The following is a 49,330-nucleotide window of genomic DNA, read 5'->3' on the forward strand; positions in this document are numbered from 1 at the left end:
CGGCGGAGGTGTTCTGGGGAGAATATTCCGGGGCACTACCAACGAGTGGTGCTGCACTTATTGTTTGACTTCAGGCCCTAAGCTCACGCTCATCGGTTTTGCCAATTCAGGAAATCCAGCACGGCTCCGGCCTGTGCTTCTGAGTATCGACCGTTACAAGTTACAAAAACCGGGATAGTCTGCTGTATGCCGTAGCTGCTCCGTATGTTTCGGGCCCGCTCCGCAGCTTCGCCGCACTTGAACAAAAGCGCCGCACCGCCGCCCAGCGTCGGCAAAGTAATCAGCAGTGGCGAGGGCAATACGGTCTGTGGTCTCTGCTCTAACCACCAGCTCGCCTCCAGCTCCCAAACCTGACTCCATTCTGACACGCCAACGTTGAGCTCCAATGCAGCTAGAGACCCCAGCGTGCGGAACAGGAAGTCCTCTTTCGTAGAAAGGCGTTCCATTTCTGCGAGAGAACAGACTCCAAGTCCGCAGAATGCTCCAGCATGAAGCAGCTTTGGGACAGGCTTATCCCGCTCATGAATCAGACGCGAATAACCGAAATCCTTCATTCCGATGAGTGCGATCAATAGACCAAGATCAGAACTCCCGACCACAACGGCATGGGGGATACTAAACCAATCAGCTAGCTGCTTCTCCAGCAAGCAAGCTAATGGCCCATGGTTGGTAAAATATCGATTGGCTAGAAGCCGACTTGCCACTGAATGGGCATTAAATGGTTCCATCTAATTGACCTTCTTCTCCGACAGCGCCTTTTCCAGCACTGAAACTACTCGTGCAACTCCCACCTCGGATACACGATAACCGCATGGCAGATTCATAAATCGATCCGAGACTCTATCCGTATTCACCAACTTCTCTGGACACAAGACTGGGAACTCATAGGATTTACAGTGCAGCGGCGGAGAGTAGTATCGTCGAGCCAGTATCCCTTTTTGATTCAGAAGTTCAACCAATTCATCCCGGGTACGAGGACTCTCTGCTGCCACCTCTACTACAATGTTCTTGAATGAGGTCTGTTCAAGCTCATCAAACATTAACAATCTAAGACCTTTGACGTTCTTCAGCTTTTCCTGATAGAGCTGATAAATATACTGGTTGTGCGCGACGTTCAATTGAATTTCGTCGAGCCCGGCGAGGGCAAATGCTGCATGCATATCAGGCATTTCTGAGGGCAACCACTCACCAGGCGTTGCAATAGATGACGTAGTATTTTTTCGACTTCGAAAATCGCAAAGTCGGCGCATCAGCTCAGGATCGTTCAAACAGACATAGCCTCCTTCCAGCCCGTTGATAAGCTTGCTCGCATGCAGAGAAAAAACCTCCCCCACGCCGAAAGACCCAACCCTTTTGCCTCTCCATGTTTCGTGCACGGATTCAACCGCATCAAACACAATTGGAACCTTCCGATCCTCCGCCAAGCTCAACAGGGCACTGACGTTACAACAGTTAACGACAGGATGAACGGCTAGGATAGCCGCCGTTTGCTCGTTAATAGCTCTATCAACAGCATCCGGGGATATCGCCAGTGTCTCAACATCCACATCAACAAATCGAGGTACTTTACCAGCCCAAAAAACTACATCGGCCAATCGACGATAAGTCAAAGAAGGGATAATAACTTCCCTGCCTTCACTTGCTTTTAGGCGAAGGCAAGCCACTAATGCCCAGAATCCAGTGGACAACACAACACAGTACTTGGATTGATGATACTCACACAGCCGTTGCTCAAGAAGCGAGACCAGAACTCCTGGACAAGAGTGCCCTCCCTCATTCATCCACTGGTCAAGATACCCGTGGATACGCTCCTCTTGCGGCTCGTAAAGATTTGAAGTCGAGAGCAGATTAGGTGGTAATCCGTCAGTCACACCCACGAGCGCTCCTTGTCATCAATACATCAAAGCGGTATCCAGTTCCATAGAACGATTCCGGCATGGTCAGTATTTCGACATCAAACCCTCGGCATCCACCAATTTCTTCGAACTCTTCTGGAGTCCACCATACCCCGATGGCCGATTTCGGATCATCCAGTTGGTAGTCCTCTACCGCCCGGCGCTTAAAAAAAGCATCGGCATACTCACGACTTGGAACATTACCGATAAAAACCCGTCGACATGAGCAGAAACGCTCTGAAATTGTTGTAATCAACTGCTCGACCTCTTGCTTGGAGAGATATGAAATCACCCCATAGATGAGGATCTTATCAATAACCTCAGGGTTCAAAAAAGAGTTTGAGAAGCTCACGATATCATCGCAATAGTAATGAGTACTTTGCTGGTTACTAAAGAACTCGCGGGCGACCCCAATGAGATACTCAGAGAAATCAACGCCATAATAGCCATCAACACAATCGAAAAGATAGCTAGCCAGGGCTGCATTACCACAACCAAGATCCAGCAAGTTATCTGATGATCGAGGTTTCAGAGACCGCTTTATCTGATCGACAATCATGTTAATGTCCTGTTCGCTCACAGGCTTGCCATTCACAGTTCTCTTTATCTGCTCCCAGAAAGACGTACGGTCGAAGCGCTTCGGATACTCTTTATGCATGTAATCATCACTCATCGGTATCCCCCGAAAGCCTGAGAACGGAATAGTCCTCTATTAACATAGATGTGATTTTCCTAGAGTCACACCACATCATGACATCAATAATTGACAAATCAGGAACGAACACCGGACGCTGCTGATCATACGGTGAAAGTCGGGGCTGAATAAAGCTCAAATCAATACCAGTTTCAGCAAACTCCTCCGGTCGGAAAAGCGCCCGCCCCCCCCAAGGATTAATGTATTCTTTCGAGCCAAGCGCTTCCGAAATCCTTAGAGCCCACTGCCCTGGATGGGAAACACTATCAATCCCAAGATTCAACTCAGAGTAAAGCAAAAATCGCGTGCTTAAACCCAGATAGTCTGCGAGCACTTTTAGAGAGTGGACAAGAAGGCTGGACAACTGGCCTCCCTGATAACTGATCGCAGATTCAACAACAGATCTGGCTTGATCATAGTATGGCGCACGCCGGTAGTGCGTCAGCTTCCCTAGAAGGCTTCGACGCCAATCTGTATCTGCTTCGATCTGAATGTCATCGATAAAATCAAACCGCCCCCTTTTTCTTAGTGGAACAGTAACAAATTGCCAGTCTTTACTCGGATCAGGGTGGAGCACTCGATTCCTGTTAACCCACCCTTTATTAACGAACTGGCAATGATCGAATACTACCCAGCAGTCCACATGAGACATTAACTGAAAATAGCCCATGTACGGGAAAAAGTATGGCTGCATTATCGCAAGCTTCATCAACCTCTCCCTTTTTCGCTGACCGAATCTTTCAATACTGCTTGCAAACAAGCAATAACCCGATCAAAATCATGGCCATCCATTTCACTGTAAATAGGTAGACAGATAACACGCTTAGATGCTCTCTCCGCCTGCTCATAAATAGCTTCTGGATTATGATAAATTGAAAATTCGGACACCAACGGGTAGAAGTAACGTCGCACCAAAATATTCCGTTTCCTAAATTCTGAGTACAACTCATCACGGGCAAGCGGAAATTCATCCTCAACCAGAACAGGACAATACGAATAATTCCAATGGGTATCCACAGGTTCAGGCATCAGCTTCAAACCTTCAATTCCATTGATCGCTGTACTATAATCTCGATATATCCGTTGGCGTGACTGAATATCATGATTAACCTTCTGCAATTGTAGCAGGCCAACAGCGGCTTGTAGTTCATTCATTTTTCCGTTAATGCCCGCCGCAAAAACGGTTGATTCATCAACAATCCCAAAGTTCTTCAACTGATCAACACGCTCCTTCGTTTCCCTGTCTTTCAGTATTAAGGCGCCACCCTCGAAGGTATTGAAAACTTTGGTAGCATGAAAACTAAGCGCCGATGCGTCGCCCCACTCAAGAACGCTGCGCCCCTCATATCGAACACCGAAGGCTTGGGCGGCATCATAGAGTACCTGCAGTCCATAAGAGTTCGCGATGTCCTGAATCTGTCTCATGTTTGCAGGAGTTCCATAACAGTGTACCGGCACTATAGCTGTGGTCTTCGAGGTAATCGCAGCTTCTATGGCCGCTGGGTCAAGGTTGAAACCATCTGGCTCCACATCTACAAAGACAGGCTTTAGGTTGTTCCAAATCAGAGAATGTGGGGTAGCAGCAAAAGTGTACGGCGTTGTAATAACCTCACCGGTCAACCCCAATGCCTGCATGCCGGTAACCAGAGCTAGTGTCCCATTAGCAAATAGAGACAGATGCTTAACTCCGAGGTATTCGCAAAGGCGAGCTTCCAGCTCGGCGTGAAATGGGCCTCCATTTGTAATGTGGCCGCTCTTCCAGATTTCCTCCAGCAACGGCTGAAGGTCGTTCAGATCAGGGAGACTCGGACGAGTCACCGTTATCGGTTTATCAGACAAAACGAGTCCCTCTCAATCATGCTTGTACATAGCACTGTCAATTCATCCTCTCGCCAATACATCCAGGTCATCAGCGATCTAATTCAGACTAGCGACGGAACAGTCGATCGATCTGACTCTTGAGATTGGCCCCAGAAAATCGCACCGCCGTCAAGCCTATCCATTCACGTATCCCCAGCTCTCTGGAATGCTTCTCTAGCATTTTCATTTTGAATGCAACAGCCTCTTTCCGAAACCCGATACGCTTGTAATATTTATATATCCAAAAGAATGTATTCGCTTGCATGTCATATTTGTCAGGATCAGATAACGAGGAAAAAACGCCTTCGGAATGAAGCCGGTACATAGACGGCTTTACATCATCGATATAGGCAGCGGCACCAAACTGGCCAAGAAGGGACCAGAGAAAAATATCACCAAGGTAGGCCCGATGAAACTCTGGTGGAAACTCCTTCAAAACATTTCGGAACATGACTGCCTGCGTGACCGGGCCGGCCCAGCCAGACCTCAGTTCGAACTCTGAAAAATGCCGCTTATAGAACTCGGGAAGATGTGATCTAGAGACAATGTTCCCCGACACATCAATCGTGTGGACATCGTGAGTAGCCAATACAAATTCTTTGTTTGAATCCAGAAAGTCGACCTGTTTCTGAAGCTTCTCGGGATCTGTCCAATAGTCATCAGCTTCACAACATACAACATACTCCCCATACATTTGGGGCAACAGGAAATCTATAAAGGGCTTCTTTCCTTTTGACCACTGATTTTCAGAAGGAAGAATCAGCTTGATCAAGTTTGGAAAACGAGCGTGGTAAGCTTCCAGCACTTCCCGAGTACCATCTTCGGAACAGTCGTCATAGCAGACAATGTGAAACGGGAAACGGGTCCGTTGCATGAAAAAGCCACGGAGTGTCTCTTCGATGTATTGGCGTTGATTAAAAGCAATACAGCCAATTGAAACCCGCGGTCGCGACTGTTCATTCCAATCCCGACAAACCTCGACCTCATCTGGAACGCCGGTAAAGTCCGGCTCAAGTGGCTCACTAATCCTATACTTCCCCTGTTTCCCTGTCTGCGCAGTCACTGTATTCACCAAGCCGTTACCTGTCGACTTAACTGATTCAATAGATTCACACCATCCCACACCACAGAAAAATCTAACGCCTGGCCAACCGGTACCACGCGGTCCATTACCGGACCGGTGGAAGATTCAAGCCATTGCCAGAGTGCGGAGGACTCTACCCCCCAATACGACAGCGTCTGACAACGTTCGTCCAGTTGCTGCTCCAGCTGCTCCAACCTGTCTATCGACACCAGGTAGCACAGGCTTTGTCCCGGGTGCGTCAGCAGCAACTCCGGCCGGAAGCATGTCACTGGCACCACGCTCAGCGGCCCCGACCGGATAGGTCCGGCGGCGGCATCCTGTGCCTGCAACCACTGGGCAGCAACCAGGTGGTCCATGGAACGCCCCGGCGACACCTCGGTCTCCTGAGCCAGCGAATCAAGGCAGCGCATGAGCGCTTCCTGCAATTCATCGCTGCCCAACCAGAAGATGACCCGGGGCGAGGAGCACGCCATTTGGCGATAGGGCTCTATGTCACGCCACAGGCGTTCGGCTACGGACTGAAGATCCCCCGTGGTCAGTTGGTCGCCATTGATCAGTGACACCGAATAGCGGTCAGCAAAGGGAATATCACGACACCGGGGCTTGCAGGGCAGCCGGCGAATCGCCCTGACTGACTCATCCCCACCCCATATGACCCGGGCGTCGGCCATCAGGCTGAAGTCCTCACCAATCCCGCTATCCCGCGGGTAGGACACAAACAGGTTGCGACACGCCAGGGGTTCATACTCTGGCCGCTCGAACAGGTCTTTCAGGATGCCAAGCAGTATGCGTTTGACCGGCGAGTCGTTGCTGCTCAGCCGCAACAGGTTTTTGTTGCCCATCAGCAGGGAACAAACCCAGCTGTAGACAAACATGGTGTCCACATTCGCCGGGGTGAAATGCAACACCAGGCCAACAGGCAGCTGGACGATCCCTTTGGGTACGTCGGCACGGTGCTGAAGCCGGCGCAGATGGCTCTCCCGGAGCCAGAAACCCAGCGCGACCAGCTCCGGGTACTGTCTGGCCTGCGGGTGTTTCAGCAGCGACTGAGACACACTCTGGCAGAAGGCCACCACCACAGGATCAAAACACGTCCGTGTCGTTTGTTGGGCCAGCTTGGGCAGATCATGGCCTGCCAACACAACGACGGACACTAGCTGGCCTCCTGCTGGGTATCGCTGCATCCCCGAACCTCAGAGCGAGGCAGGCGACCCAGCACTGAAAAATAGCGGCCCTTGCGCCCACAGGGGCAATCGTCCTCTCCGAGAAGCTGGCCAAGATCCTCAGTCAATAAACTGTGTCCGGGGTAACTGGTGGGCAGTACCGACACCACCTGCAACAGCCCGACCTCACCAGCCGGCAGAGGCGCCAAGGTTGCCGAATCCCTCACCACCACATCGGCAAACACAGGCGTGTGAAGATGGCCCTGATCGCACTCGACGAAGATCGATCCCACCTGCTCCGCCATGCCATAGAAATTGATCACCTTTTCCACGCCCAGAGCGTCGCGGGCCCGCGCCTTGAATTCAGAGTTATTCACTTTCCGGTCTTCCAGTTTCTTCCAGCCACCGCTGTGCATCAACACCCCCTGAGGTAACGCCAGCTTTCGACCGTTACTCTCAAGGGACTGGATCAAGTGCACCCAGACCATAAAGGTAAACCCGAAAATCAACACCGGCTGATCGGAATATCGGTTGATGAAGCCGTCAATGGCCTGCCAGTTTGGCGACATGGACTCATCCAGCGCGTAGGTGTGGTCACGACCGAAGAAAGACAGCCCCTGAATGCCAGCCCCTCGCGCCGAAAACAGTGTGCGGTCACGCAGTACCGCTGGGCTATCAATGATCAGCATGGGTAAACGCGCCCGGCCCAGACTGCCTTGCAGGATCTTCACCAGGGCCCGAGACTGGCGTTTACTGGTTGCCTGATCAAGAAAGACTCGTGCGGGGACCTGACCACTGGTGCCTGAGGACTGCAATGTCTTGAATACCCGATCATCGTCAACGCTTTTCAGGGACAGAGACTTGAACAGCCTTACTGCCAAAAAAGGCAACTCTTCGAGGCTTTGATCGGTGACACTGCCAAAGCCCAACCTGGCCACCCGCTCGTACTCAGGGCAATGGCTGCGGTGGTGGCTGTCCAGCAAGGTCAGAAGCGGCACCAGCAACCGGCGCTTCTCAGTGTGCTGCAGCTCAAAGGGATCAGCAGACCACAGGGCCTCGAGCTGCTGATCCAGCCACTCATCCTGCGCCCCCTCGGCCGTTGGTTTTCTGCCATTCATTACACAGGGTTTCCACTATTCATCAAACAGCCGCTCCACTGCCGGATAATCCGCCTTTCCATTAGGCCGCACGGGCAAGTCAGGTACCGCTCGTACCCGTATCGCCGAGGGGTGCAACGCCAGAGTCTTTGCCAGCCACTCTTTCAGTTGAGATTCCACGCTGAAAGAGGCTCCCGGAACAAACGCCACCCGCAAGGCATCCTCGATCCCCACGGCGCGGGCAGCCATGCCCCGCTCCGCCAACAAACGCTCCACATCGTCAAGCCCGATTCGTTGACCAAAAGGTTTGATCATCCGTTTGAGACGGCCACTGATATAGAAATCGCCATCTTCATCACGCCAGGCCAGATCACCAGTGGCCAGCCATGACGGCGGCGAGAAAGCGGCCAGATCGGCCAGCGATTCGGCGTATCCCAGCATGACATTCGGGCCCTGGTAGATCAGCTCTCCCTCCTGTCGCGCGGCGTCAACCTTGCTTCCGCCGGAGCTCAGTAACCGGAACTCGCCATCTGGAATCGCCTGTCCGATAGCCCCTGGTTTTGCAAGCGGTTGAACATTAATGGCCATACGGGCGGTGGCCTCAGTCTGACCATACATGACGAAGAACTGTCTTCCGGTTTCTGCGGCCCACTCCGCCAGTTGTCGGACGACTGGCTCGGGCAATCTACCACCAGCCTGCGTCAGGTAACGCAGGGACGGCAGATCCATCTGAGTGAAGCGCAGTTTCAGCAACATCTCATAACTGAAGGGCACGCCCGCCAGGCTGCAGATATCAAGCTCACGGAAACGGTCCCAGAAGCGGCGACTGACCATCGTCTCCTCATTCATCACCAGACAGGCGCCGGCCAGTAAGTGGCTGTTTATGACTGACAAACCGTAGGAATACTGAAACGGCAGGGTGGTAATCGTGCGGTCACAGGCCTGTATCGGCAGCGAGGCCAGAATGGAGCGGGCATTGGCATCCAGATTTTCGGCTGACAATGCCACCTGTTTTGGCGAACCGGTTGACCCGGAGGTGGATAGCAACAGCGCAAGCTCCTCCGCTAACGGCAGTTGCCTGTCATGCAGCGGGACGATCTCGTCGCCCTGAACCTGCAGGTTGGGCTGGTAGCGGGTCACCAGGGCTGCCAACAGCTGGGGATCAAGCCCTCTGTCGACAAGCAGCAACGGATGCCCCGCCACCAAACAGGCCAGATAGGCCACCAGCGTCTCGAGGTCGTTCCTTGTCATCAGCAGAACCAGGGAACGCTCCTCAGGCAAGCGCTTCTGAAACTCTGCGACCGCCTCAGACAATTGGCGATAACTCAGCCTCCGATCCCCATCAACAACCGCCAGCCTCCTGCCATGTTTCGACAACTGCGCAAAAAACACTAGAGCCGCATCCCCCCATCGACAGCCATAACCTGGCCGGTAATGTAGCTGGACTGCTCCGACAGCAGGAACGCGACCAGCGCCGCGACCTCATCACAGCTCCCTGCACGTTTAAGCATCAGCTGGTCGATGACCTGCCGCCGCCGGTCATCCTGATACTGGGCCGTCATTTCGGTATCGATGAACCCGGGCGCAACCGCGTTGACCCGGATATTGAACGCAGACAACTCTCGGGCCGCAGACCGGGTGAGCGCACTGACGGCCCCCTTACTCATGCTGTAGGCAACCTGGCCGGCGCTGCCCTGCTCGCCTACCTGAGACCCCAGATTCACGATACTGCCGGCCTTCTGACGCATCATAAGCCGGCTGGCCAATTGCAGGTGCAGGAAACTGGCTACCGAGTTAACCTCAAGCTGCTCTCTGAGTGCAGCCAGGCTGGTCATCGCCATGGCCGCGTCCCACATAACGCCTGCGCCATTGACCAGCCCGTCCAGTCCCTCCGACTGCAACTGACGAAACGCGTCTTTGACAGCGTTTTCATCAGTAACGTCGTAGGCGAGAACGGTTGCCCCGGCCCCCAGCGACCCGGCCAGGGCATCGAGCCGATCCCGATTTCGGCCCGCCAGCCAGACATGCGCGCCGCCCTGGTGGCAGACCCGCGCAATGGCTTCGCCAATTCCGCCACTGGCGCCGGTGACAAGAACACGCTTACCGTCCAGTCCGGGCATCAGGGTGCTCATGGGTATTGCCTTTCCAAAGCGATCATCATTGACCATTACCCCTCAAAAGCGACGCCATACTTGCCGAGAATTGCTTTCGCTTTGGCCACACTGCTCATGTCGATGATGTCGTCCGTGTCCATCATCACGCCAAATCGGCTCTCCAGCTCTGCTACCAGGGTCATATGGGCGATGGAGTCCCACTCCGGGATACTGTTATAGGCCAACGCCTCTGTAACCGTGTCCGAGGTGATTGCCAGAGCGGTGGTAAAGCAGTCCACCAGAATGTCTTGGTTCGTCATGCACATCCTATTTCTATTGTTGCGACCTGACCGGTCGGTTCAGAAACGATCGGATCGGGCCGCTGGCCATCTCGTAATCGCGGGCTATGAGTTCAATAAAAACCCGGTCATCGTGTCGCTCGGCTTCCCGATACCCAAGAGTACAGTTGTAACGGAGCGCCGCATGATTGTCCGCCTTCACCGTAGCTTGCAAACAGGAAGCCCCCAGGCGTTGAAAGCAGAAGTCGTTCATCAGCAGTGTCGGCGCAAACGCCAGAATGTTACCGCGATAGTTCAGATCGGCAATGTAAAGCCCCGGCTCGATCCGGGAAGGCGATTGCAGGTCTTCATTTTCAAGAACCGCCTTGAGGTAGGCCATACCGATCGGCTGGCCTCGATACTCTATGACCCAGTGTCGCTGGCGCGGGTCCTGACTCTGGCGCTCAAACCAGGCCGCTTGCTGCTCCGGGGAAATCCGTTGTTGATCAAACATATACTGACTGACGGCCGGATCATTGCGCCACTGCCGAACCATTTCCAGGTCGGTGGTCGCCAGATCACGCAGCGTCACCTGGTAGCCCTCAAGGGTAATCGGCTCTTTCATTTTTCTATCCAACGAATGAGGCTGAAAGCTTCCGCAAACGCCAGCCCCACACTGTGTCCCCGGTATGCCAACTGATGGCGAACGTTCGCCATTGAGCGGCTATGCGGTGACTCACGCATTTCATCACCATAAGCCGCCAGCGCTTGCAGCTTCGTCTCTACAAAGTCGCTGACATCCACAAACACCGTCGGCAAAAAAGGCGCAACGTCCGGAGTGTTCCACTCAGTGGCAGACAGCACTTCAAAACCATAGATGGCCCGTATCGGAGAAGACGGCAATGGACGACAGGCGGTCAATACCGCCCGGTGAGTCACCTGGTGGTCAATATTGAGATCACCGTGGTGGTGGGTGTAGACCCGTTGCGGCGCCACTTCCCCGAGGATGTTCTCAAGGGGTTGGACAACCTCCAGCAGCGGCAAACTGTCCAGACGGTTGTCAGGAAAGCCGAGAGACCAGGACTGGCGAATTCCCAGAATTTCCTGAGCCTTGCCGGCGGCCAGCTGGCGTTTGCGCCGGTCGTCAGCCAATGCCTGCGGGCGCGATGACACACCGTCCGCGAGAAACACCGCGTACACCTCATCGCCTCGGGCAACATGGCGTGCAATCGTGCCGCCGCACCCCAATGCCTCGTCATCCGCATGCGCCGCTGCAATCAAAACCCGCTCCGCCATCAATACTCCCACTTGCCGTGTACGTGATGGTTACTCAAAACAGTCCCACTGAACGGGCGTTCCCCGTGCTACATCACGGGCCAGCCGTTTACCGAACAGGGCCGGGTAGTGCTTGGGCTCAAGGCCAAGACCCGGCCGTATCTTGCGAATATCCCCCTCTGCGATACAGTCACCCGCTTTCAGGTCTTTGACAAAATACACGGACCGCCGGAAAGCCCGATTGCTGTCTTCCGCCTGCACTCGCTCAAACCCTGCCCGTCCAACAGCGGACCAGGCATCACGGGTATCGACAACCAATCGTTCAAGCTCACCGGGCTCAATGGAGAAACCGGCATCCGGACTCTGGTCATCGCGATTCATCATGAAGTGCTTCTCGATCAGGCAAGCACCAAGAGCAACAGCAGCAACAGACGCTGTCGTGCCCAACGTGTGATCGGACAACCCCGGAACAGCGTCGAACCGGCGCCCAAGCTCAACCACCTGGGCCAGATTGGCCTGATCCATCGGCGCCGGGTAACTGCTCACGCAGTGCAACAGAACCAGTTGCTCACATCCGGCCTCACGGGCCGTGACAACGGCCTCTTCAATCTCTGCTTCACTGGCCATCCCGGTGGACATGATGATGGGCTTGCCTGTTCTCGCGATACGCTCAATCAGTGGCAGATCGGTCACTTCAAAAGACGCCACCTTGTAGGCCGGAGCGTCCAGTTCCTCAAGCAGATCCACAGCCGTTTCATCGAAGGGCGTAGAGAACACCGTTATGCCCAGGCTCCGGGCGTGCTCAAACATTGCCCGGTGCCACTCAAACGGTGTCTGGGCCCACTGGTACAGGTCGTATAACTTGAAGCCATCCCACAATCCGCCATGAATCCTGAACTCCGGCCGGTCGCAATCGATGGTCATGGTATCGGCAGTGTAGGTCTGAAGCTTGATAGCATGAGCACCACGCCGCTTGGCTTCGGTAATCGTCTCCAGGGCCCGCTCCAGAGACCCGTTATGATTGGCGGAGAGCTCGGCCACAATATAGGGTGGGTAGCCCGGACCGATCATCACGCCATCAATGTTTACAGTCATCATTTCTCCATATCCCGGCGTTTACGGATGCGCACCCTGGCCGCGATGTCATCTCCAGTCAACGAGGCTTCTTCAAATTCCAGTACAAAGTCGCCATGAATCAGGAAGGCTTTCGGATAGGTTGGCGCATCGAGCATCCGGATAAAATCCTGCAAGTCCGCAAGCTGTCCATGGGATGGCAGCTCACTCTGGTCCGGCGTCCGGCGCTTGAACTCCACGGGCGTGCCTTGCTGCGGCACCGGCGCAGGCCGGTTTATCATCATCCATTCAATCATTTCGACGCTCAGTTGCGCTGCCCGACGATAGATCTCTTCCGCCCGTCCAGCCAATGACATGGGGCGCTTGGCATACACAGGGCCCGTGTCCATGCCGGCATCCATTTGCAAGGCGGTCATGACGGTATCCTTGCAGCCCCGCAGAATCAGGTTCTGTAGCGGGCTTCCGCCCCGTCCGAAGGGCACGTCGGTCATGTGGAAACAGACACATTCAAAGCGTTGCCAGACGCTGTCGGCAACCCGCCAGTGCCAGTGCAGAAAAAACACGTACCGCACACCCTGTTGACGCGAGAGAACGCGATCCAGCTCGTCCGGCGAGGCCACCCAAACCCATGTCACTCCGGGCAACCGGCCTTCAAGATCAAATACCTCGCGATGCCAGGGCTTGCTGCTGGCCAGAACGCAGACTTCTGACCCGGACCAATCACTGCGACTGGCGTGTTCCTCGGCATTCTTCCGATGCGTCATGTCCTGATCTGTCATGCTCGCTCCGGTAAGCCCGCGGCGGGCAATGTCCGCGTCAATTCAGCGACCACCCTGTCAGCACCCAGACCATCCACCTCAGCCGCTGCCCGCTCACTCATTCTGTACAACAGGCCGGGGTCCCGTCGAATTCCGTCAAAGAAAGCCAGGATGTCCCGCTCCAATGACGCCAGTTCAGCAACGCAGGCAATTCCCCTGGTTGCCATTCGGTCCAAAAACAACCGCTGGTTGTCGGCAATGGCCACTACCAGCGCTGGCAAGCCCAGACAACAGCGTTCCCAGGTGGTTGCGCCCGCCGCGCCAATGGCCACATCGGCCTGTTGCATGCGCTGCGCCATATCATTGACCCCAACACTCACTGCAGCACGGCAGGGCAGCGCCGCGGCCTGCTCTTCCACACGCCTACGCCATGGTGAAGCTGGTCCCAGCACGATATCCACGTAGGTCTCTCCGTCAATATCCGCTATGGCAAGGGCGGATAGCACACAGCCCGTGATATTGTCCGGGTCCGCCCCTCCCAGGTTGACCAGAATGCGGGCCGCTCCCGGGTATCCGCAAGACTGTCGACGCTCGATGCTCAGGCCACGCCAACGACGGAATTCTTCCCGCAGCAATGCGTAACGGGCACCAACCATCCGGAGACAGCCATCCGGTACCAGATTGTCATAGTCCTGAGCTCGGCGCCCAAGGTTCTGATCCAGCAGTAACGCGCAGTGATGGCGCCGGTCCGACAGATCGTCAATGCAGAGGATCGCCCCAACGCCATTCGCCAACACCCTTTCCCATCGCTCATCCAGAGCATAGTGATCAACCACCAGCAGATCGGGACCTGTCTCGCCACAGGTCGATCGCAGGTGATCCAGGGTAGCCTCCGCATCGTCCTGCCAAGCTACCCCCAGCCACGATTCATGAGTGCAAGCGCTTTCCAAATCATCGCTGGCCTGGGCTCCACCCAACGTTTGTGCGACTGCTTCGCTGGGTGGCGGAGGGAGACAGTGAACATCAAATCCCCGACTACGGACCCAATCGACAAGATGCCCCCGGTGAAGCCGGGTGATGAAACGGCATTGCCAGCCCTCCGCGGCAAGCGCCTCTGCCAGGGTCAGGCAGCGCATCACATGGCCGCTGCCCATGACAATGGAAGCATCCGCCCGAAACACAGCACAGCGCTGACTCAAGCGTCGCCCCGCATCAGACGGCAGTAAAATTCGGCAGTCATCCAGTCCTCCTCGGTATCAATGTCCTGAACCCGATACCTGGGAACAACGACCGGAATGCTGTGAGACTTGAACATACCTTCGTGATTCAACCATGCGTCTTTCGTGCCCCAGTAGAACTGCCCTGCATCATGATACGCCTCCTCAAGATCCTGGGAGCGGCAACCAATCAGCTCAGGGTTCATCGGCTCAACCCCGAGGCCATCCGCCATCATCCGGATCGCTCGCTGAACCGGGAAGGCAAAGGACGCTACCGAGAACGCAAATTTCTTCTGTGGATTGGCCGCCAGTCTGTCCAACCCGGAGCGCAGAATGTCAGCGGTCAGCAAAGGCGCCGTCGCGTAGAGGCAGCAGACGTGATCAATAGACCAGCCGAGGTCCCGCAGGGCCTCGATGCCGTGCACAACAACCGGCGTGGTGCCACTGAAGTCATCCGCCAACGCCGCCGGACGCATGAATGGCACCTCGGCCCCCCATGCAGTGGCGATTGCCGCGATCTCATCATCGTCGGTAGACACCACAACATGGTCGAAGCAACCACTCTCCAGTGCGGTTTCGATCGACCAGGCCAGCATGGGTTTTCCGCAGAACAGACGAATGTTCTTTCGGGGTATGCGTTTACTCCCCCCCCGGGCCGGGATAATTGCGACATTCACGTCAGACACTCTTTCACCGCAGTCACTACCATTGACTGTTCATCGGCCGACAGCGAGGGAAATAAAGGTAATGTCAGTACTCGATGATAGAAAGTTTCAGCGGCAGGAAAGTCTCCGGGTCGAAATCCCCGCTCGTGGTAGTAGGGCTGCAGGTGGATAGGGATATAGTGAACATTGACGCCAACCCCTTTCCGGCGCAGGCCTTCAAACACGTCAGCCCGATCATGTCGCAATACCTCTACCGGATAGAGGTGCCAGGCACTGCTCCAGGTGCCATCCTCGCCGTCTGACGGAAGTTGCAACGGCAGATCCGCCAGCGCCGAACGATAGCGCCGAGCCAATTGGCGTCGTGCATCAATGAACGAGGACAGACGTTTCAACTGCGAGACACCCAGGGCCGCGTGCAGATCGCTGAGGCGGTAGTTGTAACCCAGTTCACGCTGTTGGTAGTACCAGGGACCATCAGCCTGTCCGACCATCTCGGCAGGATCGCGGGTTATGCCATGACATGCCAGCAGCCGGGCTCGACGGGCAACGTCTCCCCGGTTGGAAAGCAGGGCGCCCCCTTCAGCCGAGGTGATGGACTTGACCGGATGGAAGCTGAACACGCAGGCGTCCGACCAGTTTCCACATCCGACAGGACGCCCCTGATAGCTCGCCCCCAAGGCGTGGCTGGCATCTTCAATCAGGGCAATGCCGTAGGGCTCCGTCAAAGCCCGGATCGCCTTCATGTCACAACTCAAACCGCCGTAGTGGACCACCACAATGACTTTGGGGCAGCGGTCATTCGCTATGGCGCTCTGCAGCCGGGCCGACAGGTCTGTCAGGGAGAGGTTGCGGGTATCAGGGTCAATATCAACAAAGTCGACATCGGCGCCGCAATAACGGGCACAGTTTGCCGAGGCCACAAACGACATCGGCGTGGTCCACACGATGTCGCCAGGCCCCACACCCAGCGCCAGGCAGGCGACGTGAAGCGCGGAAGTGCCACTGTTCATAGCTACGGCATATCGTGCTCCGGTGTAATCACATAACGCTTGCTCAAACCGCGGAACCTGCTCGCCCTGAGTCAGGAACTGATGTTCAAGGACGTCGACGACCGCCTCCACATCGGCAGCATCAATCTCGTGACGACCGTAGGGAATCATACCGTCGCCACCAATTCCCTGAGCTCCTCAACAGAGAGAAAATCCGGATTGGTCCCGGAATGGTACTCAAAGCGGTCGGTTACCGGCTGGCCGCACTCTCCCAGCTTATTGGTGGTGTAGTCGTTGTCTTTATCAAAGAATGAGATGGGTGGTGCAATAACGAAGTGGTCGTCAAACGCCAGGGTATGATGCGCCATCTCCTCCGGCACCATGATCTCATGCAGCTTTTCTCCCGGCCGCATGCCAACCAGCCGATAGGCGCCATTGTCACTCATGGCCTGAACAAGATCGGTGATCTTCGCCGAGGGAATGCGGGGCACGAATATCTCTCCACCCTGCATCCGCTCGAAACTGCGGAACACGAACTCCACTCCCTGTTCCAGCGTGATCCAGAACCGGGTCATTTCTTCATGAGTTACGGGAAGGGATTCTTCCCCCCGCGCCAGTAGCTCGCGGAAAAAAGGGACCACGGAACCACGAGAACCCAGAACGTTGCCATACCGCACCACCGAAAAACGCGTGGGACGTTTCCCAACGATATTGTTGGCGGCGATAAAGAGCTTGTCTGAGGCCAGCTTTGTGGCGCCATAAAGGTTCACCGGGTTGGCGGCCTTATCCGTTGAGAGCGCAATCACCCGTCTGACCTGATTCACCATGCAGGCATGAGTGACATTCTCTGCCCCATTGATGTTGGTGCGAATGCACTCCATTGGATTGTATTCCGCGGCGGGCACCTGTTTCAGAGCAGCGGCATGGATGCAGTAGTCCACATCCCGGGTCGCAAATTCCAGACGCTCACGATCCCTCACATCACCAAGGAAGTAACGCATACAGGGCTGATTGAAGCGCTGCTGCATCTCGTACTGCTTGAGCTCATCCCGGGAGAAGATGATCACTCTGGCGGGCTTGTAGCGCTGTAACAGAATATCAACGAACTTCTGTCCGAAGGAGCCGGTACCACCTGTGATTAAAACTGACTTGTTATTAAACATTTGCTCCTTCCGAGCTGAGTTTAGGGGAGCCTCCGATTGACTCCTTTGGAGAATAGTATATCTCGCCGCCCGACCCAATGCCGTCAAGACGAATAGCCATCACCGCCACCCCCATTCGCCAATTTCTGGCACAGCTTTCGCAACCCACCGATTCAGACCGTATTTTTGCAGCAACCCTGCAGAGTTTTGCCGCCCCATTGCCGCGGCTCTATACAACGAGGTGGAACCATGCACGCAACGCAGTCTTCCCAGCATTCCGCAACCAACCGGGCCGACATCGCCAGGCAGCTGCTGGTGGCGAATGAAAGCTACCGCGATTCCAACAATCCACGCTGGTCGCTGACGCTGCGGTTGGAAGCCCGTGCCGAATGCCGGCACAAGCTGGAAGCGCTGCTGACGGAGGTGCCGGAACAGCCGGCGGCACTCGGATTGCTGGGCCGGGTGGCAATGGATGAAGGTGATTATGACCAGGCCCAGGTACTGTTCAATCGCAGCCTGGATCTGGACGACCAACAGCCCCAGCAATACACCAATCTCGGCTACTGGGCCCTGGCCACGGAACGACCGGTGCTGGCGGAACAGTACTTCATCGAAGCGCTGGAGCTGGACCGGCAATCCGCCGCCGCCTTCTGCGGCATTGCCCATGCCAAGCGCACCCGCGGCCAGTATGACCTGGCCTTCCTGCATTACCGCAAGCTACTGGCCACCGGCCTGGAGTGGCCCTCAATCTACAGCGGCATGCTGGCCTGCGCCGAGCACCTGGCCGTCGACAAGGCCGATCCGGAGCTGATACGCGACGCCACCGCGCTGTTGCGCCGGGACGAGCTGCCTCACCAACAGATTGGCCGTTTCGTCGGCGCCATCATCCGCGAGCACTACCAGCTCACCGCCGAGGACACCCGTATCGACCTTGAAGTTGCCAGCCAGGACGAGCTGCTGGTGCTGGCCCTGGAACAGACGCTGATGCCGGAACCCACCGTCGAGGAACTGGTGACCCTGCTGCGCCGCGCCATCCTCACCGAGGTGGCCCATACCGCAGAACTGCCGGAGCAACGCCAACGCCTGGCCATGGCCATCGCCCTGTACGCCGACCGCTGTGGCCATGCCCTTGCCGCTGAAGATGATGAACTGCGCCTGATCACTGCAATCAACGACAGCATTGCCGGCCAACTGGTGATGGCGGAATCCCTGGAGTCCGTTGCCGGCTCGCTGATTATCAGCGCGATGTATGGCGCCCTGTTCCACCAACGTTTTGCCATGGAACTGGGCCGCTGGAGCCTGATGGACTGGCCCGTGGCGACCCAGCCGATGATGGCCGCCAGCTATTACGACCGCGCCACCGAAGAGGCCATTAAGCAGAACTTCGAGGAGAAAGCCGAGGAACTGTGCCTCGATAAACCCGACGTACCCCAGGCCTGGCCAAGCTGGTCCCAACTGGCCTACCGTAACCAGACCAGTCTGCGGACACTGATCGCCAAGGAGCTGGGGCAGCCCACCGAGCACCTGCCCGACACCCTGCGCATCATGATCCTGGGCGCAGAATCCGGCCAACGGGCACTGGAACTGGCACATTACCTGGAAGACGTGGAAGTGGTGGCGGTGGACGAATCCCTGGCCAACATCGCCAAGGCCTCACGCCGGGCCGAAGAGCTGGGGATGACCAACGTGGTGTTCTGGCCCTGGTCCATCGCCCGCTGCTTCATCGACGATGGCCAGACCGTGCAGTGGATTGAAATCGGCCGTCTGCCCTCCCCGGCCCTGGCCGACGTGGATCTTGCGGATGTGGTCCGGCGGGCCAGTCACGCCGGCTCAGTGGTGCACCTGCATACGGCAGTGGCGGAGCAAACCCCGGGCGACCGTCAGATTCGCCGCCTTATCGACGAACACGAGCTTCAGCCTACCCGCAACAACCTGCTGAGACTGCGCCGGATGGTGCTGAACAATCGCCAGGACCCGATCTGGCGGGAACTACTGAACGAATCCGATTTCTACGGCCTGGGTGGCTGCCGTGATCGCTGGTTCAGCCCCCAGGACCCGCAACAGCTCAAGCGCCTGATCAGCCTGATGAGCAGCGAGGTGAGCTGGAAGCTGGTGAAGGCCAAGGACAGCGACGGCCACTCCCTGGCCACCGCCCCGGTGCAGCAACAGCTGCAGGCGGAGGCCCTGGGCAACGAGGTGCAAAGCCTGATGGGGCAGACCCTGAGCGTCTATTTCGTCAAGCGCCGCTGAGTAGGTCAGGCGTACGGAATCAGCGACTCGCCGTACAGGTGCAGCTCTTCCAACAGATGTCGCCTGGCGGGCGTCAGATTGGGGTCTGCAGCCAGCTGCTGCAGACTCTGGAAGTAAGCTTCCATCGACCGCCAGCCGGCCTTGGGGCTCATCAGCCGCTGCTGGCGAAACGCTTCCCACTGCTCCTGCTCTTCCGCCAGCAGAGTGGTCGGATAGTTCCTCGCCCGATAGCGGAACAGCAACGTCTCCAGGCGATCATCTTCAAACCGCGGCGCCTGCTCACCCAAGGTTTCGACCGGCTGCTGTATCAGCCAGTTGAGTTTCTCCCGATCACTGCGGCTGATAAATCCACCGGTGTACAGCTGCTCGTCAGGGTCGGTCAAATCGGATTCATGGGGCTGATCGAACGCCGCCGCAATACGGGCGGGCAGCCCATCGGCCTGACGCAGCATCGCCAGGTTCGACCGCAACCGGTCACCGTCCAGCTCCAGTTCCTGCAGCCGTTCGGGACTCAGGGTCTTGAGCATGGTGGCAGGCGCCAGAACCGGGCACTTGTTGAGCTGAATACCTTTCAGTGGAAACCGGGCACGATCCTCCCCAAGCTCTGCCTGGGCGGTAAACACCCGCTCACGAATCTCCTCCACCGACGCAGCAATGAGTTCCGACGGATCTTCCCGCAGGTCGTAGGCAATCACCAGATTCTTGTTGCTGCTGTGCTCCGCAACCGGCGCGATCATGGCGCAGCAGCCCCGGGTCGCCGGGTACTTGGAGGAAACGTGGAACACCGGCTTCATCGCAGCCGTGTCCAGCATCGCCCGGGCGGAGTGCTTGTCCTTGTTCTGCAGGACAAAATCGAACAGCTTGGGCTGTTTCTCCCGGATCAGCCGCGCCAGGGCGATGGTGGCGTCCACATCCGACATGGCGTCGTGGGCGGCCTCATGGCTAATCCCATTGGCGGCGGTCAGTTCCTCAAGGCGGAAGCTGGGACTACCATCCTCCTTGCGGGGCCATTCGATCCCTTCCGGTCGCAGGGCGTAGGTCAGCCGTACCATATCGATGATGTCCCAGCGGGAATTACCGTTCTGCCATTCCCGGGCGTAGGGGTCTCGGAGGTTTCGATAGAGGGTATGGCGGGTCACCTCATCGTCAAAGCGGAGGCTGTTGTAGCCGACCACGCAGGTGCCTGGCTGGCTGAAGGCTTCGTTGATCTGAGCGATGAACTCCGCCTCCGGGAAACCGTCGGCCAGGGCCTTCTGGGGCGTGATCCCGGTGATCAGACAGGCCTCCGGCGACGGCAGATAGTCGTCCGTCGGCTGGCAGTAGATCACCAGCGGGTCTTCGATGATATTCAGCTCGGCGTCTGTGCGGACACCGGCAAACTGGGACGGTCGGTCGTGGACCGGGTCCACACCGAAGGTTTCATAATCGTGCCAGTAAAAGGAACGGATCACAGCATCTCCTACGCTCTGGGCACCGTCCCCCGTTACCGGCCCAGGCGGATCTGCGGGCCTGGACGGGAGGGCGGGCACGGTCTGCCTGCCAAAATCCCGAGCAGTCTAGCAGATACCGCGCCGTCGTTGACCCGTCCCCCGCCGCAACGCCCTGGAGCGCTTCCGCATGGGGCCTCAGAACAGCCCCATGCCCCGATCAATGTACTCTGTCCTCGCCCGGGGGATGCCCTGCTGCAGCGTGGGCAGGTCCATCGTCATGCTGGTGGGCAGATTGAAGTGGACGCCGGGACCGGCCTGGATCATCCGGCTGCCATCCAGCGACTGCCAATCCACCGCCTGCTCCTGGAAGGACAGGAAAAAGTCCTTGGCATAGTCCACGCTGCCATCGGCCTGGGCCTCGCCGACCGCCAGGGTCTGCAGGTTCGACAGCGGTGCGCACTGGACACCGGCGGCACAGTCGGTGGCGGCGTCCTGAAGCCCGATATGGCTGGCGCGATAGCCAGTGGCCTGGGTATTGGCATCGAACAGGGTCGCCGCCGTGACGTTACCGCTGCCGTCGTCCAACTGCAGGCCCAGATTGCCGGAGAACTGGTGAATGTTGCCGGAGACGGTGCCGCGAGCCTGGTTGAGACCGACTCTGATACCAACGATCTCACCGTTGGATTCCGCCAGCTCGAAATAGGGATCAATGGCTTCGAAGGGGACGATGTCTCCCACCGCATAGGTGTTGCCGTCCAACTGTATGCGGGCGGCATCTTCCGAGATGTGGCCCAATGCCATCTGTTCAACGTCCAGGTCGGCACCGGCGGCCCCCTCCCCCAACGCCATCCGGTCGAGGTTGGTCTGGATTTCTGAATCCATGCCCATGGTGATGCGGGTAAACTGCTGGTTGGCCCCCACGGTTCGATCAACCGCTATCATGGCCTGACCTTGCACCTGCCCCATCTCCCGGTCGGAAATGGGCTGCAACTCGGCGTGGACCTCGAGCGGTCCGGCCAGGCAGCAGGCGGCAAGGACGGCGCTTCCAATCGCATCCTTGTTCATGTGTTGATGTGTCTCTGAACCAGTCAGTGTCTGCTGGCAGGCGACAACGCCCCGCAGGGCCTGCCAATGCCAGCGCGTGTGCCTGCAAGCCATCCCCGTGGTTATTGTTTTTGGGGTGACCTGCTTTGTTGTTTTTGACTGCGACTGCTTGGGTCAGGGGGTCTCTGAGGTCCCCTGGAGATTTCCGGACGCACACGTCTGCGTCGCGCGGCTGTCCGGCTGCAATACTGCTTTCTTTATGTTCCGGTGAAGGGCGCTGCCCCGTCGGGGAAACAGCATCCTGCCCGGTTACACAAAGCGACTGTTTGTAATTTTTTGTTGCCGCAGGCGCACTATACCCAGGTCGCCAGGACCAAATGAGTGAGGCAGATCACAGCAAGCCTGCTCGTGACGGTTTTCCGTCGAAATCATGACTCACGTCTCATTCCCCATAAGTTTCATGGACTTGGCACATATGTACCGTTGCGGGCAGAATCCTTTCAGGAGCACCCGCAGGCACGGCTGCTATACTCGGGAGAAATTCAGACAGTCACCGGCGTGGGTGGGTATGGCGCTTCGAATCCTGATATGTGACGACTCCGCAATGGCCAGAAAGCAGATGGCCCGGGCCCTGCCCGCCGACTGGGCAATGGATGTGCACTTCGCCAAGCACGGCGTCGACGCTCTGTCGCAATTGCGGGGCCAGGAGTGGGATCTGCTCTTCCTGGATCTCAACATGCCGGAGCTGGACGGCTATGGCGTGCTGGAAGCCATCGCACAGGAAGACCTCCCGGTGATGACCGTGGTGGTCTCCGGGGACATCCAGCCCGAGGCGCGGGCAAGGGTGTTGAAACTGGGGGCGCTGGAGTTTATCCGCAAGCCCACCGACCCTGAACGTATCGCAGCCCTGCTCCAGGATTACGGCATCTACCGGCCTGACGAGGACGCTCCGGAGTCAGCACCGGAGATACCTTCGCAGCCAACCCCTGAGTCACCGTCCGCCGAGGCATCGTCCACCAAGACATCCTCCAGCGAGACAACAGCCCCCGAGATACAACCCAACGATGCGGATGGCGCCGGCTCCGTCGACCTGAACGGCTACCTTCAGGAGATCGCCAACGTTGCCATGGGTCAGGCGTCGGACCTGCTGGCGCGATTACTGGGCACCTTCATTCGCCAGCCCATTCCCAAGGTTGACCGTCTCGCCCGTTCAGAGCTGTACATGGCCATCTCCGCCGCTGACGACAGCGACACCTATTCCGCGGTGTGTCAGGGCTTTACCGGTGCCGGACTTGCAGGCGAAGCGCTGTTGCTGTTTTCAGACAGCAGCATCCAGAACATGGCGTCGCTGCTGGGCTACCGCGACAGCGGTCAGACCGTTGCCATAGAGGTGTTGATGGACCTGTCCGGCATTCTGTTCGGCGCATTTCTGAAAGGCTTTGGCACCCAGCTCAACCTGTCACTGGGGCTGGGCCACCCGACACTACTGGGCCAACACCAACGGATCAACGAACTGCTGGAGTATCACGGCCAGCATCAGGAGCACCTGCTGTGCATTGAGATCCGCTACGAGATCGAAGGCCATGATCTGCACTGCGATCTGCTGGTGGTCCTGACCGAAGACTCGGTACCGTTTCTGGAACAATCCCTGCAGTACCTAAGCGATTGAACCGCAAGACAGCCAAAACACAGCCCCAGAACAACGACGAGGCGCATCATGACCACACCTACATCTGAGCTGCAGGACTTCCACTGGCTGGCAGACATGGTGGAATCGATTGAAGTGGGACTGGTGGTGGTGGATCTCGCCGGTCAGGTTCAGGCCTGGAATGGATTCATGGAGCATCACAGCGGCTTTACTGCCAGCCAGGTTCACGACCGCAGCCTGTTCGAGCTGTTCCCCGACCTGCCGGAAACCTGGCTCCGCCGCAAGATTGATACCGTGGTCACTCTGCGCACTCGCGCCTTCACCTCCTGGGAGCAGCGGGCCTGGGTCTTCCCCTTCCGCAATCCCCGCCCCATCACCGGCACCGAACCGCTGATGTACCAGAACCTCACCATCAGTCCCCTGTCCGGCACCGATGGCCAGGTCCAGAAAGTCTGTCTGATGGTGTACGACGTCACCGACGTGGCCTCCACCAAACTCGCGCTGCAACAGGCCAACGAGAAACTGGCGGCGCTGGAGAGCCGTTGATTCGGGAGCCACGTATGACGAGCCTCTGATTAACTCCAGCTCGATTCCTTGAAGCGAGCCATTCTACTGCACCCACGAAAATGTTATAACGTTTCAGTTTTAGTGATAGGCGCAATAGAGCATTCATGGCAACCTCCCCCATTCCAACCAATCTGATCTTCGGCACCCTCGGTGTTGGCAAGACCACCACCATCCAGCATCTGCTGAAACAGAAACCTGATGACGAACGCTGGGCCGTGCTGGTCAATGAGTTTGGCGAAGTCGGTATCGACGGCAGCCTGCTGGCCGAGCAAGGCGCCCACATACGCGAGGTGCCTGGCGGCTGCATGTGCTGTGTCGCAGGCCTGCCTATGCAGATCGGCCTCAACCGGCTGATCCACGAGGCACAACCAGACCGGCTGCTGATCGAGCCAACGGGCCTGGGCCATCCCCATCAGATTCTGCAGATTCTCGGCAACGAGCATTATCAGGATGTGCTCAGGCTCGGCCCGGTGATTACGCTGGTGGACCCGCGCAAACTGGATGACCCACGTTTTCAGGACCACGAACTGTTTCAGGCCCAGGTGCAGGCAGCGGATATCCTGGTCGCCAACAAAACGGACCAGTGCACGCATCTGCAACTGAACAGCTTCGAACGTTGGGCCGCAGATCAACTCCCTGCCAAACGCCAGTACCTGAGCACGTACCAGGGACAGCTTCAGACACACTGGCTTGAGGGGCACCACGGCGATGCCTTGCTGCCGCCCCCCAGCCCACAACACCACCACGGACACAGCCATCACAACCACCACGAGCCCGAACCACTTGCCAGTTTGCAGGTGCAGCCCTGGCAAGTCCGAAACAATCAGGGGCAGGGTTACTTCAGTGTGGGTTGGTACATCGCCCCCGAGGTTCAGTTCCGCGAAACCGAACTGCTGGCCTGGCTGCGGCAAGCCAAAGTTGAACGTTGCAAAGGTCTGCTGCACACCTCTGGCGGCTGGTGCAGCATCAATATGGCGGATGGGGTTTTGTCAGTGGCACGCCTGGAACAGGCCAAGGCATCAAGGCTGGAATTGATTACCCACCAGCAACTGGATGCGGAAGCCCTGGACAAGGCTCTGCGGGCATTGAGCGTGCCAAACTGACAACCCTTACAGGGTCAGGGCAAAAGATCAGAAAAGAGAAGAGAAGAATAAAAAAGGGGCGCCCTCAACAGACGCCCCTTATTTTGCTTAGCTCGCAGAGTCAGTTCGGCTTGCTACCTGGTTGAACCTTACCCGGGTATTGCACAAATCGGTGCTCCGGGCTGCAGCCTCCGAGATCGGAACGCTGCTTTCAGGTTATAGCGCCAGGCAAACCAAACCTTCGGCAATGCATTATTGCCGATTTCGCGCTCAGGCTTCCTGCCAGCTGTGAACCGCGTCTTTACCGTACTTGTCACGCCATTCATTCAACGTCTTGTGGTTACCACCGCGGGTTTTCACGGTTTCGCCAGTGTGCGGGTTACGGTAAGTCTTCATCGGACGCTTGGCACGGGTGCCGGTACCAGCGTCTGCTTTACCGCCGCCAATGGCCGGATCGATGGCGTTGAGAATCTGAAGTACGTGCTTCGGTGACTTTTCATATTCCTTCATGAGATCCCGAACCTTGTCTTCGAACTCCAGCTCTTTTTTCAGAGCCTGGTCCTGTTCCAGTTGACGCAGTTCTTCGGAGAGCTTTTCCATAAGCTGTTTCTTTTGATAGTAGTCGTTAATCTTAGCCATTGAAGGAAACCTTATCCAAAGTGATTATAGAATTTACTCTCAACGGCAGTAATTATAGAAAGACTTTCTTAAAATAAAAGTCCTAATGTTCGAAAAAATGAAAATTGGTAGATTAAATTCTGTAAATCGGTAACGAAAAGCATCCGGCTGCAGGTCATTAGTAGCATATCTGAAATCCCGTTTCATGGGACAAATCCAGTTGGCCGGCTCACATACCGTCACTCTCAAATAGCTTCACTCCGAGCGGACCGACTGAAACAGTCGATCCGAAACCACGGGTGACCGGCAGCTTACAAACGCAGGTCCGCCATACCTAACGGGTAGATGCCTTTCATATCATACAGAATGCCATCATTCTTTAGCAGCCTACGCAGTGAGTCCGGAGACATCTCCGCGTAATCTCGATGAGGGACCGCAACCACCACGGCGTCATAGTCCGCTTCATCAGGTAACGGCTTCAATTTAATGCCATATTCCTGCTGCGCCTCATCCGCATCGGCCCAGCTGTCAACAACATCAACCTGACACCCAAATTCACGGAGTTCATTAACCACATCAATAACACGGGTATTACGAAGATCGGGACAATTTTCCTTGAAGGAAAGTCCCATGATCAATACCTGCGCATTGGCTACGGCCTGCCCAGCACGAATCATGCTCTTTACCAGAGCCGATGCCACATAGGCTCCCATGTTGTCGTTAACACGTCGTCCGGCCAATATGATCTCGGGATGGTAACCAACCGCCTGGGCTTTGTGGGTGAGGTAATAAGGGTCAACCCCGATGCAGTGCCCTCCCACCAGGCCCGGCTTGAAAGGCAGAAAGTTCCACTTGGTGGCGGCCGCAGCGAGGACTTCCTGGGTATCAATGTTCAGACGGGAGAAAATCATGGCCAGCTCATTCATCAGGGCGATGTTGAGATCACGCTGGGTATTCTCGATAACCTTGGCTGCCTCGGCGACTTTAATGGAGCTGGCTTTGTGGGTGCCCGCGGTAATCACACTGGCATAAAGCGCGTCCACTTCCTCAGCTATTTCTGCGGTAGAGCCAGAAGTCACTTTGAGGATATTGGTAATACGGTGTTCACGATCACCCGGATTGATACGCTCAGGACTGTAACCGACAAAGAAATCCTGATTGAACTGAAGCCCGGATTCCCGCTCAAGTACCGGTACACAAACTTCCTCCGTCGCACCCGGGTATACCGTTGACTCAAAGATCACAATGGCACCTCTGGGCATGACGGCACCAACGGTTTCACTGGCACGTACGAGCGGGGTCAGATCAGGCGCCTTGAACTCATCGATGGGGGTAGGCACCGTCACGATGAAAATATCGCAGTCAGCCAGCTCCTGAACCTGATCGGTAAACGTCAACTGATCCGCAGCGGCCAATTCGGCGGCAGCGACTTCGAGGGTGTGATCCTTACCGGAGCGGAGTTCGGCAATACGCTGCTGGTTGATGTCAAATCCTACCACCGATCGATGGCCACCAAACGCCACGGCCAGGGGCAGGCCCACATAGCCCAGCCCGACTACCGCAATCTTCTTCATGAAACGCCTCTACTGTCTCAGCCCATTGCCCACTCCAGGTTCGGGGAGACTCGAAACACAGTCAGACGTTCCCCGGGAATGGCATCAAAGCGCGAATCATAGCATGGGCCTTAAACAGACGGGAAAGCGCGTTTCAGGGAGCTTCCGGCATCTCCTGTGCGGCTTCATTCCCTGCCTTCAACAGCCAGGCCAGCACCAACAGCGGCACGTACGCCAGAGCCAGAGCGACCGGCCCGGTCAACCACTGCAACTGAACCGCGGCCGCCAGGGGCAGCAACCAGACAAAGTTGATGACCAGCACCGCCACCACCACCGGGCGGTGGCCACCAAAGCGGCGGGACGCGTACTGATAGGCATGGCTGCGATGGGCAACGTGGGGCGGCTTGCCGGCCAGCACCCGGCGAGCGAGGGTCAGGCTGGCATCGGTCGCAAACACCGCCGGCAGGATCAGACAGGCCCAGAACAGCGACTGACCGAACAACGGGACGCCAAGGTCCAGCTCCCGCAGCAGCAACGCCCCCAGCACCAGCCCCAGCAAACCACTGCCAACGTCACCAAGGAACAGTCGCGCCGGCGGCGCATTCCAGGGCAGGAAGCCACCGACGCAGAACCCCACCAGAAACGCCACCAGCGCCAACTCTAGGGCTCCTGACAGCAGCCCCAGAAGCCCGATGCCGCAGCACAGGAACACCGCTTCGGATGCCGCCAGGGCATCAATGCCATCCATGAAGTTGTACAGGTTCAGGAACCAGACCAGCGCCACCACCGCTACCAGTCCCTGCCCCCAGGCCAGCAGGGATGAAGGCGGGGCCAACCCGGCAACCAGCCAGATAACTGCGGAAAAGTGAACCAGCAACCGCCAACGAGCCGGCACATGGTGGTGATCATCCCACCAGCCAATCCCCGCCACCGCAAACGCCGGTGGCAACAGCCACCACAACCAGCTGACGTCCGCACTGCCCTGCCACACCAGCCCCGGCAACCCCAGGAGCAGACCTGCCAGGATGGCAACGCCTCCTCCCCGGGGCGTGGGAATCGCGTGGGAGCTGCGTTGGCCGGGGATGTCGATAATATTGCGGGTCAGTGCGTAATGCCGGACAAGGCCGGTCAGCACCACCACAACGAAGGCAGACATCGTAAAAAGCGTAACCACACTCAACATTCCGATCCCTTGTCGTTACTGCCCAATGCCAGTAATGCATTTTCCTTGGTTATCGGAGGAGTCCACCGCAAACATTCCCGGAAGTAACTTCCATCCACTTCAAGTGACCCAAGCAACTGCTCCGCCTGCCCGGATTTACCCAAATAAGTCAAACCACCACGTATCCACTTCGGAGGGAATGGAAATAGCGCAAACCTGCGCTCACCAGCTAAAGCTCGCACCAGGTGCGCCGTCGATAGAGTAAGATCATCGGCCAGAAGAAAAGAACGGTTATCCGCGTTACCATGCACCAACGCCAACAGTAGGGCATCAACGAGATTGTCGATGTATATAAAGCTGCGCCGATTCTTTACCGTCGCCAGTGGCAGAGGCAGGCGGCGGTGAATCCAGGTCCGCAACAGTCGGATGTTGCCTGGCGCTTCAGACCCAAGAACCAAAGGCGATCGGAGGACAACGAACCGGGTTGACGAGCCCCGACAGGCCGCACGAACACATTGCTCCGCCTCCCATTTGGACACTGAATAGGGATCATCCGGTGCTGCAGCGTCAGTGTCTCTCAGCACATCACGATGACGCCCCAGAACCCCCACGGTACTCAGCAGAACAAACTTGCGCACGCCGGATTGCACACAACTTCGAATTAATCCCTCCGTTGCATCCCGGTTCACAGCCTGGCATAGACTGGCATGGTTTACGCCGACTTCGCGACCAATCCTGTGTGCACGGGCGGCCAGGTGCATCACCCCATCAACCCCTGAGAGCACAGCTGCCCAATTGGTATGAGCGTTGAAGTCGCCGACAACCACCTGCTCAATCTCCGGGGAAAGCCCAGAGATAGTGCGCCGGACGGCTACACGGATTCGGGTCTGCGGGAAGGCGTGCTGCAACGCTTGCAGCAACCGACGACCAACAAAGCCGCTGGCACCGGTGACAAGAAGGGTTGAAAAAGTCTCAGCATCGTCCAGCGACAGCGCCGACCACCTCACAGAGCCCGGCGATACTTGTTGCGGGTGTTCCATGCATATCTCAAACAATAGAAAAAGGACGTTGCCACTCCCAACTTCTCCTGGTCGCGATAGATCCGCCAGAAGAACCCCAACACCCGCCAGGCAGACGAGGAAACCGATCCAGCACGTACGCAATATCGCGCCAGTGGCTGCGAGATGCCCCTGATCTCGTGGCCTTTCGATGTCAGGGACAACCAGAGCGCATAATCTTCATGGCCACACACCGGAAACCGGGCATCGGCAAACAGCGAGCGATCAAACATGACCGTCAAACACCCTGCGGTGTTTTCCGAAAGCAAATCAGAATGACCTGCCTTGTCCGGCGGCACAAAACACCCGGTCTGGTTACCGAAGGTACTATAGGCCGTACAGCTGATCGCCCACCCTTCCCTCTCCATCGCGGCGACTTGCGTGGCCAACTTCTCAGGGAGCCACTGGTCATCGGCATCCAGAAATGCCTGATAGCGTCCGGAAGATTCCGCCATGGCATGATTACGAGGAATCGCAGGCCCTCCCGAGGGCGACGTCAGAGCAATGACTCGAATGCGCTCATCTTGGCTGGCCTGGACCTTGGCTATCGCAAGGGTCTGATCGCTGGAACCATCATCAACAATCAAAAGCTCCCAGTGAGGATAGGTTTGCGAACGCACCGACGCGACGGCCTCCGCCAGAGTCTCCTCAGCGTTATAGGCCGGCATGGCGATGCTTACCAGAGGCTGTTGTTGGGATAGGGGTTTGGGAGCGGCGTTCATGGCCGCAAGGATATCAGCAGTCAACCGACAAGTTCACTCCCGGCATTCACACGTTAACCGGCCGCATCGCGCCCAGCTTTAAACGGTCGCACATTGTCGGGTAATTCATTCGCCAGCGCTGCCAGCTCAGAGGTCGTACTTTCAGCGGAATCGGGCCTGGACGCTGGTGCATACCCCAGAGGTGCATCCACCAATAACTGAATGATTCGCGCCACATCAAAGCCATGGCTGGCCTTACTCAACTGCTCCAGCAGATCAGCAACAAAGTGCCAGGACTCTGCGTGCTCCCGAGCCATCATAATTCGAGGATGGCGGGTTCCCTGGGGGTCATTGCCGATGAGCAGCTCTTCGAACAGTTTTTCCCCGGGACGCAGCCCGGTGTAGACCACCTCGATATCGCCGCCGGCGTTGGCCAGTGAGACCTCAGTCAACCCCATCAGGTGAATCATCTTGCGAGCCAGATCCGCAATCTTGACCGGCTCGCCCATATCCAGCACAAAGACTTCCCCTCCGTTGGCCATGGTTCCGGCCTGCAACACCAACTGGGCGGCCTCGGGGATGGTCATGAAATAACGGGTAATATCGGGATGGGTAACAGTGACTGGGCCACCTTCGCGAATCTGCTCGCGAAACAGCGGCACCACGGAACCGGACGACCCGAGCACGTTACCGAACCGCACCATCGTAAACACCGTGCTCTGCTGCCTGGCCGATAACGCCTGCAACACCAGCTCCGCCAGTCGTTTGGTGGCCCCCATCACATTTGAGGGTCGTACCGCTTTATCCGTGGAGATCAGCACAAATCGCGACACGCCAGCTTCAATGGCCGCCTCCGCCGTGTACCAGGTACCGAACACATTGTTCTGCACCCCTTCAATCACGTTCTCTTCCACCAGTGGCACATGCTTATAGGCCGCTGCGTGATAGACAACCTCAACGTCATACTGACTCATCACCGACACACATCGGCGTCGGTGCAGGACACTGCCGAGCACGGGCTTGAGTTCAATATCCAAACGCTCGGAGTCCGCCAGCCCCTGCAACTCCCGCTCAATCTGATACAACGCGTACTCAGACTGCTCAAACAGCACCAGGGTTCGCGGACGCTGTCGAATAATCTGCCGGCACAACTCGGCACCGATGGAACCTCCCGCCCCGGTTACCATCACCGAGCGCCCCTGCAGGCCTTCGGAGAGCAGCGCTTTATCGACGGCCACCGGTGATCGCCCAAGCAGGTCCTCAATGTCCAGGTCCCGGATGTCGCTGACCCGAACCCGCCCGGACACCAGGCCAGACACGGAAGGCACCGCCTGAACCGGCACCGAAAGCGTTTCCAGACGATTGAGGATTTGCTGCCGGAACCTGAGGCCACTTAGGCCGTCTTTCTCGGATGGGCTGCGACGCTCTGCGTCTTCCGAATCCAACGCCAGCAGAACCTTTTTCAGGCCAAGTTCACGTACCACACGTTCTGCGTGGCTGATATTGAACACGGGAATGGCAGATACCAGGGAGAAATGGCCGGATGGTTCAAGCGTAAAAAACGCCGCCGGCCGAAACTCGGTGCCGTGCGCCAACGCGGATGCCAACTGCCGTGCGGTTTCACCGACGCCGACGATGCCTACGGGCTCTTTATTGCGATTCCCGGGCCGGTTGATCAAAGCTCTAACGCCCAGCCTGGTGCCACCAACAAACAGAAACGCCAGGGCTCCATATACCACCAGCACAATCGAAGGTAGCGGCGTGCCAACAACCTTGCTGAATGCCCACAGCCAAGCCACGGATGTCAGGGCGCCGGCACTGATGGTGAGGATGGCACGATCGCTGAGAAATCGCAGAACGGCCCGATAGAGCCCGAGCCTGACAAACACCAGCACAGTAGCAATGACGGTCAGACCATAGACGGCCGCACCTTCCCAGTCGGGGGGCAAGTAGAAAATGCCATGATGAAGAGAAACCGATGCCCAGAGAGCAAAGCCCAGAGCCACCGCGTCGGATGCGACCGTCAATAACCTTTTGGTCAGCCTGGGGAGCTGAAGAAACCGTTCGAACATGGATACCCTTGTAGACCCGCCTCGTTCCTGACGACAAACGCTGCCGCTCTCAGTTGCAAAAAACTGACATCAGAGAAAACAGCGGGGAAAACGCATTTTTGGGAATATTATCACAAATACCCCCCAAAACATCCGCAAGGTGATCAAACTACAGCCAATTTAGTTACATTTCAGCAAGATTTCGAGAAATTTCTTCAAAATGACTGATGTTTTCGTCGCAATCGCAGCGATTTATTTCACACGGTCGGCCTCACTCCCTTCCCCCTGCAGCCTACCGCCAGGGTCATCAACCTGTTGGTCAGGAAGTCATTTCCTGAAACCGGGCGGTCAACGCCATCAATAGTGGATTAAACGTCATTATAGCAACTTACCGAAACAACCTCAGATCATCGCCTGTGCCGCCAGAAGCGGTTATCGCCGGAACCGCATCAATGGTAATATGCACCGCTTTTCAGCCCCCTAGTTTCATATGGCTGCAACATCTTTGGAGTAACCGGAATCCCCATGACCACTGGCTTCTACAGGCAATTCGAAGAGTCCCATCGCGGAAGCGAGGATACGATTACCGAGAAACTTTCGGTGTATGCGCCAGCGTTGGAGTTACTGGAGGAGCTACTTCCAGGTAGCGCTGCGGTTGATCTCGGATGCGGTCGTGGGGAATGGCTTAAGTTAGTTGGGCAATATGGATTAAAGGCCCGGGGTATCGACACAGACCGCGATATGCTTGCAGCCTGCAAACAAAAGGGTCTCGACGTCGTAAATGCTGATGCCATCGATTTTCTTAAGAGCACAGAGGACAATTCTCTTGGTCTGGTTTCAGCTTTCCACCTGGTTGAGCACATACCCTTCGATGCGCTGAATGACCTGCTCCAACAAGCCCACAGGGCTCTGAAACCCGGTGGTTTACTGATTCTGGAAACGCCTAATCCGGAAAACCCGCTGATTGGGTCCTGCTATTTCTACATGGACCCGACTCATATCAAGCCCCTCCCGCCCGCACTACTGAAGTTCGCAACAGAGTTCAGCGGGTTTGAAACCACCACGGTTTGGCGCCTGAATGAAGCAGACAACCTGAGGCACCAGGCACCCTCGCTATACACAGTCATGCGAGATGCCAGCCCAGACTATGCCATCCTTGCCCAGAAACCCGGCCATGAGGGAGCGGAGAACGCCTTTCTGCCATTAGCTAAAGAAAGTAAAGGCATCACACTTGAAGAGCTCGCAACACGCTTTGATAACCATCACCGCGAAACAACTGATCGACTCGCCAAGGAAACCACGCATCTGGGCCATCAATTAACGGCCAGCCTCGAGGGTCTGCTGGAACGACAGAACCAGCAGACCAAGCGAGACGAGGAACACAGGCTACTCACCGCAGAGCACCAGAAACTGATGGCGCACCATGCGCAGCTGCTGCAAGACTACCGTCACCTGTTGGATAGCCATGAACAGAAATTGCGTGCACTGTCGGTACTGACACGGATACTGCAGCCCCTGCATTACCGATATGTCCGGGAGCGTGAACGGTTTCGTCAGCTTCGCCACTCTGCCAGGACCAGGCTTTTCTACCAGTGGCAGTTGATCAAGCTCATGCGCCTGTTCGGCATGACACATCAGGCCAGTCGCATGGCCAAACGTATCGGACTGACAGCGAGCGGCGACTCACTTGGTGGCTTCGGTGGCAGCGATGAGACCCCCACGGGCCCGATGCCAGACAGTCTCAAACCCGCTACGATTCGGTCAATCACCCATGAATTTAGCGACAGAACAGCGCCGTCATCAGATCAGAAGCTGGCCATCTGCATAGAAGGCCACTTCAGTGGCTCCTACAGCCTGGCAGCAGTCAATCGTCACCTGGCAGTAGCGTTGCTTGAAACCGGCCACACCAAGTTGTGCCTGCTGCCCAGGGAAGGCGAACGCACCGATGCCATCCAAGATGCTCCAAGCCAACAACTGAGCCGATTGCAGCCTCTGGTCAGCACATCCGGGTGTGAGGGTGATGTGGCGATCTACCATCACTTCCCGGTCGTGGAGAATCCCGACCCTGCTCAGGGCCTGCCAGTTCTGGTGTTCTTCTGGGAGGAGTCTCGCGTCCCTCCTGAGACCATTGAACAGATCAACGAGAATTATCGAGGTGTGCTGGTGATGAGCTGGCTGGTGCGAAAAGCACTGATCGACTCCGGATGCTATCGTCCAATTGCCTTGGTACCACTGCCACTGGACGATGGCCGCGCGCAGCCGCTGCCGGCGAAGACCGATGCTCCGCTGCGATTCCTGCACGTCTCTTCCTGTTTTCCACGCAAAGGGGCCGACGTCCTGCTGGACGCTTTTGCCACGCTGCTGGAGCGCCACAAGGATCTGGAACTGGTCATCAAAACCTTTCCCAATCCCCACAACGATACCGAGGCGCAACTGGCCGAACGGGTACCGGCGGCGCTTCAGTCCAGAATCACCCTGATTCAGGAAGACTACGACGACAACGCCATGGAGTCGCTGTATCAGGAAGCCTCGGCGATGGTATTGCCTACCCGAGGCGAGGGCCTGAACCTGCCGGCGATTGAAGCTATCCGGCATGGGCTGCCGGTTGTTACCACTGGCTATGGTGCACACACCGACTTCCTGACTGGCGATGGCGCCAGACTGGTCAATTATCGCTTTGCCCCCTCCGGCTCACACCTCAAAACCCCAGGCTCGTTGTGGGTGAACCCGGACGTCAACGACCTCATTGCACAGTGCGAAACGGTCATTGAACAGCTTCGAAATAATCAGTTGCCAGCGTCAATGGCCGAAACCCAGGCACGGATCACCGAGCAATTCTTTAGCGACAATGCCCGCCACCGACTGCATGCTGGGCTGCAACACCTGCTGGATTTTGACGCCCAGGCAGAAGCACCAAATCCATCCGTCACCCTCATCAGCACCTGGGGCGAAGCCTGCGGAATCGCGGAGTACAGTCGCTATCTGGCACAGACCCTGATAGCACAGGGAACGCCGGTATCAGTCCTCGCTCCCAGCCATCTGCTGGCACCCGGTGAAGCCCCGCTTGCCGACCAGCTCCAGAGCCTGAGGCCTGCCTGGGAACAGCAAGGCACCTTGCGCCTGGCGGAACTGTCCCAGGCACCAGAAGCCCTGTGGCTGCAGTACCACCCCGGCTTCTTCCCGCTGGACGAGAGCGTCAGCCGGGCGATCGCCGAGGCGACCCGGCAAGGCCGCGCTCGCTTTATCACCCTGCACGCAACCCTGCCGCTGCTGGACTTGCCAGAGGAACGCCGTCGCCAGACCGCCGACACCCTGAATCAGTTTTATCGGGTGATCGTGCATACACCTTCTGACATGAACAACCTCAAGCAGCTCGGCGTTATAGACAACCTCGCCCTGCTACCCCAGGGCGTCGCGCGAGTCACCAAAACCCGGGAAGAATCCAGCGACGCACGTCCCTTTACCGTGGGCGGCTTTGGCTTCCTGTTTCCCCACAAGGGCATTCTTGAGCTCATCGATGCTTTTGCAGCTTTTGTGAAGCAGACTCCCGATGCCAAAGATGCTCGCCTGCTGCTGCTGAACAGCGAACACCCCAGCCCAGGTTCGGGCCACTATCGCCAACTTTGCCAGCAACGATTGCAAAAACATGGCCTGGAAGATCGAACAGAATTCTGCACAGAGTTTCTGGAAGAGGCCGACATGACCCAACGGCTGGCAGGCTGCGACCTGCTGATTCTGCCTTACCGCGAAACCCCGGAGTCCAGCAGTGCCGCAGTTCGTACCGCGGTTGCCAGTTGTGACACGGTTGCGGTCACCCCGGCGCGGATATTCTCGGAAGTCCGGCAGGCAACTCTCACGCTGCCCGGATTTGACAGTCACGACATCACCCAGCTGATCCAGGCTACCTGGCATGGCGATAACGCAGATCAACTGAAAGGGGTCCACCAAGCCCGCGCCAACTGGCTTGCCGAACACGACTGGCACCGGGTAGCCGGCCGCCATCGCGCCTTGCTGCAAGCGGCTGACACCGACTGCCGCTGGCTCACGGGGCTCCGCGACGTGAGCGTTTCCACCGCAACCGAAATCGAGGATACCGGCGCATGACGGACCGTTTGTTCGCCGTCGCGCGCTACTGGTGGAGCTATCGCTACTTCGTCCGCAGCGCCATTCGAAATGACCTGAAAGCACGGTACGCCCGCAGCAAGCTGGGTTTGCTTTGGGCACTGGTGCAGCCGCTCGCGATGGTACTGATCTACACCCTGATCCTGTCGCATCTAATGGCGGCCAAGCTCCCGGCAACTTCAACGGTTTACGCCTACCCCATCTACCTGATGTCCGGCATGTTGGCATGGACATTGTTCTCAGAGTCGCTGGCGCGCGGGCTTGGGATCTTCGTTGAGCAGGGAGAACTGATCAAGAAGGTCGCATTCCCCCGAGCCTTGCTGCCAATCATCGCCTTCGGCAGCGCCAGCATTAATGGACTGGCCCTGCTTTCGATGATGCTGGTGGTGTTCCTTTTTCTTGGCCACTGGCCAACCCTTCACAGCCTGTGGGTACCGGCAATGTTCGTGCTCACCGTCTGGTTTGGCCTGTCCATCGGGCTATTGCTGGGCCTGATGAACGTGTTCTTCCGCGACATCAACCAGGCCGTGCCCGTTATCCTGCAGTTTCTGTTCTGGCTGACGCCCATTGTCTACGCCGTACCCATGCTCCCGGTGGAATACCACGGCTATTTTGACTGGAACCCTGTCGCCAAGCTGACCGCCGCCTTCCAGGACGTGATTCTTTACCAGGGCAATCCGGCCGAGTGGCATCTGCTCATGATTGCCGGGATCGCCTTACTGTTCACCGCTCTCAGCGCGGGCCTGTACCTGCGGGTACGCCATGAACTGGCGGACCACCTATGAGCAGATTGTCAGCACCCTACGGCCGCAGAACGACAATGGCATTTCAGAACCATCAGGCACTAGAAGCATGAGCGTACTCATCAGCGTTGAAAATCTCGGTAAGGCCTTTCGTAGCTACCCCAACGCCAGGCAGCGCATCAAAAGCTGGCTGGGCCTGCCCACTCACAACGTGCAGGATGTGTGGGTTCTTCGACACCTGAACTTTGAGGTCTACTCCGGGGAAGCTGTCGGCCTGATTGGGGAAAACGGCGCGGGTAAAAGCACGTTACTGAAAATGATCGCCGGCACCCTGGCGCCAACTGAGGGGCAAATTCAGTTGTTTGGTGAGGTTCGGGCCATTCTGGAGTTGGGCATGGGCTTCAACGGCGAGTTCACCGGTCGCGAAAATGCCCGCCATGGCCTGAGCATGATGGGGCTGAGTGCCGAAGAGGCTGAGGCTCTGTTACCTGAGGTTGAAGCCTTCGCCGAAGTGGGCGAGTATTTCGACCGCCCCCTTCGCACCTACTCCAGCGGAATGCAGATGCGGGTAACGTTCGCAGTCGCCACAGCCCGACGCCCCCAGGTGTTGATTGTCGATGAGGCCCTGGCGGTAGGTGACGCCTATTTCCAGCACAAAAGCTTCGAGAAGATTCGGGAGATGCAGCAGGCTGGCACCACCCTACTGATCGTTTCACACGACCGTGGCGCCATCCAGCGGATCTGTGATCGGGTGATCCTGCTGGAGAACGGCCAGATCAGCCGGGAAGGCGAGCCAGAAGCCATCATGGACTACTACAATGCCATGCTCGCGAACAAGGGAAATGAACGCCACAGCGTCGAGAGCGAGATGCGGGAGGATGGCCGTGTCGCCACCACCTCTGGTACAGGGGAGGCTGAGATTACCACCGTCGAACTGCGAGACGCCGACGAGGGCACACCAGTGGAAGTGGCAACCGTCGGCCAGACTCTGGAACTGGTGGTGACTGTGGCCATTCATGACCCCGTGGAAGAACTGGTCATTGGCTACGTCATCAAGGATCGCCTGCGCCAGGACGTGTTTGGGACCAATACCCACTACCTCAAGGCGGTGCGTTCAGACCTGAAGCCAGGTCAAACGCTCAACTACCGATTTCGCTTTCCCTGCCACCTGGGCGAAGGCAGCTACTCGTTCTCGGTTGCGGCTCACGCCGACGATACTCACGTCCGCCAGAACTATCACTGGCGTGATCTTGCCTGCACCTTTGAGGTGGTTAACGCCCAGCAGGACCGATTCCTTGGCGTGGCCTGGCTACCTCCGGCATTGAGCATCGAGCAGAACCATGGAGACTCACAATGACTGACGCACCCCATGTACTGGTCACCGGCGCCAGTGGTTTTACCGGTGACCACCTGATACCCGCCCTGCAACAGCGTGGCTACCGGGTGACCGGCACAGGCCATCATGATCTGCCTGCCGCGCAGATTCGGGCAATGGACCTGACCGACCCGGCGCAGGTCCGTGAGGTCGTCAATGAGGCCAAACCGGACTATGTGATCCATCTGGCGGCACTGTCATTTGTTGCTCATCCAACCCCGGAGGATTTCTACCGGGTCAATACCCTTGGCACCGAACACCTTCTGGCCGCATTGTCAGAGCTGCCGACGGCTCCTCGCAAAGTCATTCTGGCCAGCACCTCCAACGTCTATGGCAACCGCGACCTGCCGGTGCTGGATGAAAGCCTGTGCCCTGCCCCGGTCAATCACTACGGCATCAGTAAACTGGCCATGGAACATCTGGCGGCCAACTGGTACTCGCGATTACAGATTCTGATTACCCGACCATTCAACTACACCGGGCCGGGACAACACCCACGCTTTCTGGTGCCCAAGATGGTCCAGCATCTGGCCGAAAGAGCCCAGACCATCGAACTGGGAAACCTGGACGTCGCCAGGGACATCTCCGATGTACGCGACATTGCCCAGGCCTACATCGCCCTGCTGGAAAGCGATGCCCACAGCCAGGCCGTCAACCTGTGCTCAGGACGGACCATTCAGCTGCGCCAGTTGATGGAGACCTTATGCGAGTTGGCAGGCTACCAGATAAACATAGAGGTCAATCCGGCGTTTGTTCGCCGTAATGAGATTCCCAGCCTGCAAGGAGATCGTCGTCGGCTGGAATCGCTGATCAAAGCGCCCCCACTGCGCCCGCTGGAAGACACGCTCAAAGATATGCTGCACACGGCCATCAGCAAAAACACAACCCCATAACCCAAACCGGTTTATCAGAACCGCCCAGAATCCAGGCGATTATGGGGCTACCCGCAGACTCGTAACAGGTACATCAGGTGTTAGGTAAAGGAAAGGACGCTCGCTGGCCAATCACCGGCGGCATATTGCTGTTGGTTATTGTTCAGGTCACCCAGTTTGCCATTGGCTATCGGCTCACCGCCGACGATGCCATGTTCCTGCAGTATGTCTGGCAGGGATGGGACCATGTCTGGGCTGAAGCCGCACGGATGGCCGAATTCAGCGGTCGAATTGGTCACTACCTGATGACACCGCTCAATGTCCTGGGCGCCCTCTGGGCGGGAGATCCAGTCAGCCGCTGGCTGATGGTACTGGGGCATTTTGGGGTGATGGCCCTGTTCGCCTGCTATTTCAGCGCCTTGGTGGCGCGAGGCAGTTGGCGCGTCTGTGCGTTGTTGATGCTCACCTTCCTGGCCCTGCACCCGCTGGCCTACGAGCACATGCCGCCAAACGCCTATCCGCTCCAGAACACGGTCCCGTTCCTGATTGTCCTGTTTGCACGGTTACACCTCTGGCGAAGACCGAACCTCTCACTCGGCGCTCAGTTCGGCCTCTGCCTTGTCAGCGGTCTCGCCATGCTGGTCAGTGAGTTCGTGTTCCTATTAACAACGGCCTTGCTGGCCGCCGAGCACCTTGCCAACACGGCCTTTCCCCAGCCGGCCTCACCACAGCAACGCCTTTTGGGGATTCCTGTGCGAACTCGCGCCCTGGTCCGGGATCTCGCCCTGGTCATCACCGTGTTCGCCATCTATCTGGGCTACCGCTTCCATCACCCATCCCAGTATGAGGGCAATACCCCGAGCGGACTGGCCCATCCCTATCGGTTCTGGCTGACCTCGGTCTATCACGTTTTTGCCGGTACCGCCTTCTTCCGGCTGCCAGATGTCGAACTTGCCTCCGTGGCCCGGTTCAGCTGGGCCATCGCCACTATCGTGGGCATTATCAGTGCCACCTGCTCAGCCTGGCTGCTCCGCCAGCTGCCACTTCGCTCGGCCAGGGTAGCCTTGGCAATGATGATCATTGCCTGCTGCCTGATGCTTTACATCGCGTTTCCTTTGGCTTCAACCGCACGCCAACAACTCTGGTGCCTGGAGCTCGGTACCTGTGGCTATCTGGATAGCCGGGTTTCCTATCTTGGCATTGGCGCCATTGCCTATGCCCTGGCGATCTTGCTGCTCAGGACCGCCGATGGCCAACTCTGGCTCAGACGGGGAATCATCGCCCTTATGGCTCTGTTCATTGGCGTTGTCGCGGCCATGAACCACGCGGCCAATTCGCGGATGGCAGAACGCATGGCTCAGAACGTCATCCCCTGGAAGCACGCCGATGAACTCGCCTGTGATTCTGGTACGGACAGCCCCCTCAGTACCCCGAAGATGGCAGCGATCGATCCGAATCAAGCAATCACGATGCACGCAGGTACGAATCGAAGAATATTCTGGCTGCAGTACATGAACGCCCACCGAGCCTCCGGTGCCTGTGGGAAAAGCCCAGCATTGGATACGCAGTCCGCCTTGGTCGACCGTGGGTACACAAGCTTCGAATCTAACGCCCCTGTACCAAACGGTACTCTGGCAAACGGCTGGTCTCAGCGCGAAACCTGGGGGGTATGGAGTGACGGCACAAGCTCAACCATAGTCGTGCCGCCTGCTCCACCCAAAGCCCGAACGCTACGGGTTCGCTTTCAGTTATTCTGGGGGCCATCCGTCAACCAACAAACCATTCAGGTTTATCTGAATAACGAGCTCTATGAGCGCTGGCCTATGGTTCCAAACCAAAGTGATTGCTGTGTTCGTGATATACACGTGCCCAGCGATCTATCGCTGGCCGGGCCCGGACGGCCGGAGATTCGTCTGGAATACAGCCATACCCGGATTCCCGGATTCCCAGGTGAAGGTGGCGATGTGCGACACCTGGCGCTCGGATTGCACTCATTGGAATGGATAGAAGAGGAACCGTAATGTCGGTAACGAGCCCGCACCCGGTCACCATCAGTCTGGTGGTACCGGTATTCAATGAAGAAGCTTCCATCCCGCTGTTCATTGACGCCTTCCTGAACGCCCGCAGCGCCTGGCCGTTCCACAGCGAGGTCACCTTCGTGAACGACGGCTCATCAGACAGCTCACTGGCCCTGATGCGGTACTTTGCCGCACAGCATGAGTTTGTCCACTATGTGTCGCTGTCGCGAAATTTCGGCAAGGAAGTTGCCCTTTCCGCCGGCATGGACCATGCCCGAGGCGACGCTGTCATCCTGATGGATGTGGATCTCCAGCACCCGTTCAACGCCATTGAGAGCTTTGTGGATGTGTGGCAGAACGAAGGCGTTGAAATGGTCTACGGCGTGCGCAATCAGGACAACGAAGAAACGCCACTGAAACAATGGACGTCCCGCCAGTTCTACCGGTTCTTCAACATGATGGCACACACTCCCCTGCCGGAAGGCGGTGGCGATTTCCGACTGTTGGACCGCCGTGTAGTCGAAGCCCTGCGCAGCCTGCCAGAACGAAACCGCTTTATGAAAGGCTTGTACGCCTGGGTCGGTTTCACGACCCGTGCCGTGCCCTACCAGCAGCCCGCCAGAGTCGCTGGCACCACCACCTTCAACTACTGGAAACTCTGGAATTTCGCCCTCGACGGCATAGTCAGCTTTTCCACCTGGCCATTGCGGGTCTGGTCCTACATTGGTGTTGGTGTCGCCCTGCTGGCTTTCCTTTACGGACTCTACGTGGTGCTCAGCACCCTGCTCTGGGGGAGCGACGTGCCAGGCTATGCCTCATTGGCCGCCGGCGTGATGTTCCTTGGGGGGATGCAACTGATGTCCATTGGGGTGCTGGGTGAATACCTGGGACGGCTCTTTATCGAATCCAAGGCACGCCCTCTTTACATCGTGGCGGAAAGCAGTCCTGCCAACCATTCAACCTCAGTTTCTACGGATGACAACCGCCACGCCCAACCAGCCAGCCCAGCCGGCAAGCAACCCGTCGTTAACAACAGTGAAAAACAGCATGCAACTGAGTAATCTGCGTGAAAGGTGGCAACCTCTGGCCGCTCAATTGATGCGCTTTGGCCTGGTTGGGCTGGCCGCTACGGCGGTGCATCTTGGCATGGCCTGGTTGGCCCTGTGGCAGTGGCCGGACGCCTCCCCCTTTCTGGTCAACCTGGTGGCGTTCCTGGTGGCCTTCCAGGTGTCGTTCTGGGGGCACTCCCGCTTTACCTTTCGTCAGAGTGGAAGTCCCTGGCGATTCTTTGCGGTCACGTTGGGGGGATTTGGAATCAATAACGGATTGCTGTGGGTATTTCTGACCCTGGAGATCACATCCGCGTTTTTGTCGATTTGTCTGTCGGTACTGCTGGTACCGCTGTTTGTGTTTGTGGCTTCGCGCATGTGGGTATTCTCAGGCGCCCGGTAGAGTCGGGCGCCTGACAAGGCGACGTCCGGATTAGAACGTCAGATCATCATCGTCATCGTCGGCAAACAGGCTCTCAACATCCACATCGTCAACGGCAGCTTTCCTGCGATTGGCTTCACTACGGAGTTCGTACAACCGAACAAGCCCCTGCAGTCGATGTTCCGACAGCAGCTGCGAAAACGCGAGTGAAAGCGCCCCACTCTTCAGGAGCTTGGCGGCCGACTCCGGCTCGAGGGCTTTCAGGGCCGCTTCATCAATGTGGTAAATACCCTGGACGTCAAAACCGGTTTCCCCTTTGGCGTTACGGGCTGAAATCTCCCAGGGCACGATCAGGCCCTGCTCGGCCAGCAGGCTTACGGCGGCGTGAGTCACTTCCCGTCCCTGCTCCAGCTGCTCCAGAAAGCTGATCAGATTACGGGTGTGTTCGGTAGGCTCACCGTCGGGACCGAACAAAGAACGGGAATCCGGGCCAGCTTCCTTCTCAAAGGCCTCAGCCTCTTCATCGACACAGAGCACACGCCGGGAGCCACTTTCGTCCGGAATCAAGCGAAACGGATGAGAACGATACCAGGCCGGCCGATAACCACCAATCCAACGACCGTCCGTGTGCAGATAGACATTCGTGCCAGGCTGTAGGGCCTGTAGTGCCACCAGCTCAAACCCCTCGCCAGAAGGCGTTTTCACAAAGGCCAGCGGCATGGTGGGTAACACCCGTGGCACTTCCTCCGCAACAACAGGCACTACAGCCTGCTCCAACGCATGGGCAAGGTTGGTAGGGCGCACTCCGGCGCTGCGGTGGGCCGATTTGCTCAATGCAACGTAATGGGGCATGACTACCTCAATCCTTCAGTAAATAGGCGCCGATCATAGCATATTCACCCGAGCACCCCCTGACAGCGCAGGTCAATGGTAACCCGGGAAGAAGTCTTACGAACCGTTCTGTTTTCTGGGGCGAGAACCGTTTGCGGCACGAGGCTCATCGCCATCCGCTGGATCACGAACCACAATCAGACGATACGGAGACGCCTCACTATTGAAATCACTCGCCACACCGCTGACGAAATTCAGGCCCAGTTTGAGCGTGTCCGAGTTGGGGCTGTCGTCACTGGTCCATACCGTGACCTGGCCGATGTCCGGAAATGCCTGAGGATCGATGGTTGGACTAAGCGTAGGTGCACCGCAGCCTTCAAAGATATCCAGCTCACCAATCTGATCCGGACCGTTGTGCAGATTGTTGCAATAGACCAGAGACTTCAGTTCGTCCATAGAAGCCAAGCGAAACCCGTCTTCATCCACCAGCCCGGTTGCAACGTCCCAGGTTACTGTCGTGGCACTGCCCTCACAGCGCCCCAGGTCGGTACTCCAAGTCTGGCCGTAATGGCAGCGTTTCCACGCCAGGTTGGTTTTGGTATCCAACACAATGGCACCGTCTTCTCCCAAGACCTGGTAGCGCTCACTGACTACCTCTCCGGTGGCGTCAGGCAGCGGGGGAAACTCCTTGAAATCATTGTCGTCACTGGACGAACTGCCGCCGCCACAGCCAGTCAATAGGAACGAACCAGCTAGTGCACCCAGTAACCATGGGCGCCCGGCCAGTGCAATCTCGCGAACATCAAACATCGAACCGTTTCCTTTTTCACTATGATTTTGAGAGCCTGACAGGTCGCTGCCGACGGTGGCTGGGACGGCCTCTGACAGGCCAACCTAGAAGGATACCGGCGGATAGAATGGGCGTCTCTTACAGCTTGTCCATCGTCGATGATCCGAACGACAGGACGTCATCCTCGCCATCACTGAACAACTGATCCAGATCGGGCTCTGAAGAAGCTGCACACAACATGTCGGAGCGGCATTGGAGCCGCCGATTCAGCGCCGGCAACGCAGCCATCGACAGCCGCTGAGCCACAGCCAGAGTCATTGGAGCGCCTCGCAAGGCACTGTAGGCAGATTCGTCCAACGCACTTAACTTGCGTTCATTGACCTGAAACAAGCCGTTGAGGCGGACGGTTTCGTCGTTTATTGTAATTTCTGGAGCCCAGGGACTGATAACGCCAGCCGCCTGCAGGCAGGCTGAGGCCGATACGGCAATCCCCTTCTGGCGGTCACATTCCCGCAGCAAATCCAGCGTTCGGCGAACGACCTCCGTCATCGTGCCATCAGATTCGAACAACGGCTCCCCCTCTGGCGCCAGGCAAAGCTGATCCCGCAGGATACCAAGCACGGGCTCGGCGCCCTCGCCCCGAAAACCAAGCCCGAACGGGAACCCTCTCAACAACGCTGGCGTGTAAGGGGCCTGCCATTGATCGTAGCGGTCAAGGTAGGCATTGCCCACCGGTCCACCGCCCAGCAGCGCAACGGGAAGAAAAGAATCACCTTCCTCAATAAACGCCATCACATAATGCCCGACCAGAAACTCCAGCTCAGACATCACCACACCAGAAACCGCCATGGACCGGCTGAAGCCGTAGTGTTGCCGGCGCCGGAAATGCGTTGTTACGTGGGTATCTCTGGAAACCACAACCCAATCCGTCATTGGTTTTCAGCTCTCATTCAACACTAAATAGAGTCCAATATCTTAGATAAAGAAAACCCCCGCAGAGCGGGGGTTCTTTTGTTCTAGCTGGATAGACGGCAAACACCTGTCGCTGGTGGACCGTCAGGGCCTACAAAAGATCTCAAGCCAGGGTGTAGCTGAAATCCTCAGTATTACCAGCCACATCAGGCACACCAGTCAACGTAATGTCCTGCCCTGCTGCTGCAGCACCATCCAGAACAAAGGTGACACTCAGGCCGTCACCAGCAAGTGTACCGCCATCGTGTGTGGCTGAACCGCCGACCGCACCGAAGCTCGTGACCTCTTCATCAAATGTGAAGACAACGGTATCCCCAACAGATACATCAGTGGAGCCGTCAACGTCATTCTGAGCGACAGCACCATTAAGCGCAGGAGCGGTTGCGTCATAGGTGATTGCACCGCCACTCTGCCCTACAGTCGAAAGGTTTCCAGCTTCGTCAGTCTGGCGAACCTGGATGTCACCGGCATTGTAGGTGGTTTCAGTGGCCAGGTTGAACGACGAACCGGCGCCCGCCGTCCAGTTGTTGCCGCCGTCCACGCTGTATTCCCAAGTTGCACCTGCTTCGAGGTTAGTGACGTCCATCTGAGGGTTGCTGGTGACACCATCCGCTGCGGCGGTATCGGTGTTCAATGCAACCGCCGGGGCCGCAGGATCGGTCAGATCGATGGTGATGGTGGTGCTTTCAGTTCCGATCTCGTTGCCGGAAGCGTCTTTTTGCAGCAGCTCAAAGGGGATATCCACACCTTCATCAGCGTTGGTAATAAAGCCGGGGGCAATCGCTGTGGTCCAGTTGCCATTCTCATCAACGGTCACCACACCAAACGGCTGACCGTTTTTGGTGATCTCGATCGTTGCACCAGGCTCACCCGTGCCGGACACGGCAAAGCCAGCGGTAGCTTCATCTTCATTAATGAAATCGTCACCGGTGACGGCTTGCACGGTCGGTGCAGCAGGTTCCGCTGGATCCGGCTGCCCCGCATCCGGGTTGTACAGATCTGAAGGCTCTTCGGCGGAATCCGCTACGGAACCACGAGTAATAGCGCTAACGGCGGCAGCGGCGGCAGACGGACTGTAGCTGTCGTCACCGTCCAGGCCATCCAGATACTGGGTAGCAGCCAGGAGACGGCCATTGATCACCAGAGCATCATTGGAGTTGCCGGTTTCAGCACGGGCACCGGCCAGCAGGCTCGGGATAAGGTTGCCCAGGTCAACACGACCGGCGTTCATTTCATTCAGCCAGTAGTTCAGGCCGGTGTTGTCCGGCAGGCGACCAAACAGGTTCTGGTAGGCATTGACCAGAATCGCAGTATTGTTCACGTCAGCGATGCGACCAACACCACCGAGCTCGTACATAATCTCTTCAGCGATAGTGGGCAGCTCGGTGCCGCCCTCAAGGTCTGCCAGCCAGTTTGTCAGCTCTTCCGGGGACGGGGCCCGGCCAAGGGTTGCGGCTACCAGTTCAATCAGCTGCGCTCTCATAATCTCTCCTAGACATTCAATAAACCGGGACTAAGCCACCCCCGGCGAACAGGTTGGTGATGACACCAAAATTAATCAATGTACGGTCTCAATACAACCGGGACAACAGCGATAATTGTGATATCTCTGTAAACATTCATGGTTTTGGCGTTCAATGACCCTGGTACACAGGCGACAGGAGCTTGTGTCACCAATTCAGGGCCTTATCGGCAACATTGTACACACTACAGGAAAATGTGTCCCCAAGTTACGACTCAGGTCATCCCAAAGCCTAAGCGGAAGATTGGGAGTTGTCGAACGACCATCTGCGGTTACCCTAGCCCGGCACTGGCTTCCGCTAACCATTCCGTTGAGCCGACCAACGAGGCCTCCATATCCAGTTCGTTGGTTGACAACGAGGTGCCCAAATCCAGGGCACCAACCAGCCGGGCACCGGCGTCGAATGCTCCAGCCTCACTGTCGTCCACACGGGTCGATGTCACGTGGAAGATCTTGTACGCGCCAGCGTTGTCACCGTCCTCAACCATGAAAATATGGCTGTTGATGTTGCCTTCTATGCCACCGAGATTATCATCCATCGCAACCTTGCCGTTGGCCGCATCGTAGTCACCAAACGCTGAGGTATTGGCGTCATCTCCGTACGCCTCAGTACCGTTCAGCAGTGCAATCAGGTCCTCTGCCACGAGGTTTTCCCAGGATTGGTCGGGACGCTCGCCTGATCCCTGAAAGGTGATGATCGACACGGTGTTGCCGTTCAACCCCGAACCCGAATCCTCAAACTCAATGGGGGCACGACGAATCGGGCGACAGACGGTGTCAAATTCCACCTCCGTCTGAAGAAAATCGTTGAAGTCCAGAGCATCAACACCAGCGATAAGGTTCCCTGCCTCACCGTCCTGGTCCTGCGTGAAGTTACGAACGCTCACCGGATCGCCACTGTAGCCGTCAAACACCAAGGCGCTGGTCTCTCCTGTACCGACGTCAAGTGTCAGCTCTTCACCAACGTGGTCACTCATCAGGTAGACATAATCTACCTCCCACAAGGGGTCCGGTCTTTCGATCCCATTGCAGGAATGGAACCTCTCTCCGGTCGGTGTAAGGCCACCTGAACCATCGACCAGCCCCGCCTCACTGTCGGCATTCAACCATGCAACGTACTGGAAATCGGCAGCCAACAGGCCTCGGCTGACAGGGTTTAGCGCTCCACCCTCTAACAGAGATGTCCAGTATGCCAACCCCTCAGAATCCGGCTCACGACTCAGAAGGTTCTGATAAAGCATGGTTACAAACTCGGAGTTGCTGAGCTCTGAGTGTTCCGCAGCCAGATCTTTGCACAAATCATCAAAGTTGCTGTAACCCTCGAACACCGCTTCCAGCTCAGCCTGACTGGGAGGCTCTCCTGTGAGTGCAACATAGGCCTGAATCACCTGCCTTTCATCACCACTGAAGACGTCATCGCCATAGTCAGGCACGGAGGTGCTGAACTGACCATTCACTGGAGTCAACGCCAGCGAGTCATCCAGCAGACCACCCGTCCCGCTGGCGTCGACCGCAGCCGAGTTCTGGAACTCGACGGCCAGGCGCGCCTTACCAATACCATCACCACTCAGCAGGCCGACCCAGTACCCCAACTCCTCCGCGCCAGGAGTCCGATTCAGCAGGTGCTCATACAAACTGGTAACGAATGCGGCGTCGCCCTGGGCTGGCCTGGCACTCGCCAGCTCCGTGGTCAACGCCTGCAGACTGGTAAAGTCGAAAGCAGCCTCAAGCTGTTCCTGGGTAGGTGGTTCGCCGGTAACTGCAATGTAAGTACGGATGACTCCGCGCTCATCGGGGTTAAACATGAGAGGTTCCCTCCTGCTGGCTGATTTAACCAGCCTCAATCAATCCATGGGTTCGGTCCGGAACTCGGCCATCGGTCTGTCTGCAACTGGCCGTTGCAGACAGAGTTGCTCGCATCAATAACGAAGCATCAGGTTTGAGTGTCTGCCCCCACCAATGAATTCTCCATATCAAACTCGTTTGTTGATAACGATGCACCGAGATCCAGAACTCCAATAAGCTTGGCGCCGGCGTCGAAGTTTCCGGCTTCGCTGTCATCTACCCGGGTCGACGTCACGTGGAAAATCTTGTACTCGCCGGCATTGGCATCGTTTTCAACCATGAATGCTGAAGTCAAACAATAAGTGCAGCACCACTCGTTGGTAGTGCCCCGGAATATTCTCCCCAGAACACCTCCGCCGGT

General features: G+C 57.1%; 43 protein-coding genes and 1 pseudogene. 11 read left to right on the plus strand and 33 right to left on the minus strand.

The annotated features are described in order from the left end of the window. Positions 1 to 89 precede the first annotated feature (89 nt). The 19 genes from MLD24_RS19730 to pseB all read right to left on the minus strand — a co-directional run bounded on the left by MLD24_RS19730 (position 90) and on the right by pseB (position 17,305). On the minus strand, positions 90 to 728 hold the full coding sequence (locus MLD24_RS19730; protein WP_248168773.1) for a hypothetical protein: 639 nt from the start codon (positions 726 to 728) through the stop codon (positions 90 to 92). After that, a complete protein-coding gene (locus MLD24_RS19735; RefSeq protein ID WP_248168775.1) occupies positions 729 to 1,877 on the minus strand; it encodes a DegT/DnrJ/EryC1/StrS family aminotransferase in 1,149 nt (382 codons plus the stop codon). Continuing rightward, a complete protein-coding gene (locus MLD24_RS19740; RefSeq protein WP_248168777.1) occupies positions 1,864 to 2,568 on the minus strand; it encodes a class I SAM-dependent methyltransferase in 705 nt (234 codons plus the stop codon). The genes MLD24_RS19735 and MLD24_RS19740 overlap by 14 nt, the downstream gene beginning before the upstream one ends. Beyond that, the gene (locus tag MLD24_RS19745) at positions 2,561 to 3,298 is read right to left on the minus strand and encodes a WbqC family protein (protein ID WP_248168779.1); all 738 of its coding nucleotides are present in this window, start codon (positions 3,296 to 3,298) and stop codon (positions 2,561 to 2,563) included. Before MLD24_RS19745 ends, MLD24_RS19740 begins: the two co-directional genes overlap by 8 nt. Beyond that, positions 3,298 to 4,428, minus strand: coding sequence for a DegT/DnrJ/EryC1/StrS family aminotransferase (locus MLD24_RS19750; RefSeq protein ID WP_248168781.1), 1,131 nt, complete (start codon positions 4,426 to 4,428; stop codon positions 3,298 to 3,300). Before MLD24_RS19750 ends, MLD24_RS19745 begins: the two co-directional genes overlap by 1 nt. A gap of 88 nt (positions 4,429 to 4,516) precedes the next feature. Then, entirely contained in the window at positions 4,517 to 5,521 is a 1,005-nt protein-coding gene (locus tag MLD24_RS19755; RefSeq protein WP_248168783.1) for a glycosyltransferase family 2 protein, read from the minus strand. After that, positions 5,518 to 6,687, minus strand: coding sequence for an acyl-CoA reductase (locus MLD24_RS19760; RefSeq protein WP_248168785.1), 1,170 nt, complete (start codon positions 6,685 to 6,687; stop codon positions 5,518 to 5,520). The genes MLD24_RS19755 and MLD24_RS19760 overlap by 4 nt, the downstream gene beginning before the upstream one ends. Beyond that, positions 6,687 to 7,814: a LuxE/PaaK family acyltransferase gene (locus MLD24_RS19765; protein ID WP_248168786.1), complete on the minus strand. Its 1,128-nt coding sequence runs from the start codon at positions 7,812 to 7,814 to the stop codon at positions 6,687 to 6,689. Before MLD24_RS19765 ends, MLD24_RS19760 begins: the two co-directional genes overlap by 1 nt. A 15-nt stretch (positions 7,815 to 7,829) precedes the next feature. Beyond that, positions 7,830 to 9,185, minus strand: a complete 1,356-nt coding sequence (locus MLD24_RS19770) for an AMP-binding protein (protein ID WP_248168788.1) — start codon at positions 9,183 to 9,185, stop codon at positions 7,830 to 7,832. Next, positions 9,185 to 9,925 carry an SDR family NAD(P)-dependent oxidoreductase gene (locus MLD24_RS19775; protein WP_248168790.1) on the minus strand — a complete coding sequence of 247 codons (741 nt, stop codon included), beginning with the start codon at positions 9,923 to 9,925 and terminating at the stop codon, positions 9,185 to 9,187. The genes MLD24_RS19770 and MLD24_RS19775 overlap by 1 nt, the downstream gene beginning before the upstream one ends. 35 nt (positions 9,926 to 9,960) lie before the next feature. Then, the gene (locus MLD24_RS19780) at positions 9,961 to 10,206 is read right to left on the minus strand and encodes an acyl carrier protein (protein ID WP_248168792.1); all 246 of its coding nucleotides are present in this window, start codon (positions 10,204 to 10,206) and stop codon (positions 9,961 to 9,963) included. Positions 10,207 to 10,219: 13 nt separating this feature from the next. Further along, on the minus strand, positions 10,220 to 10,789 hold the full coding sequence (locus tag MLD24_RS19785) for a GNAT family N-acetyltransferase (RefSeq protein ID WP_248168794.1): 570 nt from the start codon (positions 10,787 to 10,789) through the stop codon (positions 10,220 to 10,222). Beyond that, positions 10,786 to 11,460 carry a PIG-L deacetylase family protein gene (locus MLD24_RS19790; protein ID WP_248168796.1) on the minus strand — a complete coding sequence of 225 codons (675 nt, stop codon included), beginning with the start codon at positions 11,458 to 11,460 and terminating at the stop codon, positions 10,786 to 10,788. Before MLD24_RS19790 ends, MLD24_RS19785 begins: the two co-directional genes overlap by 4 nt. A 30-nt stretch (positions 11,461 to 11,490) precedes the next feature. Beyond that, positions 11,491 to 12,534: a pseudaminic acid synthase gene (gene pseI / locus MLD24_RS19795; RefSeq protein ID WP_248168798.1), complete on the minus strand. Its 1,044-nt coding sequence runs from the start codon at positions 12,532 to 12,534 to the stop codon at positions 11,491 to 11,493. Next, positions 12,534 to 13,292 (minus strand): formyl transferase, encoded by a 759-nt coding sequence (locus MLD24_RS19800; protein WP_248168800.1) that lies wholly within the window; start codon positions 13,290 to 13,292, stop codon positions 12,534 to 12,536. The genes pseI and MLD24_RS19800 overlap by 1 nt, the downstream gene beginning before the upstream one ends. Further along, positions 13,289 to 14,470: a UDP-2,4-diacetamido-2,4,6-trideoxy-beta-L-altropyranose hydrolase gene (gene pseG, locus MLD24_RS19805; RefSeq protein ID WP_248168802.1), complete on the minus strand. Its 1,182-nt coding sequence runs from the start codon at positions 14,468 to 14,470 to the stop codon at positions 13,289 to 13,291. Before pseG ends, MLD24_RS19800 begins: the two co-directional genes overlap by 4 nt. Next, a complete protein-coding gene (gene pseF / locus MLD24_RS19810) occupies positions 14,467 to 15,165 on the minus strand; it encodes a pseudaminic acid cytidylyltransferase (protein ID WP_248168804.1) in 699 nt (232 codons plus the stop codon). The genes pseG and pseF overlap by 4 nt, the downstream gene beginning before the upstream one ends. After that, positions 15,162 to 16,313 (minus strand): UDP-4-amino-4,6-dideoxy-N-acetyl-beta-L-altrosamine transaminase, encoded by a 1,152-nt coding sequence (gene pseC / locus MLD24_RS19815; protein WP_248168806.1) that lies wholly within the window; start codon positions 16,311 to 16,313, stop codon positions 15,162 to 15,164. The genes pseF and pseC overlap by 4 nt, the downstream gene beginning before the upstream one ends. Next, positions 16,310 to 17,305, minus strand: coding sequence for a UDP-N-acetylglucosamine 4,6-dehydratase (inverting) (gene pseB / locus MLD24_RS19820; RefSeq protein ID WP_248168808.1), 996 nt, complete (start codon positions 17,303 to 17,305; stop codon positions 16,310 to 16,312). The genes pseC and pseB overlap by 4 nt, the downstream gene beginning before the upstream one ends. 228 nt (positions 17,306 to 17,533) lie before the next feature. On the opposite strand from pseB, the gene MLD24_RS19825 reads away from it, so the two are divergent. Then, positions 17,534 to 19,534 carry a tetratricopeptide repeat protein gene (locus MLD24_RS19825; RefSeq protein WP_248168809.1) on the plus strand — a complete coding sequence of 667 codons (2,001 nt, stop codon included), beginning with the start codon at positions 17,534 to 17,536 and terminating at the stop codon, positions 19,532 to 19,534. A 5-nt stretch (positions 19,535 to 19,539) separates the two neighbouring features. Here MLD24_RS19825 and sbcB read toward each other — a convergent pair whose 3' ends face one another. Together sbcB and MLD24_RS19835 are read right to left on the minus strand one after the other, a co-directional pair. After that, positions 19,540 to 20,985 carry an exodeoxyribonuclease I gene (gene sbcB, locus MLD24_RS19830; RefSeq protein ID WP_248168811.1) on the minus strand — a complete coding sequence of 482 codons (1,446 nt, stop codon included), beginning with the start codon at positions 20,983 to 20,985 and terminating at the stop codon, positions 19,540 to 19,542. A 174-nt stretch (positions 20,986 to 21,159) separates the two neighbouring features. After that, entirely contained in the window at positions 21,160 to 22,029 is an 870-nt protein-coding gene (locus tag MLD24_RS19835; protein WP_248168813.1) for a DUF6160 family protein, read from the minus strand. Positions 22,030 to 22,576: 547 nt separating this feature from the next. Here MLD24_RS19835 and MLD24_RS19840 point away from each other — a divergent pair. The 3 genes and pseudogenes from MLD24_RS19840 (at position 22,577) to MLD24_RS19850 (ending at position 25,326) form a co-directional block, all read left to right on the plus strand. Further along, positions 22,577 to 23,677: a response regulator gene (locus MLD24_RS19840; RefSeq protein WP_248168815.1), complete on the plus strand. Its 1,101-nt coding sequence runs from the start codon at positions 22,577 to 22,579 to the stop codon at positions 23,675 to 23,677. Positions 23,678 to 23,725: 48 nt separating this feature from the next. After that, positions 23,726 to 24,190, plus strand: a pseudogene (locus MLD24_RS19845) (PAS domain-containing protein); the annotation flags it as partial. Between the two features lie 137 nt (positions 24,191 to 24,327). Beyond that, positions 24,328 to 25,326: a CobW family GTP-binding protein gene (locus MLD24_RS19850; protein WP_248168818.1), complete on the plus strand. Its 999-nt coding sequence runs from the start codon at positions 24,328 to 24,330 to the stop codon at positions 25,324 to 25,326. A 249-nt stretch (positions 25,327 to 25,575) separates the two neighbouring features. Here MLD24_RS19850 and MLD24_RS19855 read toward each other — a convergent pair whose 3' ends face one another. The 6 genes from MLD24_RS19855 to MLD24_RS19880 form a co-directional block, all read right to left on the minus strand. Then, the gene (locus MLD24_RS19855; protein ID WP_227171717.1) at positions 25,576 to 25,944 is read right to left on the minus strand and encodes a histone-like nucleoid-structuring protein, MvaT/MvaU family; all 369 of its coding nucleotides are present in this window, start codon (positions 25,942 to 25,944) and stop codon (positions 25,576 to 25,578) included. A gap of 290 nt (positions 25,945 to 26,234) precedes the next feature. Continuing rightward, complete coding sequence (gene tviB, locus MLD24_RS19860) at positions 26,235 to 27,497, minus strand: Vi polysaccharide biosynthesis UDP-N-acetylglucosamine C-6 dehydrogenase TviB (protein WP_248168820.1); 1,263 nt, start codon at positions 27,495 to 27,497, stop codon at positions 26,235 to 26,237. Positions 27,498 to 27,630: 133 nt separating this feature from the next. After that, entirely contained in the window at positions 27,631 to 28,632 is a 1,002-nt protein-coding gene (locus tag MLD24_RS19865) for an MraY family glycosyltransferase (RefSeq protein WP_248168822.1), read from the minus strand. Between the two features lie 20 nt (positions 28,633 to 28,652). Further along, a complete protein-coding gene (locus MLD24_RS19870; protein ID WP_248168824.1) occupies positions 28,653 to 29,678 on the minus strand; it encodes an NAD-dependent epimerase/dehydratase family protein in 1,026 nt (341 codons plus the stop codon). Then, positions 29,642 to 30,442: a glycosyltransferase family 2 protein gene (locus tag MLD24_RS19875; RefSeq protein ID WP_248168826.1), complete on the minus strand. Its 801-nt coding sequence runs from the start codon at positions 30,440 to 30,442 to the stop codon at positions 29,642 to 29,644. Before MLD24_RS19875 ends, MLD24_RS19870 begins: the two co-directional genes overlap by 37 nt. Positions 30,443 to 30,471: 29 nt before the next feature. Further along, the gene (locus MLD24_RS19880) at positions 30,472 to 32,469 is read right to left on the minus strand and encodes a polysaccharide biosynthesis protein (RefSeq protein ID WP_248168827.1); all 1,998 of its coding nucleotides are present in this window, start codon (positions 32,467 to 32,469) and stop codon (positions 30,472 to 30,474) included. A gap of 504 nt (positions 32,470 to 32,973) precedes the next feature. Between MLD24_RS19880 and MLD24_RS19885 the strand changes: the two genes are divergently transcribed. From MLD24_RS19885 to MLD24_RS19915, 7 genes are all read left to right on the plus strand, one after another. Continuing rightward, positions 32,974 to 36,552, plus strand: coding sequence for a glycosyltransferase (locus MLD24_RS19885; RefSeq protein WP_248168829.1), 3,579 nt, complete (start codon positions 32,974 to 32,976; stop codon positions 36,550 to 36,552). Continuing rightward, the gene (locus tag MLD24_RS19890) at positions 36,549 to 37,355 is read left to right on the plus strand and encodes an ABC transporter permease (RefSeq protein WP_248168831.1); all 807 of its coding nucleotides are present in this window, start codon (positions 36,549 to 36,551) and stop codon (positions 37,353 to 37,355) included. Before MLD24_RS19885 ends, MLD24_RS19890 begins: the two co-directional genes overlap by 4 nt. A gap of 67 nt (positions 37,356 to 37,422) precedes the next feature. After that, on the plus strand, positions 37,423 to 38,670 hold the full coding sequence (locus MLD24_RS19895) for an ABC transporter ATP-binding protein (protein WP_248168832.1): 1,248 nt from the start codon (positions 37,423 to 37,425) through the stop codon (positions 38,668 to 38,670). Further along, the gene (locus MLD24_RS19900) at positions 38,667 to 39,581 is read left to right on the plus strand and encodes an NAD-dependent epimerase/dehydratase family protein (RefSeq protein ID WP_248168834.1); all 915 of its coding nucleotides are present in this window, start codon (positions 38,667 to 38,669) and stop codon (positions 39,579 to 39,581) included. The genes MLD24_RS19895 and MLD24_RS19900 overlap by 4 nt, the downstream gene beginning before the upstream one ends. Before the next feature lie 77 nt (positions 39,582 to 39,658). After that, positions 39,659 to 41,581, plus strand: a complete 1,923-nt coding sequence (locus MLD24_RS19905; RefSeq protein ID WP_248168836.1) for a hypothetical protein — start codon at positions 39,659 to 39,661, stop codon at positions 41,579 to 41,581. After that, positions 41,581 to 42,639, plus strand: a complete 1,059-nt coding sequence (locus MLD24_RS19910; protein WP_248168838.1) for a glycosyltransferase family 2 protein — start codon at positions 41,581 to 41,583, stop codon at positions 42,637 to 42,639. Before MLD24_RS19905 ends, MLD24_RS19910 begins: the two co-directional genes overlap by 1 nt. Continuing rightward, a complete protein-coding gene (locus MLD24_RS19915; protein ID WP_248168840.1) occupies positions 42,626 to 43,030 on the plus strand; it encodes a GtrA family protein in 405 nt (134 codons plus the stop codon). The genes MLD24_RS19910 and MLD24_RS19915 overlap by 14 nt, the downstream gene beginning before the upstream one ends. 30 nt (positions 43,031 to 43,060) lie before the next feature. Here the strand turns inward: MLD24_RS19915 and MLD24_RS19920 are convergent, their stop codons facing one another. The 6 genes from MLD24_RS19920 to MLD24_RS19945 all read right to left on the minus strand — a co-directional run. Next, complete coding sequence (locus MLD24_RS19920) at positions 43,061 to 43,861, minus strand: SapC family protein (protein ID WP_248168842.1); 801 nt, start codon at positions 43,859 to 43,861, stop codon at positions 43,061 to 43,063. A 96-nt stretch (positions 43,862 to 43,957) separates the two neighbouring features. After that, positions 43,958 to 44,650 carry an Lcl C-terminal domain-containing protein gene (locus MLD24_RS19925; RefSeq protein ID WP_248168844.1) on the minus strand — a complete coding sequence of 231 codons (693 nt, stop codon included), beginning with the start codon at positions 44,648 to 44,650 and terminating at the stop codon, positions 43,958 to 43,960. A gap of 118 nt (positions 44,651 to 44,768) precedes the next feature. Beyond that, the gene (locus tag MLD24_RS19930) at positions 44,769 to 45,563 is read right to left on the minus strand and encodes a SapC family protein (RefSeq protein WP_248168846.1); all 795 of its coding nucleotides are present in this window, start codon (positions 45,561 to 45,563) and stop codon (positions 44,769 to 44,771) included. Between the two features lie 142 nt (positions 45,564 to 45,705). Further along, positions 45,706 to 46,959, minus strand: a complete 1,254-nt coding sequence (locus tag MLD24_RS19935) for an Ig-like domain-containing protein (RefSeq protein WP_248168848.1) — start codon at positions 46,957 to 46,959, stop codon at positions 45,706 to 45,708. A gap of 437 nt (positions 46,960 to 47,396) precedes the next feature. Next, on the minus strand, positions 47,397 to 48,929 hold the full coding sequence (locus MLD24_RS19940; protein WP_248168850.1) for a DUF4214 domain-containing protein: 1,533 nt from the start codon (positions 48,927 to 48,929) through the stop codon (positions 47,397 to 47,399). Between the two features lie 128 nt (positions 48,930 to 49,057). Next, positions 49,058 to 49,330 (minus strand): hypothetical protein (locus MLD24_RS19945; RefSeq protein ID WP_248168852.1); only part of this gene is annotated, 273 nt, incomplete at its 5' end.

The sequence above is a fragment of the Marinobacter xestospongiae genome (assembly GCF_023156385.1).
Lineage (GTDB): Bacteria > Pseudomonadota > Gammaproteobacteria > Pseudomonadales > Oleiphilaceae > Marinobacter > Marinobacter xestospongiae.

Excerpts from the sequence above, each read along its gene's own strand:
- MLD24_RS19730 (WP_248168773.1), bottom strand. The coding sequence starts at position 728 with ATGGAACCATTTAATGCCCATTCAGTGGCAAGTCGGCTTCTAGCCAAT.
- MLD24_RS19740 (WP_248168777.1), bottom strand. The coding sequence starts at position 2,568 with ATGAGTGATGATTACATGCATAAAGAGTATCCGAAGCGCTTCGACCGT.
- MLD24_RS19745 (WP_248168779.1), bottom strand. The coding sequence starts at position 3,298 with ATGAAGCTTGCGATAATGCAGCCATACTTTTTCCCGTACATGGGCTAT.
- MLD24_RS19765 (WP_248168786.1), bottom strand. The coding sequence starts at position 7,814 with ATGAATGGCAGAAAACCAACGGCCGAGGGGGCGCAGGATGAGTGGCTG.
- MLD24_RS19775 (WP_248168790.1), bottom strand. The coding sequence starts at position 9,925 with ATGAGCACCCTGATGCCCGGACTGGACGGTAAGCGTGTTCTTGTCACC.
- MLD24_RS19780 (WP_248168792.1), bottom strand. The coding sequence starts at position 10,206 with ATGACGAACCAAGACATTCTGGTGGACTGCTTTACCACCGCTCTGGCA.
- MLD24_RS19785 (WP_248168794.1), bottom strand. The coding sequence starts at position 10,789 with ATGAAAGAGCCGATTACCCTTGAGGGCTACCAGGTGACGCTGCGTGAT.
- MLD24_RS19790 (WP_248168796.1), bottom strand. The coding sequence starts at position 11,460 with ATGGCGGAGCGGGTTTTGATTGCAGCGGCGCATGCGGATGACGAGGCA.
- pseI (WP_248168798.1), bottom strand. The coding sequence starts at position 12,534 with ATGACTGTAAACATTGATGGCGTGATGATCGGTCCGGGCTACCCACCC.
- MLD24_RS19800 (WP_248168800.1), bottom strand. The coding sequence starts at position 13,292 with ATGACAGATCAGGACATGACGCATCGGAAGAATGCCGAGGAACACGCC.
- pseC (WP_248168806.1), bottom strand. The coding sequence starts at position 16,313 with ATGATTCCCTACGGTCGTCACGAGATTGATGCTGCCGATGTGGAGGCG.
- pseB (WP_248168808.1), bottom strand. The coding sequence starts at position 17,305 with ATGTTTAATAACAAGTCAGTTTTAATCACAGGTGGTACCGGCTCCTTC.
- MLD24_RS19825 (WP_248168809.1), top strand. The coding sequence starts at position 17,534 with ATGCACGCAACGCAGTCTTCCCAGCATTCCGCAACCAACCGGGCCGAC.
- MLD24_RS19835 (WP_248168813.1), bottom strand. The coding sequence starts at position 22,029 with ATGAACAAGGATGCGATTGGAAGCGCCGTCCTTGCCGCCTGCTGCCTG.
- MLD24_RS19840 (WP_248168815.1), top strand. The coding sequence starts at position 22,577 with ATGGCGCTTCGAATCCTGATATGTGACGACTCCGCAATGGCCAGAAAG.
- MLD24_RS19850 (WP_248168818.1), top strand. The coding sequence starts at position 24,328 with ATGGCAACCTCCCCCATTCCAACCAATCTGATCTTCGGCACCCTCGGT.
- MLD24_RS19855 (WP_227171717.1), bottom strand. The coding sequence starts at position 25,944 with ATGGCTAAGATTAACGACTACTATCAAAAGAAACAGCTTATGGAAAAG.
- tviB (WP_248168820.1), bottom strand. The coding sequence starts at position 27,497 with ATGAAGAAGATTGCGGTAGTCGGGCTGGGCTATGTGGGCCTGCCCCTG.
- MLD24_RS19865 (WP_248168822.1), bottom strand. The coding sequence starts at position 28,632 with ATGTCTGCCTTCGTTGTGGTGGTGCTGACCGGCCTTGTCCGGCATTAC.
- MLD24_RS19870 (WP_248168824.1), bottom strand. The coding sequence starts at position 29,678 with ATGGAACACCCGCAACAAGTATCGCCGGGCTCTGTGAGGTGGTCGGCG.
- MLD24_RS19880 (WP_248168827.1), bottom strand. The coding sequence starts at position 32,469 with ATGTTCGAACGGTTTCTTCAGCTCCCCAGGCTGACCAAAAGGTTATTG.
- MLD24_RS19885 (WP_248168829.1), top strand. The coding sequence starts at position 32,974 with ATGACCACTGGCTTCTACAGGCAATTCGAAGAGTCCCATCGCGGAAGC.
- MLD24_RS19890 (WP_248168831.1), top strand. The coding sequence starts at position 36,549 with ATGACGGACCGTTTGTTCGCCGTCGCGCGCTACTGGTGGAGCTATCGC.
- MLD24_RS19895 (WP_248168832.1), top strand. The coding sequence starts at position 37,423 with ATGAGCGTACTCATCAGCGTTGAAAATCTCGGTAAGGCCTTTCGTAGC.
- MLD24_RS19900 (WP_248168834.1), top strand. The coding sequence starts at position 38,667 with ATGACTGACGCACCCCATGTACTGGTCACCGGCGCCAGTGGTTTTACC.
- MLD24_RS19910 (WP_248168838.1), top strand. The coding sequence starts at position 41,581 with ATGTCGGTAACGAGCCCGCACCCGGTCACCATCAGTCTGGTGGTACCG.
- MLD24_RS19915 (WP_248168840.1), top strand. The coding sequence starts at position 42,626 with ATGCAACTGAGTAATCTGCGTGAAAGGTGGCAACCTCTGGCCGCTCAA.
- MLD24_RS19920 (WP_248168842.1), bottom strand. The coding sequence starts at position 43,861 with ATGCCCCATTACGTTGCATTGAGCAAATCGGCCCACCGCAGCGCCGGA.
- MLD24_RS19925 (WP_248168844.1), bottom strand. The coding sequence starts at position 44,650 with ATGTTTGATGTTCGCGAGATTGCACTGGCCGGGCGCCCATGGTTACTG.
- MLD24_RS19930 (WP_248168846.1), bottom strand. The coding sequence starts at position 45,563 with ATGACGGATTGGGTTGTGGTTTCCAGAGATACCCACGTAACAACGCAT.
- MLD24_RS19935 (WP_248168848.1), bottom strand. The coding sequence starts at position 46,959 with ATGTACGAGCTCGGTGGTGTTGGTCGCATCGCTGACGTGAACAATACT.
- MLD24_RS19940 (WP_248168850.1), bottom strand. The coding sequence starts at position 48,929 with ATGTTTAACCCCGATGAGCGCGGAGTCATCCGTACTTACATTGCAGTT.